Origin of the sequence: Pseudomonas sp. 1928-m, from assembly GCF_029269135.1 — a bacterium.
In the GTDB taxonomy this organism is placed as follows: domain Bacteria; phylum Pseudomonadota; class Gammaproteobacteria; order Pseudomonadales; family Pseudomonadaceae; genus Aquipseudomonas.
In genome coordinates this window covers 1-56,745 of record NZ_JARIXO010000004.1, presented here as the reverse complement: position 1 = coordinate 56,745, position 56,745 = coordinate 1, and the positions used below count along the sequence as shown (strand labels likewise).

The following is a 56,745-nucleotide window of genomic DNA, read 5'->3' as shown; positions in this document are numbered from 1 at the left end:
CAGGTCGGCTGGGCAATCGGCGATCGAGCGCCGGTGATGCTGACCGAGGCCAGTGCGTTGCAAATGACCATCATGACCTACCTGGCAATGCTTGCCGGGATCGCAGTGATGGGCGCGTTTATCCACTGGATGGCACGCACCTACGATGCCAGCCCAAACCTCACGCAATGCGTGGTATTTGCGGCCTACACCGCTACACCGCTGTTTATCGGCGGGCTGGCGGCGCTCTATCCACATCTCTGGCTGGCCATGGTGGTGGGCACGGCGGCCATCTGTTACACGGTTTATCTACTCTACGTCGGCATACCGACCTTTATGGGCATCCCCGAAGATGAAGGCTTTATGTTCTCCAGCTCGGTGCTCGCGGTAGGCTTGGTAGTACTGGTGGCGATGATCGCCAGCTCGGTGATTCTCTGGGGCTTTGGCGTCGGCCCGGTGTACACCAGCTAAGGCAACGCCTGATGACACACAACGAAACCACCTGCGGGTGGTTTCGTCGTTTCAGGGCTGCGGGCACTGCCGGCCTTGGGCATAATCGCTGCCCCCATCGTGATCGCCGCACTTATGTCCGAACACCTTCTGAGCCGCGTAGAGCAGTGCTACCAGCAGGCTGAAGCCTTTTTCAAACGCCCTTTTGCCCGCGCCGAGGTGAGTTTCAAGCTGCGCGGACAAAAAGCCGGCGTGGCGCACCTGACGGAAAACAAGCTGCGCTTCAACCCGCAGCTGTACCGGGAAAACCGCGAAGACTTCCTCAAGCAGACCGTACCCCACGAAGTGGCGCACCTAATCGCCCATCAGCTATTCGGCCTGAAGATTCAGCCCCATGGTGAGGAGTGGCAACTGATCATGCGTGGCGTGTATGAGCTGCCGCCCAACCGTTGTCACAGCTATGCGGTACAGCGGCGCACGCTCAGCCGCTATATCTACCGTTGCAGCTGCCCGCAGGGGGAGTTTCCGTTTTCCGCCCAGCGTCATGCACTGGTCAGCAAAGGCCGGCGCTACTACTGCCGACGCTGCAAGGTGACCTTGAGCTATACCGGCGAACAGCGCGTCGAATAGCCGGCAGGGGATTACAGGACGTAACGCAGCACCGCAACAAAGTGCATCAAGCTGCCGCCCATGACGAACAGGTGCCAGATGCCGTGCCAATGGCGGAAGCGGCTGTCATAGGCAAAGAAGATGATGCCCACGGTGTACAACACCCCGCCGCCGGCCAGCCAGATAAACCCGGCCATGCCCAGTGCGGCAATCAGCGGCTTGACCGCGATCAGCACAATCCAGCCCATCACGGCGTAGATCACAATCGACAGCACGCGCGCCTCGGAGCGTGGCTTGATCTCCTGCAGCATGCCGATGATTGCCAGCGTCCAGACGATGCCGAACAGCGTCCAGCCCCAGGTTCCTTCCAGGGTGATCARGCAGAACGGCGTATAACTGCCCGCGATCAGCAGGTAGATCGACAGGTGATCGAGCTTGCGCATCAGCACTTTCGCCCGCCCCTGCACGCTGTGGTAAAGCGTGGAGATGCTGTACAGCAGCACCAGGGTCAGGCCGTAGATTGCCACACTGATAATCTTGCGCAGCTCACCATCCAGGCTCGCCAGCACCAGTAACCATACCGCCCCCGCGCAAGCCAGAAGCGCCCCGACCAGATGGGTCCAGGCGTTGAAGCGTTCCCCGTGATACATATTTTCCGTTCCCAAGCCGCCCACTGGCGCGAATGCATCAGGCTTATGCCGGAAAAAAGCCTATTTGACGAGCACCACGTTGCCGCCCCGCATAAAGTACGGTGCGAATCACACGCTCAGAATCTGCTCAGGCGCGCGGCAGGCTGACGCGAATCACGCAACTCTCGCCGTCATCTTCCTGCCGCACATCGCCGCCCTGGGCGCGGGCCAACGCGCGGGCGGCGGCCAGCGATTTATTGCTGGCTGGGCGCGCAGGCAGTAGCAGTTTCACCTGCGCCGGGCTCTCATCAATCATCACCAGGCTCAGCTGGCTGCCCACCGGGCAAGCGCTATGGGCGTGTTTGAGCACGCGGTAAAGCAAGGCATGGCAAAGCCCAGGATCGGCCATCACCGCAGTACTGCTACCCAGCGCGGTTTCCAGCTGGATATCGACGCCACGGTCGCCATAACGCTGACGCAACTCGCCGATCAACTCACGCAGCAGCGGGTTCAGCCGAATGCTTTCAGGGCGCAATTCACGTTGTCCGGCTTCAAGGGACAGCTGCTCGCCCGCCAGCTCCAGCAGCTCCTTCATCTGCTGGCTACTTTGCGTGGCCAGTTGCACCTGCTGTTTCTGCGCCGGATTGAGCGCGGCATCCTGCGTCAGGTTCTGCAACGCTTCTGCGCACTGGTTAAGCGGTTGCTGCAGCTCATGGCTGATCAGGTGCAGCATGTCGGCACGTAAAGCAGCCAGTTCCAGCAACTGATCCAGGTCAGTCTGCAGCTGCCGGCGATGTTCGACGTAGCGCATCAGGTTGCGCACACGAATGCGCAGCAGGGTTGGGTCAATCGGTTTGAACACATAGTCCACCGCGCCCAGCGACAGCCCTTGCTCACGGGAGCGTTCATCGCTCAGGGCGGTCACGAAAATAATCGGGATATGCTCCGAAGCATGGTGCTGACGCAGCCGGCGCGCCACCTCGAAGCCGTCCATGTCGGGCATCATCACATCCAGCAGGATCAGGTCCGGCGGGTTGTCTGAATGGCAGATGGCGATGGCTTTCTCGCCGTTGTGCGCCAGCTTTACCTTGAACTGATCGCGAAACAGCCCGGCCAGCAACTGCAGGTTCTCCGGCGTGTCATCGACCACCAGAATGCTCGCGCGTTCTTCGCCTTGCGGCAGGCTGGCTTGCACCAGCAGATCGTCGCGCTGCAGGGAGCGCTGCACGCGCTCCAGCAAGCGCTGGGTAGTAAAGGGTTTGACCAGCAGATCGCGGATACCCAGTTGAATGGCGCGCTGCACATCCTGACGCTGCATGGCGCTGGACATCAGCACAAAGGGAATCTCCGCCAGCGCTTCATCGCTGCGCATGCCTTCAAACAGCGCCAGCCCGGTTGAACCGGCCAGGTTCTGTTCACTGAGCACCAGCGACACAGGTGTTTGCCGCAGCTGCTGCAGTGCGCTCGCCACATCGTTGGCCTGCAGCACCTGGGCCACGCCATGGCGCTGCAACTCCTCAACCAGGGCGCGGGTCAGCACCGGATCGCTATCGACAACTAACAGCGTGGTGGCATTGTTCGACATACAGCACGACACCTCTTACTCGTTGGAAGCCGGCTCATCACTGTATTGCCGGGCGATCTGGGCGAAGGCTTCGCTGATCTGTTCAAAGCCATCGACGATATCCGGGTCAAAATGACTGCCGCGCCCCTCGCGGATGATCTCCAGGGCTTTTTCATGGCTAAAGGGCGGCTTGTACACCCGCCGCGAGATCAGCGCGTCATACACATCGGCCAGGGCCATTAAGCGCGCAGAGAGCGGGATCGCCTCCCCCACCAGGCCTTGTGGGTATCCGCTGCCGTCCCATTTTTCCTGATGGCTAAGCGCAATTTCCTTGGCGTGGCGTAAAAAGGCGATGGACTCGCCCAGCTCCTGCTCGGCATGCACGATGGCATCGCGGCCCAGGGTGGTGTGAGTTTTCATGATTTCAAACTCGTCAAAGTCGAGTTTGCCCGGTTTGAGCAGGATGCTATCGGGAATACCAACCTTGCCGATGTCATGCAGCGGCGCCGATTTGAATATCGACTGGATCGTGTCTGCGGTTAGTTCAGCGCTAAACCGTGGGTGCGTCTGCAGATGCTCGGCCAGCGCCTTGACATAGAACTGGGTGCGGCGAATGTGGTTGCCGGTTTCGTTGTCGCGGGTTTCCGCCAGGGAAGTAATCGCCCGGATGGTCACATCCTGAATTGCCATCACTTCACGGGTGCGCTTTTCCACCTCGTGCTCAAGGAAAACATTCTGGTTCTGCAGCAAGTCACGGGCGAATTTCAGTTGCAGTTGGGTGTGCACGCGGGCCAGAACAATCGCTGGATTGATCGGCTTGCTGATGTAATCAACGGCGCCCAGGTCCAGGCCGACTTTCTCATCCTCGGCAGCGGTCATGGCGGTGAGGAAAATCACCGGAATCGTCGCAGTAGCAACATCCTGCTGCAGGCGGCGCAGCACCTCGTAGCCATCCAGCCCCGGCATCATGATGTCGAGCAGAATCAGATCGGGCTTGGCCTCACCGCTGACAATCTGCAGCGCACGTTCGCCGCTGGGTGCCAGCTTGACCTTGTAGTCCTCGCGTAACAAACCGCTCATCAGCGAAAGGTTATCGGGGGTGTCATCCACCACCAGAATCGTCGGTTTTTCTCTGCCGGCCAGTAGCCTGTCCATTACGTCGCGTCCTTACTCAGTGCCGGATTGCTGTGTATCGCCGCCCGTAAAACCGCCAGGGCGTCGTCCAGAATATAACTGTTGATGGCCCGTTCCAGCGCCGCAAACCCCGAGCCCAGCACCGCCTTGAACAAGGCCGCCTCCTGCTGGAACAACTCGATGGCATCGGCATCGTCATCACCGAGCAAGTACTCCAGGCGAGCCACCAGTTGGCGCACACGCGGCCAGTCGATAGCACCGGCGGCGGCCTCCGTCACGGCTTGCGCGGGCAGCACCGCCTGCAGACGCGCGATCAACTCGGCGCAGCTTTCGCCCAGTGCGCTGAGCTGCGCATCGAACTGGCTATCCGGCGGCCCTAGCCTGAGGCTGTCTTCCAGCACGCCGGCCTGTTCGGCCAGGCCATTGGCGCCGATGGTCGCGGCCGTGCCCTTGAGCGTATGCAGGGCACGCAGGGCATCCTCGTGCAGGCCTTCGGCAAGCAGGCGCCGCGTCTGCTCGGCGGCATCCGCCTGCCCCTGAACAAATTTGCGCAGCATCGATTCATAGGCCGTGCGCTTGTTGAGTACCCGGCGCAAGCCGCCCTGCACATCCACGCCGGCAATTTCGGGAAAGCCCGCTTCAGCCTGGGCTGACGCCCGCGCAACTGGCACCGCGTTGCCCGTGTCAGCCGCCGCTGGCAGCCATTTCAGCAACAGCGCGAACAGCTCGTCCGGGTCGATGGGTTTGGCCAGGTGCGCATTCATACCGGCGGCCAGGCACCGCTCGCGGTCGCTGCTCATGGCGTTGGCAGTCATGGCCAACACCGGCAGCTCAGCCCAGCGCGGGTTGGCGCGGATCTGCTGGGTGGCGGTCAGGCCATCCATCACCGGCATCTGCATATCCATCAGCACCAGTTGGTAATCGTCAGCGGCCAGCATATCCAGGGCGATCTGACCATTTTCGGCCACAGCAACGCAGACCCCGGCAGCCTCCAACAGGTCACGGCCGACCTGCTGGTTCAGCTCGTTATCATCCACCAACAGCACCTGCGCGCCCTGCAGCGCGCTGAGGTCCTGCACGCTGACGTTACTGGCCGGGCGCAGGCTGCTCTCACTGGCGCTGCTGCCGCCAAGAGCGCGAATCGCCGCGTCGAACAGCAACGACGGGCTCACCGGTTTGACCAGCAGCAAGGCAATCCCGGCCTGCTCAGCCTCATGGAAGACTTCTTCGCGGCCATAAGCCGTAATGATCACCGGCTGCGGCGCAGGATCGAGCAAGGCCAGCTGGCGGCAGGTTTCCAGGCCATTGATGCCGGGCATTTTCCAATCAACAAAGGCTGCCTCAAAGGGTGTGCCGGCAGCGCAGGCCTTGGCAGCAAGCTCCAGCGCCTGCTCGCCGCAGTCGGCTTCCGCCACCTGAAAACTCATGGAGCGCAGCAGGCTGGCATGGATATGCAGGGCCTGCGGGTTATCGTCCACCACCAGCACCCGGCGGTTGCGCAAATCCGGGGTTGGCAGCAGCGACAGCACAGGTTTTGGCGCAGCAACCACGCCCAGATGAGCGGTAAACCAGAAGGTGCTGCCCTGCCCCAACAGGCTGTCGACGCCGACTTCGCCATGCATCAGCTCGGCCAGCTTGCGCGAAATCGCCAGGCCCAGCCCGGTGCCGCCGTACTTGCGCGTGGTCGAGCTGTCGGCCTGCTGGAATGACTGAAACAGCCGCGCCTGTTGTTCGGGCGAGAGGCCGATACCGGAGTCCTCGACCTCAAAGCGCACCTGAACACCCTTGGCATCCTGCGCCAGCATCCGCGCGCGAATCACCACGCCGCCCTGTTCGGTGAACTTGACTGCATTATTGGCGTAGTTGATCAGCACCTGGCCCAGGCGCAGCGGGTCGCCGATAAAACTCTCGGGCAGTTGCGGGTCAATGTCGAAGATCAGTTCCAGATCCTTAGCAGCGCATTTCTCACCGATCAGGCTGGCCATGTTTTCCAGCACTGTGTGCAACTCGAACGGCACCGACTCGACATCCAGCTTGCCGGCCTCGATCTTGCTCAAATCGAGGATGTCGTTGATCAGCCCCAGCAGATGCTGGCCCGAACGCTGAATCTTCTCCACATAGTCGCGCTGCTTGGCGGTCAAGTCGCTGCTCAGCACCAAGTGGCTCATGCCGATTACCGCATTCATCGGCGTGCGAATCTCGTGGCTCATATTGGCCAGGAAGTCCGACTTCAGCTGCGATGCGCTTTCGGCCTTGGTCCGGGCGATCTGCAGTTCTTTTTCGTGTTCACGCAGCGTCTGGTTGGCCTCGGCCAGCTCCTGAGTGCGTTGCTGCACGCGCCCTTCAAGCACCTCTTCATTTTCCTGCAGGGCTTCCACCAACTTGCCCTGCGCCGCCAGCAGCTCGCGCTGGGCGCGCACGCGCTGGCGGGTCTGGCGCAGCATGGCGAGACCAAACATCAGGGTGAGAAAGCCTTGAAACAGGGTCAGCGCCGTGGTGACCACAACCTGGGAACGCAGCTCGGCGTTGCGCCCATCGACGGTACGCGCCGCCAGTTGCGCCGAGGTGTAGACGAGATCCTGAATATCGAACTGGAGCAGTTGTAGCTGCTCACGCAGCAAGCTGGCATTCAGCGGCGTGCCACGTCGAACAAAGTCTTCAAGTGCCGCATCGGCCGTGCGGATAAAGCTTTCCAAGGCTTGCAGGGTTTGCTGGTAGATCGCCTCATCGCCCATCAGGCGCTGCGCCGACTCGGTCTGGATGGTGCTGACGCGACTGACGAAGATGTCGTAACGCAGCTGCAGCTCATCAATGCCGATACTGCCAAGCTGGTCGGACGCCTGATTGCGGCGCGACCTCACCGGATCAAGGATGTAGGTGTGCAGCGCATGATCAAAGCGCTGGTACTCGGTGCTCAGCTGGGCAAAGGCCCACAGCGCGTTGTCGTCACCACTGCGCATAACCTCACTGAGGCTGCGGTACTGGTGAGCGAGAATCGCCCCGATTGCCACGTATAGCAGCACCAGGCTGATGATCAACAGCCATAACAGGCGGAACTTGCGCATGGCTATTTGATCTGCAGGGCGCGCAGTTGCCAGGCCGAGCGATTATAAAAAGTCGCAGCCTGCAGCTCGGCTTTGCTATCGAACGGGTACACCAGAAACAGCGGGCCCTTTTCGCGCACGGGCATGGGCTGGCCATTCATCAGAATGGCCACAATCAGGTCGTATTTAATCGCGTCGCTGAAGGGAATCTCGGTGCGGTAGTCATTCAGGGCAATCGCGGTAATGCCCTCGCCTTTGGCCCCGGCGGTGTCCAGCACATCACGCAGCAAGGGACCTGTGAACGTCGCCGGTTCGGCATACCAGGGGGTTTGCGTGGTGAAACTGCGCTGCGGCAAGGCTTGCAGCATCGCCATATCGAACACGGCTTGCTGCTGCATATTCGGCTGTGTCACCAACCCGGAAATACTCAGCACAGCAGGGCCGATGGGCTTGTCGAGCGCCAGACTCAGGCCCGAAAACAGTAGCAATGTGCTCAGCGCAAGCGCCTGCAGGTGACAGTGGCGGGTAGACACAGGCATTCCCCTCAACATCCATTATTCGGAGATGACACGGCAGGCAGCAGCACTGTCCATGACAACCATTCGTGCAGAGCAGCGAATGATTCTCGAAGCGTAGAACAGTTGCTCGCCACCAGCCGTGTTTGTGCCGATTAATGCATGAGTTTGAGAGGCAACGCCAGCACTTTGGCGATGCCTGCCGGCCTGAATCAGGCTACCACTTTGGCCGCCTTGAGCTGGGCGATCTGCTCGGCGTTGTAGCCCAGCTCTATCAGCACCTCGCTGGTGTGCGCGCCCAGGGTTGCACCGATATGCCGGGGCGCGGGCAAGCCGCTGGAAAACTTGATCGGGCAGGCGATCTGCGCCTGTGGGCCACTGCCCACACGCGGCACCTCGGTGACCAGGCCGCGAGCCTTGATCTGCGGGTGTTCGACCGCCTCGCTAAGGTTGAGCATGGGCTCCACGCAGGCATCCAGGCCGGCGAACACCTGGCTCCATTCAGCGAAATCGCGTTTCTCGAACTCGATTTCGATCTCACGCTTGAGCGCCTGCTGATCCTCCGGCTTCTGCGACAGGCCGCGCGCGGCCAATTCCGGGCGGCCGATGGCGGCGCAGAACTGCTGCATAAACTGCGGCTCCAGGCTGCCGACCGAGAACCAGCGACCGTCGCGGGTGCGGTAGTAGTCGTAGAAGCTGCCGCCGTTGAGCGCCTGGTTTTCCATCGCCGGCTCCACGCCAGCCGCCAGATAACCCGCACCGGCCATGCCGTGCAGGCTAAAAGCGCAGTCGGTCATGCTGATATCCACCTGCTGGCCAAGCCCCGTGACCTGACGCTGGATCACTGCCGCGAGCAGGCCGATCACCCCATGCAGCGAGCCGCCGGCGATATCCGCCGCCTGGATGCCCAACGGCAGCGGCCCGCTTTCACGGCGCCCCGTGTAACTGGCAATGCCGGCCAGGGCCAGGTAGTTGATGTCATGGCCGGCGCGGTCTTTGTACGGCCCGCTCTGGCCGTAGCCGGTGATAGACACATAGATCAGCCTGGGGTTGATCGCCTTCAGCGCTTCATAACCCACTCCTAGCTTGTCCATCACCCCAGGGCGGAACTGCTCCAGCACAATGTCGTACTCGGCCACCAGCTGTTTGACCATTTCCACCGCCTCGGCCTGTTTTAGGTCCAAGGCGATACAGCGCTTGTTGCGATTGAGATAGGCATGGCTGGCCGATACGCCGCCATCGTGCGGCGGCAGTACGCGCACCAGATCCATGCGCGAAGGCGACTCGACCCGCAGCACCTCGGCGCCCATGTCAGCTAGCAGCAGCGAGGCAAACGGCCCGGGCAACAGGGTGGAGAAATCCAGCACTTTCAGTGACGACAGCGGGCCTTGCATAACAGCTCCTCTGGGAACTCAATCCCGTAGCCCGGACGCAATCCGGGGAATATCAGCAGATTCCCGGATTACATCCGGGCGACACAGCGCTCACTGCCAGTGCAGCGGTTGCTTGGCATCCAGCTCGCTGAGCTGGTCGGCAAAGCGTGCCTCCAGTACGTTGCGGCGGATTTTCATGGTCGGGGTCATGCAGCCGTTGTCCACGGTCCAGGCCTCGCGCACCAGTACAAAGTGGCTAAGCCGCTCGTGGGCCTCAAGCTGGGTATTGAGCTGCTGCAAAGTCTGCGCAAGGTCAGCCGCCACCTGTTCGCGCGCCTGCTCACGAGCCGCTGGCGACAGTTCGATCAGCGCCAATGGCTGATCCATATTGCTGCCCATCAGACACACCTGCTCGACCCAGAGGTTCTTGGCGATCTCGCCTTCAATCGGTGCCGGGGCGATGTACTTGCCCTTGCTGGTCTTGAAGATGTCCTTCACCCGCCCGGTGATTTTCAGGTAACCGGCCGCATCCACCTCGCCCTTGTCGCCGGTGTGCAGCCAGCCATCGGTGATGGTTTCGGCGGTTTTCTCCGGGTCCTGGTAATAGCCCAGCATCAGGCTCGGGCAACGCAGGAGAATTTCGCCATTCTCGGCGATACGCAGTTCATTACCCGGCATCGGTCGGCCCACGGTGCCAAAACGCACCTGCCCCGGCCGATTGAAACAGCCATAGGCCAGGTGCTCGGTCATGCCGTAGCCCTCGCAGATGGTGATGCCGATGCTCTGATACCAATCGAGCAAAGCACGCGGAATCGCCGCCGCACCGCTGACCAGAATGCGCGCGCGGTCCAGCCCCAAGCCCTTGCGAATCTTGCGCGCGACCAGGCCGCCAATCAGTGGAATGCGCAGCAGCCGCGCCAGCTTGGGCTGCGGCAGTTTCTCCAGCACGCCCTGCTGAAAGCGCGTCCACAGGCGCGGCACGGAGAAGAACACGGTGGGCCGTACATGGCGCAGGTCACTGGCAAAGGTTTCCAGCGACTCGACAAAGGCGATTCGCCCACCGCTGTACAGTGCCGTCATCTCCACCAGAAAGCGCTCGGCGGCGTGCGACAGCGGCAGGTAGGAGAAATACTGATCCTGCTCGGTAATCTGCAGTTCTTTAACCGAGCGCCCGCCGGCAATGGCAAAGGCCTTGGCCGAGAGCATCACGCCCTTGGGCTGGCCGGTGGTGCCGGAGGTATAGAGGATGCTCAGCAGCTCATCCGGCGACTGAGTGTGGCCATCGCATAACGGCTGATGCGCTGCCAGCAAGGCATGCCAACCGTGACTGGCTTCGATGGTCGGATATGGCATGGCGATCCGCATAACTTCAGCGGGGATGCCCGGCGCCAGCTTGGCCGGCTCATCCAGCTTGCCGAGGAAGATTGCCTTGCACTGCGAATGGCGCAGCACGTAGTCGATGCTCTCGGCCGACTGCAACGGATACAGGGGCACGCTGATCAGCCCGGCGAGCATAATCGCCATATCAGCGATGATCCACTCGGCGCAGTTCTTCGCCAGCAGCGCGACCCGATCACCCGGTGCGCAGCCCAGCGCATGTAAGGCCGTGGCCATGCGCCGCGCCTGGTCATCGACCTGCGCCCAGGTGAAGTCATGCCACTGGCCGTTAACCGGCTGGCTGAGCCAGACCGCATCGGGGCGCTTCTCAACCCAGAGCGCCAGGCGCTCCAGGGGCAGTTGATCGGTCATCGCAATCCCTCGTTCTTATTGTTCTGCAGACATGAACGTTAGCGCTTGAACAACAATCCGGTACTCGCTCGGATTAACTCCTGGGAAACTAAATATTGTGCGTTGTCCCAATTACATGTCGTACGCAGCTTATGTAGGGTGGGTTAGCGACGCTGAACGCTGTTCGAAAATCCAAATGCGATAGCGGCGCGGCGCGTAACCCACCAGGCGATAGAACGCGTTGCGCCGATGGTGGGTTACGCCGCAGCCCGAGTGGCGTGATGCTTGGCAGTGCTGACATGCGGCTAACCCACCCTACGAATTACTGCGTTCTAGACATCGTGGCAGGCCCGCACGATTCAACACATAACGGGTACGTTGCCTTTGTAAAACCCCGTTGTTCAAAGCTTCATCCCACGGCTGATGATCTCTTTCATGATCTCCGAGGTGCCGGCAAAGATGCGCTGGATGCGCGCGTTCGCGTACATCTTGCAGATTGGGTATTCCCACATATAACCCCAGCCGCCGTGCAGTTGCACACCCTCATCGACCACTTTGCACAGCAGCTCGGTGGTGAACAACTTGGCCTCGGCGGCCACTTCCGGGGTGAGTTTCTTCTCGTTGTGGTCGGTTACGCAGCGGTCGACAAACACCTGCGCCACGTCGATCTGCGTGCGCATCTCGGCCAGCTTGAAACGGGTGTTCTGAAAATGCGAGATCGGCCGGTCGAAGGCCTTGCGTTCTTTCACGTAATCGATGGTGGTCTGCAGCGCCGCCTCGGCCGCCGCCACCGCGCCGCAAGCGTTGGTCAGGCGTTCCTGGGCGAGCATGTTCATCAGGTAGAAGAAGCCGCCCTTGGCGTCGCCCAGCAGGTTGGCCTTGGGCACTTTGACGTTATTGAAGAACAGCTCGGCGGTGTCCTGGCTCTTCATGCCAAGCTTTTCCAGGTTCTTACCGCGCTCAAAACCTTCCATACCGCGTTCGACCAGGAACAGGCCCATGGCGTGCTTGTTGGCCGGGTCGGTCTTGGCCGCAACGATCACCACATCGGCTAGCAGGCCGTTGGAGATAAACACCTTGGAACCGTTGAGCACGTAATGATCGCCCTGATCCACCGCGCTGGTGCGCATGCCGGCCAGGTCWGAACCGGCGCTCGGCTCGGTCATCGCCACCGCCAGAATCAGCTCGCCGCTGATGATGCCCGGCATAAAGCGCGCTTTCTGCTCGGCATTGCCGTACTCGGCGATGTAGGGGCCGCACAGCGCCGAGTGCAGCGGCAGCATAAAACCCGGCTCGTTAATTTTGGCCAGCTCCTCGCACATGATCTGCTCATAACGGAAGTCCTTGAGCCCGGCACCGCCGTATTCCTCATCCGCCCACGGCAGCAGAAAGCCCATGTCGCCGGCCTTCTTCCACACCTCGCGGCTAACCACACCGGCTGCTTCCCATTCATCCTGATGTGGCACCACTTCCTTTTTCAGAAAGGCGGCGAACGCGTCGCGAAACATATTGTGTTCGGTGTCGAAAATAAGGCGCTGCATGCGGGTGTGCTCCCTGAGCTGAAGTCGTGCAGCAGGTTAGGCCCCACGCCCCCGCCGCCTCAATGACCCATGCGCTCAGCCTGGATTGACCCAATCGCTCGACCGGCTTGTCGGCGGCGCAGTCAGCTGCCTACCATCGGCGTACTTTCAAGGAGCCGTCATGCGCGAACGCACCATCGCCAGCCACTTTGTCCGCGCTGCCTTGCGCGGCGCCGAACGCCAGGGCCACGACTGCACGCCGCTGCTGCGCCAACTGAGCATCCAACCGGCGCTGCTCGACGAACCGCGCGCACGGGTCGCCCCCGAACAGTTCGCCCGTTTAGTGCAACTGTTGTGGGAAAGCCTCGACGACGAATACCTGGGTTTCGGCCGCCTGCGCAGCAAACGCGGCACCTTCGCCATGATGTGTTACGCGATCATCCACTGCCATTCGCTGGAAAAAGCCCTGGGCCGTGGCGCGCTGTTCTACAGCCTGTTCCCCGAGGCCCCGGCCATCAGCATCCAGCGCGAAGGCGACTGGGCACGCCTCAGCGTGGACGACTCCACCCTGTGGGACCCCGACCACTTTCTGGTGGAAAGCCTGCTGGTGATCTGGCATCGCCTCGGCAGCTGGCTGATCGGCCAACGCATCCGCCTGGAAGAAGCCACCTTCACCTACAGCCAACCCGCCCACGCCGGCGAATACGAGCTGCTATTCCCCTGCACCCGGCGCTTTACCGCCGGGCGCACCAGCCTGCTGTTCCATGCGCGCTACCTGGCCATGCCGCTGCTGCAGGATGAACGCACCCTCAAGCAATTCCTCCAGCACTCCCCCGCCGACCTGCTGGCCCGCCCGGATGGCGGCGACAGCCTGATCAGCCAAATCCGCCGCCTGCTCGGCCGCGACTGCAGCAACTGGCCGGACCTGGATGCCGTTGCCCAGCAACTGCATATGAGCCCGCAAACCCTGCGCCGGCATTTGCGTGAGGAAGGCTCGAGCTTTCAGGAATTGAAGGATCACCTGCGCCGGGACTTGGCGATTTACCACCTAGGGCGCGATGAGCTGGCGATTCAGGATATTGCCGAGCAGCTGGGGTTTTCCGAACCGTCGGCCTTTCATCGCGCGTTTAAGAAATGGACGGGGCTAACGCCGGGGGCTTATCGGGCGCAGGAGGGGTGAGGTTGGCGAATTTGTTTGCGAATCTAGTTATTATGGTTCGGGCCATATGACTGGCCAGTTACTTTTTTATGATTAACCATATACCACCTCACAACGAAACAGATCATTCAACCTTTCAAGCAAGACAGATAAAGAATTGAAATTTTTCCTGTACTTCTTAAACCCCTATAGTAAAGGCATATCACAAACACACATCAAGAAGTCCCAGACCACACCTACAATACGTCTAAAATTGATTATACATCCAAAATAAAAATAGACGCATAAAGGACACCCACATGGCCAGAACCGCAAGATGGACGCAAAACAAGACGTCACCGGGAATGCATGAAATCAAATTAAGCTCATGGAAATACTTCTCAGACTATATAAACCAAGAAATACTCAACTATAATAGCTTTGTTTTTCGCGGCCATGGAAATAGCTCATGGAAATTAGAACCAACACTTGATCGAATTATTAAAAACCCAAAATCCATTAAAAGAGAATCACATCTTGAGAGCTTTAAATTCGAAACCCGTGGTCGTAGAGGCAGAAACCCTTCGTTACTAGAAACCGAGAATGATTGGTGGGCTCTAGGCCAGCATCACGGTCTGCACACTCCACTCCTAGACTGGACAGAGTCGCCGTTTGTTGCGTTGTATTTTGCCGCATCAAATGCACTCAAAGAAAAACATAACAGCTTATCTGTATTTGCTCTCAATCAAGTCTCTATAAAAACTTTGAACAGCACAATAGAAAATAGCGAAAACATTGAATTAGTTAACGACCAAAAGCCAACTGTCAAAATCGTCAAACCTTTGAGCGATGAAAACAGTCGCCTTGTCAGCCAGCGCGGACTTTTTACGCGAGGGCCAAACAACATGGATTTAGAATCATGGGTGAGAAAATACTACCCAGAGGAAAGAAAGTATATGGACTTAATAAAAATAACAATACCAAACTCCGGCATACAAGATTGCTTGCGCTATTTAAATCGCATGAACATTAATTATTCAACCTTATTCCCAGATCTTATGGGCGCCTCTGACTTCTGCAACACAAAACTAATCATAAGCAAATACTGAACTTATAAGAACAGGGCCTATTTATTTCCCCCGCCGCCTTTCCTACCGGTTTCGCCCTTACGGCGAGTTACTTTCTCTTTGCTTGTGCAAAGAGAAAGTAACCAAAGAGAAAGCACACCCGACATCCGGGTTTCTGACGGGACCTGGTCGCGAGCTTGCGAGACTTCCATAAATTCAAGCTCGGCGGCGTCTGATTTTTCTTTGTTTTTGCTCTTGAATCGCGACCATACAGACGACGCCAAAATCCCCTTCAGGAGGCCGAGTGGAATCGCCGCGTAAGGGGTTGAGCGACATGGATGTCGCGAGAGCCGCGATGGGCCAGGGATGGCCCTTCGCGGCGGGCCACTGAAGTGGTGATGGAACGAGGGAACCCCGGCGCAGCCGGGGCCGGATGTAGGGGTGGCCTTCTTTTTGGTTACTTTTTCTTGGCCACACAAGAAAAAGTGACTCGCCCGTAAGGGGCGAAACCAAAACCCAGAATCACCACGTTAATGACCTTGCTGCAGAACCAGAGCAAGAACCGCCAACAACAGCAAAAGCTCGCGGCTAAAGCCCCTCCCACATAGCCAGCGTGTAGCGCTATAAACGCTCTCGCCACTCGAGCGCCAGGCCCAAACACATCACCCGTTTAATCGATTTCCACACGATTTCGGCCACTTGCCTTGGCCCGATACAGCGCCAGATCCGCGCGTTGGTAGAGACTGGCGGTCGTATCACTGGCGTTGCTGAAGCTCGCACCGAGGCTGGCGGTCATGACCTGCGCGGGGTTCTTCAGGTGCTCAATCGCCAGTTCTTCGCAGATTTTACGGCGGATGCTTTCGCAGGTGCTGGCCAGGTAGGCGCTGTCAGGGTTGCGCAGCACCAGGGCGAACTCCTCACCGCCCAGGCGCGCGGCAAAGTCCAGATCGCGGCGCGGATGGCTGGCCAGCACACCGGCAATGCGCTGCAAGGCAAGGTCTCCAGCCGGATGGCCATAGCAATCGTTGTAGGCCTTGAAATGGTCAAGATCGAGCATGATCAACGCGATGCGCGTTTGCTCACGCTGGGCTTCCTGCAGGGCGCGCTGTAACAACAGATCAAAGCTGCGGCGGTTGTACAGTTGGGTCAGGCCGTCGGTATCGGCCATGGTTCGCAGGTCGCGTTTGGTTAGGAACAGCACGCGCATTGAGTGTTCCTGGCAGTAACCGGCGGTTGCGGCGGCAATGGTCGCCACCACCAGGTAGGTCAGCGAGGCCAGGTACTGAATACGTGGTTCGACCGAGGTGGTCAGTTGTAATGCCAGACAGGTGCACAGCAATGTGGCAATGCCCAAACAGAGGCTGTTGCGGTAGCTGTAACCGATGGGCACGAAGATCACTATCTGGATCAGCATCATGCCCTCCAGACCATAGGGCAGTTGCATCTGCTCGAGTGCCTGGTGATACATCAACGTCACCAGCAACATGCCCAGACTAAGGCAACCGAGCCCGATAGGTATCCAGCGATAGCCCGTGGCAATGTCCGGCTGCGTCAGCACGCGATAGGCGCCGAACATGATGATCAACAGCGCACACAGGCGCACCAGCATGACCGGCAGGGTTATCGGGTTTGCGCCAACGCTGTAGAGCAGCAGCAGATCAAACGCGAAGAAGGCAAAAAAGCTAACCAGCAGTAAGCAGATGGCCACACGCCGGGTTTGCTGGTAGCTGCGATAAGAAAAATCGCGGTATTCGGCCTCAAGCTCAGGCGCAAAGCGGCGTAAGGCAAAACCAACGGGCAAAGGTTGCACTGCAGCGATGTAGTGATTGGCAACGGCTGATTCAGCTTGAGAGGGCATAGCTGACCTCGCAGCGAGCCTTGTGGGCTGGCCTATGGCGAAGGTTTAAGGGAGTTTCACTAAACCTGACAATAGCCGACCAGCACGAGGGATAGCGCAATTCATCTTTGCGCTTGTGCCACTGAGCATCCACACCCGGTTTGCCTCACTCGCTCAGCCGCACCCGAAAACTCGCGCCGCCCAACGCCGAATCCTCCAGCAGCAGTTCACCGCCGTAGCTTTCGATAATGTCCTTGACCACCGCCGTACCAATACCCTGCCCCGGATGCTGGGCATCCAGCCGCTCGCCACGGCGCAGGATGCGTTCGCGCTGATCGGCCGGCACCCCGGGACCGTCGTCTTCCACGCAAAGCTCAAGCACACCGCCCTGTTGACGCACGCTCACGCGTACCTGTCCGAGGCACAGACGGTAGGCGTTTTCCAGCAGGTTGCCGAGCAATTCCAGCAGCGCGCCGCGTTCCATCGGCAGGTGCTGTTCAGCGGCAAAGTCGCGCAACACTTGCACCTGTTTGTCGCGGTAGACCTTGTCCAGCGCGCCGCAGAGAGTGTCGAGCAAGGGAGCCAGACGCGCGCTATGGCGGATCAGCCCGCTTTTGCGCAGGCTGGCGCGCTGCAGCTGGTAGCCAATCTGCTGGCTCATGCGCTCGATCTGCTGTTGCAGCACCTGCGACTGTTCGCGGTTCTGCGGCTGCTTGTCGATCACTTCCGCCACGCTTTGCAGCACGGCCAAGGGGGTTTTCAAGCTGTGCGCCAGGTCGTCCAGCGAATGCCGGTAGCGCTCGCGCTGCTGGCGTTCACTTTCCAGCAGGCGGTTGAGCGAGCCGGTCAGGCGCAGCAGCTCGCGCGGGTGCTCCTCACTCAAGCCGGCGCGGGTGCCCGCCTCGACCTGGTCCAGCTCGGCGCTAAGCCCGCGCAGGCTGCGAAAGCCCCAGGTCAGACCGAACCACAGCAGCCCGAGCAGCACCAGCAGCGCGCCGCCGAGCCAGAGGTAGAGCTGGCCCATAAAGCCGTCGTACATGGCCTGGTAATCACTGGCCGGCTGCATGGTGACCACGCTGAAGGCCGCGCTCTGCCCACGCAGCAGGTCGATTTCCACGTCGTAGACAAAGAACTCGCGGCCCTGAGCATCGGTGATGCGCACAAACTCGTGGCCACGGCCGTCGTAGCGCGGGCGGTAGCTGACGCTTTCATCCAGCGACGAGCGCGACTGCCAGACCAGTGTGCCCTGGCGGTCGTAGATAAAGCCCAGCAGCTTTGCTTCCAGCGTGTCGAATTCTTCATCCGGCAATTTGTCAGGCATGGTCAGCCGACCGTCTACGGTGCGCGCCGCCGAGACCAAGGCAGTGGCATCCGAAGCCAGGCGTTTTTCGATGGATTGCTCCAGGGCAATCACAAAAGCGCCGCGCAAGGCCGGCAGCAGCGCCAGCATAAACAGCACGGCCAGCACCGCTGTGCCGAGCATCAGCCGTAGGCGCAGGGACTCGCCGCGGCGGCGGGCGGCCGGTGTGCTCAGCTCGGCATCGCTCATCGGCAGCGCTCGGTAAACAGGTAGCCCTGGCCGCGCACGGTTTCGATGGGTTTGAAATCCTGCTGGCCTTCAAGCTTGCGGCGCAGCCTGCCGACCAGCACTTCGATTACGTTGGGGTCGCGCTCTTCGTCGTCCGGGTAGAGCTGCTCGATCAGCCGCTCCTTGGCCACCACCTGCTGCTGGTGGCGCATCAGGTATTCGAGAATGCGGTACTCGTAGGCGGTCAGTTGCAGGGCTTTGCCATCGAGCAGCGCCTGTTTACGGTTGAGGTCGAGCACGAGCGGGCCAGCGGCAATACTCGCCTGGGTAAAGCCCGAGGCGCGGCGCAGCAAGGCGTTCAGGCGCGCTTCCAGCTCTTCGAATTGAAAGGGTTTGACCACATAATCGTCGGCACCGGCGGCCAGGCCTTCGACCTTGTCCTGCCAGTTGCCACGGGCGGTGAGGATCAGAATGGGGAAGCTCTTGTCCTGACTGCGCAACTGGCGAATCAGGTCCAGCCCGCTCATGCCTGGCAGGCCGAGGTCGATCACCGCCAGGTCATGGTTGTATTCGGCAGCGCGGTACAGCGCTTCTTCGGCATTGGCCACGGCATCGACCACATGGCCCTGCTCGCCCAACCGGCTATAGAGGTGGTGACGCAGCAGCGCTTCATCTTCCACGACCAACAGTTTCATCCTGCAAATTCCTCCAATAAAGCGGCCGGGCATTGTGCCCGGCCCTTTTGGCCTACCTGCTGTTTAGAACTTGTAGTTGGCACCCAGGTAAAGCTGGCCGCTGCTGTGCAGGTCAAGCGAGCCGGCTTTGCCTGCGCCGTGTGGCGCCATTTCGGTGCTGGCATTGGTGCGTAGGTAGCGGTAGCCCGCCTCAATCGAGGCATTCTGGTTAATGTCTTGCAGAATGCCAGCCTGCAGGCCGAGGGCATAGCCGATATCGCTGTCACGCTTGAAGCCTTTGCTCTCCTGCTCCAACTTGACCAGGCCGGCGGTAGCGCCGCCGAACAGCTTGGTGTTGTAGTCGCCAATCGGCAGGAACACATCGTAGCTACCCAGCAGGTTCTGCTGACGCATCTTGTTGCCGCTATCGGTGTCCGAGACATTCTCGTAGGTCATGTAGTAACGGTTTGTCTCGCTGACCTGACCGGCACGCACGCCCCAGGTGCCAGTATCGTTGATCACCTTGTCGAGCTTGGGGTTGTTCAGGTTGCTGTTGAGCGCGCTGGACTTCTGAATGTTGTTATCGGTCTGACCCCAGGTCAGGCCAACAAAGTTGTCGCCGGCATTGGCCGCAGCCGCAGCGAAGGTCAGGGAAGTAGCCAGGGCCAGTTTGCTAAGAGTGCGGTTCATGGTGTGTCCTCAGTGGTTAGTCGGTGTTGCTTAACTCGAGGTCCATGTTGCCTACCCCAAGCTGAACGCCCACTGAACCCTTGCTGAACAAATGCTGAACGACCCTCTTACAACTTGCGTGCACTAACTCCCGCAGCGACAAATAACGCGGCCAACACCGCCAGCATCGGCAGCCAGCCCGCATGCTCCCAGATATACCCGGCAGCGTAGCCAATCACGCTGGAACCCAGGTAGTAGGCGCACAGGTACAACGCCGAAGCCTGCGCCTTGGCGCCATGCGCGCGCTGCCCCACCTGGCCGCTGGCCACCGCATGGGCGGCAAAGAAGCCCAGGGTGAACAAGGCCAGCCCCGCCACCGCCGCGCTCAGCCAGGGCGTGGCACACAGCGCCACACCCAGCAGCATGATGCCAATGCCGCCCTGCATCACCTGGCGCGCGCACAGGCGCGGTACCAGTCGCCCCGCCCAACCGGCGCTGACGATGCCCAGCAGATACACCGTAAACAGCAGGCCGATCAGGCTGGACGACAGGTTGAACGGCGCCGCGGCCAGGCGAAAGCCGACGTAGTTGAACAGCGCGACAAAGCCGCCCATCAACAGAAATGCCAGCAGGAACAACCGCCGCAACTCGCCATTACCCAGGTGCAAGGCAAAGTTGCGCAGCAGGCCGCGTAGCGACAGCGACTGCGCGGTGAAATGCCGCGACGGTGGCAGCAACCAGACAAACAGCCCCAGCGCCAGCAAACCCATGCCGGCAATCCCAGCCAAGGCCAGCGGCCAGCCGCCGAGATCACTGAGCAAGCCAGCCAGCAGCCGCCCGAGCAGGCCGCCCAATGCGGTGCCGCCGATATACAGGCCCATCGCCGCCGGCAGCGCCTCGGGGTCGAACTCCTCGCCAACATAAGCCATGGCCAGCGCCGGCAATCCGCTCAAGGCCAGGCCAAGCAAGGCGCGCAGCCAGAGCAGATGATCCCAGCTATCCACCAGCGCGCAGGCAATCCCCAACAGCGACGCAAGACCCAGCGCGGCCACCATCACCGGCTTGCGCCCCCAGCTCTCGGCCAGCGCGCCAGACACCAGCAGGCAGATGGCCAGGCTCAGGGTAGTCAGCGATAACGCCAGGCTGCTGCCTGCCGCCGATACGGAAAAATGCGCCGCCAGCAGCGGCAACAGCGGCTGCACGCAGTAGAGCAAGGCAAAGGTGGCAAACCCGGCGCAGAACAGCGCCAGGGTCGCGCGCCGGTAGGCGGCAGTGCCGCGCATCAGGTGCGCAGAGGAATCGACAGCAGGCATCGGCAGGCTCGCAAAAAGGCTCTAAATCGGCCGTTCTGGCAGATTAGCACGCAGCCAGCGGCACTGGTTTTGCGCGCCTTGCATAGCCGTTGTGCGTGTTCGAGCAGCTATTCGCTGGGCAAAGCCGTTCATCACCCCGTGCCGCAGTTTTTTGTTGCACCTGAGCAGTGGAACTAGCCTGACTAGCAGGCGAAAAAAGACGCAACCGGGAGCGGCGCTGTAGCGACCACGGCTTAGCGTTGCTTGCCGCCCACCCAGTGATTTCGGCACGCAAGCCGACTGGGCCTTATCGGCTCAGATACGCCAGCCAGGTCGTAGACGCAGCGCATGGAGCCACTTGTGCAACAGCCAAGGAGTACTCGCGATGAACGACTTTGTAGTCAGCGCCCGCCGTGTCAAACAAGCCGCGTTCGAGGCCGAACCCGGCCCCTCACATATGTTGCTGGTGCCTGCGGATGCCGACGAGCCCATCCCCAAACACGGGCGCATGGGTGAAATCTGGGTCAAGGCCTGGGTGCAACAGTTGCTGGCCGAGGCCATCTGGGGCACGGATGAGCGCACCGGCGCCGAGCGCGGCGACATCCTGGTTTACGTGCATGGCTACAACAACAGCGCCCCTGAAGTACTTAAACGCCATCGCCAATTGCAGAGCGACCTCAAGGCCCTGGGCTGGAAAGGCGTTGTGGTGTCGTTCGACTGGCCCAGCGACAACAAGACCGTCGGTTATCTGGAAGACCGTCACGACGCCAAGCTCAGCGCGATGCAGCTGGTTACCGACCTGATCGCCCTGCTGGCCGCTAAGCAGACCCCGGATTGTGCGGTAAACACGCATATCCTCGCCCACTCCATGGGCACCTACGTGGTGCGCGAAGCCTTCGACGACGCCGACGATGCACGCCTGGAAAACAACAGTTGGATGATCAGCCAACTGTGCTTTATTGGCTCTGATGTCTCGGCCTCATCGTTGAGCCAGGGCCATGCCAGCAGCGATTCGCTGTACCGTCACTGCACGCGCCTGACCAACTACTTCAGCTTTGGCGACAGCGTGCTGAAACTGTCCAACGTCAAACGCGCAGGCGTAGCGCCACGCGCCGGCCGGGTGGGCTTGCCGGATAACGCGCCGGACTCGACAGCCGATGTCGACTGCACCGCTTACCACCAGCTGCTGCTAAGCGACAAAGCCCTACAAGCCCGCGACCAACCGCAAAGCTTTCTCGGCAGCAAGGATCACTCCTGGTACATCGGTAATCGCGTGTTTACCCGCGACCTGTTCGAAACCCTCAAGGGCGATCTGGACCGCAGCATCATTGCCGCGCGCAGCCCGATACCTGGCAGTAGACGTTTAAGCCTGGTGGGCAAATAGCGCAGCAACGGCCGGTAGGGTGGCCAGCATCGAAGGCGGGTCATAAAAAATTGCCTGAAGCAATTTTTAACGTCGCGCAGAGACGGCCCGAAGGGTGGCCGCCATGGATGGCAGGCCATAAAAAAACGGGAGCCCAAACGGGCTCCCGTACTCATTCTCTGAGAAATGCCGGAACAAGCCTCACGCCTGCGCCAGCTACAACCTCACCTGCGTCCCCGAAGAAACGCATGCCGCAGTGTGGCAAAAAAGCCTGGGCAACTCCGTTTAGCTTTGTTGCCGCTTTGCAAAGAAATGTAAACGCCCGCAGCGGCTGGCCGTACAAAGCGCCGCGCGGCAGAATAGGCCGATGAATACAGCCTACTTGCCATCCTGCTGCAGCCCGCTGAATGACCACTGGCCGCTGCCGCATACGCTGCCATCGGTGCAGCTGATCAGCACCCGCTTTACTCCCGAGCTGCTGGATGCAGCAGACTTCAGCCGCTGCGCGGTCGAGCCGGTGCGCGGCGTGGCCAAACGCCAAGCCGAATACCTGGCCGGGCGCCTGTGTGCGCGTGAAGCCTTGCTGCGTTTGACTGGCATAGCTGCCACGCCGGCCTGCGGTGAGGACCGTGCGCCGCAGTGGCCAGTCGGCATGGTCGGTTCAATCACCCACGGCAGCGGCTGGGCCGGCGCCGTGGTGGGTAATAACGCAGATTGGCGCGGCCTGGGTCTGGATATCGAGCAGATCATGCCGGCCAGTCGCGCCGAACGCCTGGCTGCTGAGATCCTCACCCCCGCCGAGCTGTTCCGTCTGGAAGACTTGCCGAGCGAACAGCGCGCGCAACGCATCAGCCTGACCTTCTCGCTTAAGGAAAGCCTGTTCAAGGCGCTCTACCCGCAGGTATTGCAGCACTTCTACTTTCAGGATGCCGAACTGCTCAGCGTCGACGCTGACAATAAAGTGCGTATGCGTCTGCTGATTGACCTGCATGCCGACTGGCCCGCCGGCAGTGAGCTGGAAGGTCAATTCGCCGAGTTCGACGGTTATCTGCTGAGCCTGGTCAGCATCGCGGCCGCGACAGCTCGCCGCTAAAGCGCCTCCGACAATATGAAGCTGCCGCCTGCTCTGACCGCCTAAGGCAAAACCGTGGGCGGGGCTTCAGCCGCGACAAACACCTCGCGCCCATGCGATTGGCCTGACAAGCAGCGTTGCGGCACAACAGCGCCTTTAGCAAATCCGCTAAACTCGGCCGATTGCCGTCTGGAGTGCCCTATGCGCGAAGATTTGAATCAAGGCCTGATCGAGTTCCTCAAGGCCTCGCCAACCCCTTTTCATGCCACCGCCAGCCTGGCTCAGCGCCTTGAGGCGGCCGGTTTTCAGCACCTGGACGAGCGCGCCAGCTGGCACACCGAGGCCGGCGGCCGCTATTACGTCACGCGCAACGACTCCTCGATCATCGCCTTCAAGCTAGGCAAGCGCGCGCCGCTGGAAGGCGGTATCCGCCTGGTTGGCGCGCACACCGACAGCCCGTGTCTGCGGGTCAAACCGCAGCCTGAGCTTCAGCAACAGGGCTTTTTCCAGCTCGGTGTTGAGGTGTACGGCGGCGCATTGCTGGCGCCCTGGTTCGACCGCGACCTGTCGCTGGCCGGCCGGGTGACCTACCGCCGCGACGGCAAGGTGGAAAGCCAGCTGATCGACTTCCAGAAACCGATTGCGATCATTCCCAACCTAGCCATTCACCTTAACCGTGAAGCCAACCAGGGCTGGGCGATCAACCAGCAGATCGAGCTACCGCCGATCCTCGCGCAGCTATCCGGCGATGAGCCGGCCGATTTCCGCGCGCTGATTACCGATCAACTGGCCCGCGAACACGACTTCAGCGCCGATGCGGTGCTCGATTACGAGCTCAGCTTCTACGACACCCAGAGCGCGGCGGTGATTGGCCTGAATGGCGACTTTATTGCCGGCGCACGGCTGGACAACCTGCTGTCCTGCTACGCCGGTCTGCAGGCGCTACTGGCAGCGCCGGATGAAGAAAGCTGCGTGTTGGTGTGCACCGACCACGAGGAAGTCGGTTCCTGCTCGGCCTGCGGCGCCGATGGCCCGATGCTCGAACAGGTATTGCGCCGCGTGCTGCCGGACGGCGACGCCTTCGTCCGCACCATCCAGCGCTCGTTGCTGGTCTCGGCCGACAACGCCCACGGCGTGCACCCCAACTATGCCGACAAGCATGACCAGAACCACGGCCCCAAGCTCAACGCCGGCCCGGTGATCAAGATCAACAGCAACCAGCGCTACGCCACCAACAGCGAAACCGCCGGGTTCTTCCGTCACCTATGCCTGGAAAATGAAGTGCCGGTGCAGAGCTTCGTCACCCGCAGCGACATGGGATGCGGCTCGACCATCGGCCCGATCACCGCCAGCCAGCTGGGCGTGCGCACCGTGGACATCGGCCTGCCGACCTTCGCCATGCACTCGATCCGCGAACTGGCCGGCAGCCATGACCTGGCGCATCTGGTGAAAGTGCTGACGGCGTTTTACGCCAGCGCCGAGCTGCCGTGATCCCGATAAACAGGTAGCCCGGGTGCAATCCGGGTGCTGCTTGAGTGGCGCTCGGAATTCCCGGATTTCATCCGGGCTACAGCTTTGCCAACCCATCATCGCGGTGTATCCACTAATGCCTTGATGGGTATCGCTTCGCTCGACGCCATCCTACGAGCAGCGGTTGAAGCCCCCTACTCCGGCACCTCGACGCTTACATGCAGGGCGTCGTGGCGCCAGAACTCCAGATCGCAATCAATCAACCGGCCATGCTGGTCGCGGTTGATCCGCACGATACGCAGCGCCGGGCTGCCCACCGCCACTTTCAATGCCGACGCGGCTTCGCTGTGCAACGCCGTGGGTACCATGTCGAAGCGCACTCGGCCGTAATGAATGTCGTATTCGCTGGCGTACAGTTCGGTCAGCGAACGGGTYAGGTCGAAATCCAGAATGCCGGCAAAGTAATTCGGGTTGAGGTAGTGCTCGACGTACAGCACCAGGCGGCCGTCGATGCGCCGTGCGCGGCGGATCTGGTAGACGCTAGAGAGTGCCGGCAAAGCCAGTAGCTGGCAGATCTCGGCGCTGGCCGGAATCAGCCGCGCACTCAGCACTTCGGTAGCAGGCACCCGGCCCTGCTCGCCCACCATCGCGTGGAAATGGCTGCGCACCAGCGGGTTGTAGGCCACGCGCGGCGGCGAAACAAACCAGCCGCGACGCTCCTCGCGATAGATCAGCCCCTGGGCCTCAAGCTGGCCCAACGCCTCACGCAGGGTAATGCGCGTGGTATCGAATACCTCGCTGAGCTTGCGCTCGGCCGGCAACTGACTTCCCGATGGCAACAGGCCGTGTTCGATCTGTTCTTCCAATGCCCGGCATATTGCTGTGACTGCCCGCGGCGCTTCATCGCGCATCAAGACCTCCAAAATTGGACTAGTCCAGCCCCATTTCGGGGCATCAACCTGTGAGTGCAGCGGTAAAAACCATGTTTCAAGTTTAAGCAGTCTTGATGACCACGCCATGACAACTTTCTTTCAGCGCCAGTAAAAGCTGATAAAACTTGGCTTGCAGGCCATACATGACTGAATTTGTTCATGGTCTACGCTAGTGGTGCGCCAGTTTGTGCAACCCGGCTTGAGCCGGTAAATGACCAGCGTACATAAAACTGTCATTTAACAAGCCTAAATTGGCCTGGGTCTTGCTGATCTAGACCAGAACTTTTCACTGCACGCACTTCAATCGCAAAGGAGTTTCCAATGAAACAACTGCTGCTGGCTTCACTGATGGGCTCAGCCATCGCCCTGGCCACCTCGGCCATGGCTGCTGAAACGGACTTGCAAGCACTGGAAAAGGCCGCGCGCGCTGAAGGCGCGGTGAACAGTGTGGGCATGCCGGACAGCTGGGCCAACTGGAAGGACACCTGGGTTGACCTGAACAAGCTGTATGGCCTGAAGCATATGGACACCGACATGAGCTCGGCCCAGGAAATTGCCAAGTTCGCCGCTGAGAAAGAAAACGCCACCGCTGATATCGGCGACGTGGGTGCGGCCTTCGGCCCCATCGCCGTGCAGCAGGGTGTTACCCAGCCCTACAAGCCGAGCACCTGGGAGCAGATTCCAGCCTGGGCCAAGGACACCGACGGCCACTGGATGCTCGCCTACACCGGCTCCATCGCTTTTATCGTCAACAAGCAACTGGTCAAGGACATCCCGCGCTCCTGGGCTGACCTGAAAAAGGGCACCTACAAAGTCTCTGCCGGCGATGTCAGCACCGCCGCACAAGCCGTAAACGGCGTACTGGCTGCCGCCATCGCCATGGGCGGTAATGAAAGCAACGTGCAACCGGCGCTGGATTTCTACGGTGAACTGGCCAAGCAAGGTCGCCTGTCGCTGGCCAACCCAACCATCCAGACCCTGGAAAAAGGCGAAGTGGAAGTGGGCGTGGTATGGGACTTCAACGGCCTGAGCTACCGCGACCAGATCGACCCAAGCCGCTTCGAAGTGCTGATCCCTTCCGATGGTTCGGTGATCTCCGGCTACAGCACCATCATCAACAAGTGGGCGAAAAACCCCAACGCGGCCAAACTGGCGCGTGAGTACATCTTGAGCGACGCCGGCCAGATCAACCTGGCTAAAGGCAACGCCCGGCCGATCCGCGCCGAGCACCTGACCCTGCCAGCCGAAGTACAAGCCAAGCTGCTGCCGCAGGAGCAATACGCCAAGGTTCAGCCGATCAAGGATGCTGCTGCCTGGGAAGCCACTTCCAAAGCGCTGCCGCGCCTGTGGCAGGAACACGTCATCATCAATATGAACTAATGCAATCTGGCCCCGGATACACTCCGGGGCCGATTCGGTTGCTAAGGCTTTCAATCATGTCGCACAACGTCATCCTCGTGGTTCTGGATGGCTTGAGCTATCAGGTGGCTCAGCATGCGCTGGGGCATCTGCAGGCTTACTGCCAGGCTGGACGCGCCGCGCTGTACAAGCTCGACTGTGAACTCCCGGCCCTGTCACGCCCGCTCTATGAAGCGATTCTGACCGGTGTTGCGCCCATCGACAGCGGCATCGTCAATAACGATGTAGCGCGCCTGTCGACCCAGCGCAGCATGTTCCACTACGCCCGCGACGCCGGATTGATTACCGCTGCGGCGGCCTATCACTGGGTCAGCGAGCTGTATAACCGCTCACCGTTCCACGCGGCGCGCGACCGTCATACGGCAGACGCCAACCTGCCAATTCAGTACGGCCACTTCTACTACGCCGACCATTACCCGGATTCGCACCTGTTCGCCGACGCGGAAAGCCTGCGCCTGCGCCATGCGCCCAACCTGCTGCTGGTGCACCCGATGAATATCGACGACGCCGGCCACAAGCACGGCCTCGACAGCGCGCAGTACCGCAACAGCGCGCGCATGGCCGATGTGCTGCTGGCCGAATATATCCAGCCCTGGCTCGACGCCGGTTACCAGATTCTGGTGACCGCCGACCACGGCATGAACAACGACCGCAGCCACAACGGCCTGCTGCCGGAAGAGCGCGAAGTGCCGTTGCTGGTACTCGGCAGCGCCTTCAGCCTCAACCCCAACGCCCAGCCGAAACAGCTGGAGTTGTGCGGCACAGTCTGTGAGCTGCTCGGCGTGGCCCACGACAAACCTGTCTGCCGGGAGCTTTTATCGTGATACCTGCCCTGCGCGGCAAATGGCTGGCGCTGCTGTGCCTGCTGCCCTTTGCCCTGTTCTTTATCGCTTTTCAGATCGCCCCGCTGCTCTGGGTGGCCAGCAATAGCCTGCACACTGCCGAGGGCTGGGGCCTGGGCAACTTCCAGCAGGCCTTCGCCTCGCCGTTCTACCGTCAGGCCATGCGTCATAGCCTGGAAGTGGCGTTCTGGTCGAGCCTGATCGGCATCAGCATTGCCATTCTCGGCAGCTACTCGCTGCGTCAGGTTGATAGCCGGCTGCGCGACTTCGTCATGGCGTTTTCCAACATGACCAGCAACTTCTCCGGGGTGCCGCTGGCCTTCGCCTTTATCATCCTGCTGGGGTTTAACGGCGCACTGACCATCCTGCTCAAGCAGGCGGGGATCATCGAGGATTTCAACCTCTACTCGAAAACCGGCCTGATCGTGCTCTACACCTACTTCCAGATTCCATTGGGTGTGCTGCTGCTCTACCCGGCCTTCGACGCCCTGCGTGAAGACTGGCGCGAATCGGCTGAATTGCTCGGCGCGAGCAACTGGCAGTTCTGGCGGCATATAGGCTTGCCAGTACTGACCCCCGCGCTGCTCGGCACCTTCGTGATTCTGCTGGCCAACGCCCTCGGCGCTTATGCCACGGTCTACGCGCTGACCACTGGCAACTTCAATATCCTGCCGATTCGGATTGCCGCCATGGTTTCCGGCGACATCTTCCTCGACCCGAATATGGCCAGTGCCCTGGCGATGATTCTGGTTGGTTTGATGACCCTGATCACCATCGTTCACCAATGGCTGCTGCGCCGGAGCTACCATGTCCCACGCTGAAAAACGCTCGCCGCTGTTCCACCAGTTGGTGGTCTACAGCCTGCTGCTGATCCTCTTGCTGCCGCTGCTCGGCACCCTGCTCTACTCGTTCTCCACCAGCTGGTCGGCCAGCGTTTTGCCCAGCGGCCTGACCTTCAAGTGGTACCTGGCGCTGTGGAGCGATGCGCGCTTCCTCGCCGCGTTTGGCCGCTCACTGCTGGTCTGCCTGGCGGCGCTTGCGCTGTCGCTGGTGCTGATTCTGCCGCTGCTGTTTGTGGTCAGTTATCACTTCCCCAAGCTCGACGCGGTGATGAACGTGCTGATCCTGCTGCCGTTCGCCATCCCGCCGGTGGTGTCCTCGGTCGGCCTGATGCAGCTGTTCGCCGGCGGCCCGCTGCCGATCCTCGGTACGCCGTGGATTCTGATTGGCTGCTTCTTCACCATCGCCCTGCCGTTTATGTACCGGGCCATCAGTAACAACCTGCAGGCGATCAACCTGCGCGACCTGATGGACGCCGCCCACCTGCTCGGCGCCAGCACCTGGCGTGCGGCCTTTATGGTGGTGCTGCCCAACCTGCGCAAGGGCTTGATGGTCTCGGTGTTTCTCTCCTTCAGCTTCCTGTTCGGTGAGTTCGTGTTCGCCAACCTGCTGGTCGGCAGCCGCTATGAAACCCTGCAGGTGTACCTCTACAACATGCGCAACGACAGCGGTCACTTCACCAGTGCGTTGGTGATTTCCTACTTCATGTTCGTGCTGCTGATGACCTGGGCGGCCAACCGCCTGAATAAGGACAAGTCATGAGTTATCTGAGTATTCAAGGCCTGCACAAGAGCTACGGCGATACCGCAATCTTCAGCGATATCAACTGCGAGATCGCCAAGGGCGAATTCATCACCCTGCTTGGCCCGTCCGGCTGCGGCAAATCCACCCTGCTGCGCTGCATCGCCGGCTTAACCGGAGTGAATGGCGGACAGATTCTGCTCGACGGTGAGGACCTGGTGCCTGTTGCCCCGCAAAAGCGCGGCATCGGCATGGTGTTCCAGAGTTACGCGCTGTTCCCCAATATGACCGTGCAGCAGAACGTCTCCTTTGGCCTGCGCATGCAGAAGGTCAAAGGCAGCGAAGCCGAGCAGCGGGTCAAGGAAGTGCTGGAACTGGTCGAGCTGAATGACTTTGCCGGCCGCTATCCGCAGCAACTATCCGGCGGCCAGTGCCAACGCGTGGCCCTGGCCCGCTCCCTGGTCACCCGCCCGCGCCTGCTGCTGCTCGATGAGCCGCTGTCGGCGCTGGATGCGCGGATTCGCAAGCACCTGCGCGAGCAGATCCGCAGCATCCAGCAGGAGCTGGGCTTGACCACCATTTTCGTCACCCATGATCAGGAAGAAGCGCTGGTCATGAGCGACCGTATCTTCCTGATGAACGCCGGCAAAATCGTCCAGAGCGGCGACGCGGAAACCCTCTACACCGCCCCCGCCGATGCCTTTGCTGCCGGGTTTATCGGCAACTACAACCTGCTCGACGCCGATGTCGCCAGCCGCCTGCTGCTGCGCCCGGTCAACAGCCGCGTGGCAATCCGCCCGGAGGCCATCCAGATTGGCGCCCAGGGCAGCATTGAGGGGCAGATCCGCASCCATCGCCTGCTCGGCAACGTGATCCGTTACCGCATCGAGGCGCGCGGCGTCGAACTGCTGGTGGACGTGCTCAACCGTTCCCCGGCAGACCTGCACGCCAGCGGGCAACGCATCAACCTGAACATTGAAGACAACGCAATCTGTGAGGTGGCCTGATGGCCCTGGCAATTTTCGACCTGGACGAAACCCTGATCGGCGGCGACTGCGCCAGCCTGTGGACCCAGGAAATGGTCAAGCTCGGCTGGGCCGACGCCGACAGTTTTATCGCCCATGAACAGGAGCTGATGCGCCAATACGCCGCCGGCAGCCTAGCCATGGAAGACTACATGGCCTTTACCCTGTCGCCGCTGGTGGGCCGCACGCCGGAAGAAGTCGCCCACGTGGTCGAGCCCTTTGTCGAAGACGTGATCGAGCCGATTTTCTACAGCGACGCCACCCGCTGCCTGGCCAACCACCGCGCCGCCGGTGACCGGCTGCTGGTGATTTCCGCCTCGGCGCATTTTCTGGTCAGCGCCGTTGCCGCGCGCTTGAAGATCGAAGAAGTACTGGCCATCGACTTGGAAGTTCAGCACGGCCACTACAGCGGCCGTACCCAGGGCGTGATGACCTACCGCGAAGGCAAGGTCACCCGCCTACGTGATTGGCTGCAAGAGCACGGCGAAGTCCTCGACGGCGCCTACTTCTACTCCGACTCACGCAACGACCTGCCACTGCTACAGGTGGTCGACAAGCCCTATGTGGTCAACCCCGACCCCACTCTGCTTGCGCACGCCCAGCAGGCCGGTTGGCCGATCCTTAACTGGCGCTGATTGAGGCTGGATGTGGCGCGTAGGCCTGTCTACAGGCTATAACGCGTCACCTCACCGCCATGCGCCTGATTTCATGCCCAGCAATTCACCCCTCGTCGCCTATCAGCAGGCCATCGACTGTGATGGCTTTCAATCCGATCCAGCACAGTGGCAGGCCGCCCAAGCCCTGCATGATTGTCATCAGGCCTTGCACCAGGCCACAACGGCGCATGCCATCAACGGGGTGTATCTGTGGGGGCCGGTTGGCCGTGGCAAGACCTGGCTGATGGACAGCTTTTACAAAGGACTGAAGGTTCCGGCGCGGCGTCAGCACTTCCACCACTTTATGCGCTGGGTACATAGGCGCCTGTTCCAGCTCACCGGCACACCTGATCCGCTGCAGGCGCTGGCCGTGGAGCTGAGCCAAGAGGTGCGCGTGCTGTGCTTCGATGAGCTGTTTGTCAGCGATATTGGCGATGCGATCATTCTCGGCCGCCTGTTTCAGGTGATGTTCGAACAGGGCGTGGTGCTGGTGGCCACTTCCAACCAGCCGCCCGAACTGCTGTATGCCGAAGGCTTTAACCGCGAGCGCTTTTTACCTGCAGTGGCCGCTCTGCAACAGCATATGCAGGTGGTGAGCATCAACGGCGAGGAAGACCATCGCCTGCACCCAGGCGCCGCGCATACCCGTTACTGGGTCGCCACGCCTGGACTGCCCAGCGTGCTGAGCCGGACCTTCAGTCAGTTGGCCGCAGGTAAGCCCAGCAGCGATCAACCGCTCACGCTCGGAAACCGCAGCGTGCAGACCCTACGCCACTGCGACGGCGTGCTCTGGTGCCACTTTGCCGATCTGTGCGAGCAGCCCTTGGCCGCGCCAGACTTTATCGCCTTGTGCGACCGCTTCCAGGCCATTCTGCTTAGCGAAGTGCCAAACCTGAGCAGCCCGCAACGCGCGGCGAAGATCGCCCGTGGCACCGAAGATGGCGTCGAGCGGGTGCAGGCCGGCGATCGCCAGTTGCCGGCCCTGTCGGTCAAGGATGACAGCGTGCGGCGCTTTATCGCCCTGGTGGATGAATGCTACGACCGCAAGGTGCCGCTGTATCTCGAAGCCCAGGTGCCGCTGGCCGAACTCTATACCGAGGGCTACCTGAGCTTCGCCTTTCGCCGCACCCTAAGCCGATTGCAAGAGATGCAGCTCCAGCGCTTTGGCGCGTAATGCTTTGGGGCTTTAAGAATCTTTTGAAGTCTTGCGAGCTAGAGCCATGCAAGGCGCTACGTTAGTAACAGCCTCCGGCTGGTCAAAGCGGCAAGGAAGCGGAGTGTACTTTTGTACATGAGCATTCCGAGCCTGCTTTTAACGCTGCAGGGCCGACGCGCAGCAGACTGTAAGTAGGCTTAGGCCTGCATGGCCCAACCATGCACATTCATCGCCGCCTGGCGTAGCGCTTCCGAACGCGTTGGGTGCGGATGGCAGATCAGCGCAATATCTTCGGCCGATGCGCTGAACTCCAGGGCCACACAGTACTCGCCGATCAGTTCGCCGGCGCTGGGGCCGATGATATGCACGCCGAGAATCTGATCGGTGCGCTCATCGGCCAGCACTTTGACGAAGCCTTCGGCCTCATGATTGATCTTCGCCCGGCTGTTGGCGGTAAAGGGAAACTTGCCGACCTTGTAAGCCCGCCCCTCGGCCTTCAGCTGCTCCTCGGTCTTGCCCACGGTGGCGACTTCCGGTTTGGTGTAGATCACCCCGGGAATCGCCTCGTAATTGACCTCGGCAGCATGCCCGGCGATTCGCTCGATACAGGCGATGGCTTCATCTTCGGCCTTGTGCGCAAGCATTGGCCCGGAGGTCACGTCGCCAATAATCCAGATACCCGGCACGCTACTGCGGTGCTGCTGATTCTCCAGCATGCCGCGCTTGTCGGTGGCGAGACCCACGGTTTCCAGCCCCAGGCCGGCGGTATAGGGGCGGCGGCCAATGGCGACCAGCACATAGTCAGCCTGTAGTTGCTCGACAACGCCGCCAGCAGCAGGCTGCAAGTCAAGGATCACACCTTTGGCCGTAGCCTTGGCGGCACTGACCTTGGTTGCTAGTTTGAAACTCATGCCCTGCTTGCTCAGGGTGCGCTGCAGGGTTTTCGCGGTTTCGTTATCCAGGCCTGGGCAGATGCGGTCGAGGTACTCCACCACCGTCACTTCGCTACCCAAACGCCGCCACACCGAACCCAGCTCCAGGCCGATCACCCCAGCGCCGATCACCACCAGGTGCTTGGGCACTTGCGGCAAGGCCAGCGCACCGGTGGAGTCGAGAATGCGCTGGTTAGCAATGGTCACTCCCGGCAGTGGCGTCGGCTCCGAGCCGGTGGCGATCACAATGTCCTTGGCCGTAAGCTCACGCACACTGCCATCGGCGAGGGTTACCGTGACCTTGCCCGGCCCGTTCAAGCGGCCCCAGCCCTTGATCCACTCGACCTTATTCTTGCGAAACAGAAACTCGATGCCCTTGGTCAGGGCCGTCACGCTCTCATCCTTCTGCTTCATCATCTGCGCCAGATTGAGCGTCGGCTTGACCTCGATACCGAGGTTGTTGAGTTCGCCGCTGGTCGCCGCCTCGTACAGCTCCGAGGCATGCAGCAAGGCCTTCGATGGCATACAACCGACATTCAGGCAGGTGCCGCCCAGAGTCTCGCGGCCCTCGATGCAGGCGACTTTCAAGCCCAGTTGTCCGGCGCGGATGGCTGCGTTGTAGCCGCCGGGGCCGCCACCGATGATCAGCACGTCATAGTTGCTCATGGAATTGCTCCTAGGGTTTAGCCAACCAGCGCCGCGTTCGCTGCTGGCCGTGGGCGCAGCAGGTGGAAGGCGCAGAACGCCGCGACGGCGAATAAACTGTTCAGCAACACCATAGGCCAAGCCGAGCCATCCGCCAGCAGGCTGAGCAAGACGCCGCTGCAGGTGGCGCCGGCCATTTGCGCAAAGCCCATAAAGCCTGCAGCCAGACCGGCGCGGTGGGCATTGGGGATCACCGCGCCAGCCACCGATGCCGGCAGCAACATGCCACCACCCAAGGTGACCAATACCTGGGGTAACGACAGGCCGAGCAGCGACAAACCAAACAACAGATAAATCGCCAATGTGGCCAGAGCGCCGCTTACCACCAGCGCCGCGCCTATACCGACTATCTTCTCGGGACCCAACTGCAAAATGCGCCGCTGGGTAAACAGCGCGCCGGCGATCAGCGCCGAAACAATCGCCGCGAAGGTAATACCGTATTGCGCCGGGCTCAGCCCGAGCAGGCCGATATACACAGCTGAAGAGCCGGCAACTACCGCAAACATCGCGCCATAGGTGCAAGCCAGCGTCAGGGCCAACGCGCGGAACGAGGCGGCGCGCAGCAGATCGGCATAGTTGCCGGCCAAGCGGCTGAGCTGCCCGGCCTGCGGGTCGAGTTGCCGATTGCTTTCGCGGTACAGGCCCAACACCGCACAAACGATGGCTACGCCGATCAGCAGTGCCAAGGCAATCGGCGCGCGCCAGCCGCCATACAGCGTCAGCACGCCGCCCAGCATCGGCGACAGGACGATGGCGCAGAGCATGCCAATCACCGTCAGCGCCAATGCAGGCCCAGCCTGCGCCTGCCACACATCGCGGACGATGGCCCGCGCCAAGACCAATGCCGCGCAGGCCCCAAGCCCCTGCAGCACGCGGGCGGCAATAAACTCGCCCATGCTACTGGCCAGCAGCATCCACAAGGTGGCGAGCAGATAGACCAGCAGCCCGGCGATCAGCACCGGACGCCGGCCAATGCGATCCGACAGCGGGCCGAGCAACAACTGACCCAGGCCAAAGGCGGCGACGAAAGCCGATAGAGCCAGCAGGCTGCTGCCGGGGCGGGCCGTCATGATCAGCTCGATAACGCCCAGGCTGGGGATGATCAGCTGAGTGGAAATCTCTCCAAGGGCGGTCAGGGCCACCAAAATCAGCAGCAGGCTGCGCGACGGCAAGGGATAGGGATGCATGGGCGTGGGTCCTGTGATCACGGGCTGGCGTGGTTCGCCAAACTTTAATATTTCAACCATAATACAAACAATTAAATTATGCTTGTAATTTTAACACCACCACAAACAGAGGCCCGCCCCATGAGCACTCCATCACGCGAAGAAAAACTGGCCGAATGGCTCGCCGCCGAACAGGCCATGCGCGCCAGCCTTGGTGCACCCGGCAGCATGAGCCTGGCGCAGGTCAGCGAACTGTTGCCGCAGGAGTTCTTTGACGGCATCGGCCGCGGTGAACTGCCCTCGCCGCCCATCGGCCATCTGCTGGATTTTGTTCCGCTGGAATGGTCATCCGGGCGCTTCGTCTTCCAGAGCACGCCCGATGCGCGCCACTACAACCCGCTGGGCAGCGTTCACGGCGGTTATGCGGCCACCCTGCTCGACTCCTGCATGGGCTGCGCCATCCACACCCAGCTGCAGCGCGGCCAGGGTTACACCACCACCGACCTGCGCATCAGCTACATTCGCGCCCTCAGCACCAAAGTCGGCCCGGTCCGCGCCGAAGGCCGCATCGTGCATATCGGCCGCACCACCGCGCTGGCCGAAGGACGTATCTACGATGTCGACGACCGTCTGTATGCCGTCGGCTCAACCACCTGCCTGATTCTCAACATGCCTGGGCGAAGCGAGTAAGATGGCAGGCAACATCTGAAACCAGCGGCCAGGTACTCCATGCGATATTCCGAAGACCACAAAGCCCAGACCCATCAGCGCATCATCGAAGAGGCCGCGCGCCTGTTCCGCCGCGACGGCGTTGGCGCCACCGGCCTGCAGCCGCTGATGAAAACCCTGGGCCTGACCCATGGCGGCTTCTACGCCCACTTCAAATCGAAAGATGAACTGGTGGAAACCGCCTTGCGCCACAGCGCTGACAAGCTGACGGCGGTCACCAACGAGATGGCCAACAGCGATAAACCGCTGACCCGGCTGATCAGCGGCTACCTGTCGTCCGCCCACCGCGCCGATCCGGGCGATGGCTGCCCACTGCCGACCATGTCCGCCGAGCTGGGCCAGCGCGGCGCGCCCAGCCCAGTGACCGACGAGCTGATCCGCGATCGCCTGCACACCATCGCAGCCGGTCTTAGCGTTGAGCATGCCGATGAACAGAGCGTGCTGATTCTTAGCGCCATGGTTGGCGCCCTGCTGCTGTCACGCAGCGTCAGCGACCCGGAACTGTCTGACCGGCTGCTGAAAACCACCCGCCGCCTGCTGATCGAACAGAACACCGGCGACGCGGCGCAAAGCACCTGATTGCAGAAAATCAGTGCACACAAGAAAAGCCCTGACTGTCTCCAGCCAGGGCTTTTCTTGTTACGACCAGCGATTTACTTGTAACGAGCCGCCGCACTGCTGTGCGACAGGTTCGGCGCCAGCTTGCCGCGTGCATCGGTAAAGGCCTGCCAGTCAGCCGCATCCGGCAGCGATGGAATGGTGATCAGCTCGCCCTGGTCGAAACCGGCCAGCGCCGCATCGACCATTTCGCCGACCTCCATGATCATGCTCGCCGGCAGTGCCGAATCATCCATGCCGCTGCGCTCCCAGATCTCGGTGCGGGTAATCCCGGGCAATACAGCCTGCACCTGCAGGCCCTGGGCCTTCACTTCACCGTTAAGGGTCTGGGTCAGGCTCAGTACATAGGCCTTAGTGGCGCTGTACACGGCATTGAACATTTCCGGAGCCAAGGCCACCACCGAGGCGATATTGATAATTGCCCCACGCCCGGCTGCGGTGAAGTTGGCAGCGGCTGCAGTGGACAGGTGAGTCAGCGAAACCACGTTGAGCAGAATCATCCGATCGACGGTGTCGAGATCGGCCTCAGCCAGCTGGCCGTTCATGGCCATACCGGCGTTATTGACCAGCGTGCTGATCGCTTTGTCAGTGCGCAGGCGCTGAGTAACCGCGTGCAGATCAGCCTTGTCAGTCAGGTCGGCCTTCAGCACTTCAACCTTTACCCCGTACTGCTCGGTCAAACGCGCAGACAGGGCCTGCAGGCGCGGCAGATCGCGGGCCACCAGCAGCAGGTCGTAACCGCGCTGCGCCAGGCGCTCGGCGTAGGTTGCACCAATGCCTGATGAAGCGCCGGTGATCAATGCAGTGCCTTTCTCGTTATGCGTGCTCATGCTGCGTCTCCTGGGTGTACGGGGTAGGTAGGGTGTCTGGAGGTATAGTGCGCCAATTCATATTACACACATAATATAAATATTATATGTCGCCCATAATAAAAACTATCGACAGCTATTGCGCTGATATTCCGGGCGTCAAAGCCCCAGGAAGTCAGGGTTAAGCGCCTGAACGCAGCGCAAAAAAAAGCGGACAACCGGTGAAGGTTGTCCGCTTTTATGGGGCGTAGCGCGTCTAGCTTTAGCTGCGGATCAGATGATCGAAGGCGCTCAGGGAGGCCTTGGCGCCTTCGCCCATGGCAATCACGATCTGCTTGTACGGCACAGTAGTCACGTCACCGGCGGCAAACACCCCCGGGATATTGGTGGCGCCCTTGGCGTCAACGATGATCTCACCGAAACGCGACAGCTCTACACTGCCCTTCAGCCAGTCGGTGTTAGGCAGCAGGCCGATCTGCACGAAGATGCCTTCCAGCTCGACGCTGTGCAGCTCTTCGCTGGTGCGATCCTTATAGACCAGCGCATTGACCTTCTGACCATCGCCTTTGACTTCGGTGGTCTGCGCGCTCTTGATCACGGTGACGTTGGGCAGGCTGTAGAGCTTCTTCTGCAGCACGGCGTCGGCACGCAGGGTGTCGGCGAACTCCAGCAGGGTCACGTGGGCCACGATGCCGGCAAGGTCAATCGCCGCCTCGACGCCGGAGTTACCGCCGCCGATTACCGCTACGCGCTTGCCCTTGAACAACGGGCCGTCGCAGTGTGGGCAGAAGCACACGCCCTTGGCCTTGTATTCCTGCTCACCGGGTACGCCCATCTCGCGCCAGCGCGCGCCGGTGGAGAGGATCAGGGTCTTAGCCTTGAGGCTCGCACCGTTGTCGAACTTCACCTCATGCAAGCCGCCTTCGCTGCTCGCCGGCACCAGGGCGCTGGCGCGCTGCAGATTCATAATGTCGACTTCGTATTCACGCACGTGCTCTTCGAGGGCACGTACCAGCTTCGGCCCTTCGGTTTCTTTCACCGAGATAAAGTTCTCGATGGCCATGGTGTCCAGCACCTGGCCACCAAAACGCTCGGCAGCAAGGCCGGTACGAATGCCCTTACGCGCCGCGTAAATGGCAGCCGCGGCGCCGGCTGGACCACCACCGATCACCAGCACGTCGAAGGCTTGCTTGGCGCTCATCTTCTCGGCATCGCGGTTGGCTGCGCCGGTGTCGATCTTGGCGAGGATTTCCTTCACCTCCATACGGCCGGAAGCAAACACTTCGCCGTTCAGGTAGATACTCGGCACGGCCATCACCTGGCGACGCTCGACTTCTTCCTGGAACAACGCACCGTCGATCGACACGTTGCGGATATTCGGGTTGAGCACCGCCATCAGGTTCAGCGCCTGAACCACATCCGGGCAGTTCTGGCAGGACAGCGAGTAGTAGGTCTCGAACTCAAACGTGCCTTCAATACTCTTGATCTGCTCGATGGTTTCGGCATCCAGCTTGGACGGATGGCCGCCCACCTGCAGCAGCGCCAGTACCAGCGAGGTGAACTCGTGGCCCATGGGAATGCCGGCGAAGGTCAGGCCGATGTTTGCACCAGGGCGGTTAAGCGAGAACGACGGACGACGGACGTCGCTGCCATCGGTCTTCAGGGTGATCTTGTCGGTCAGGCCGACGATGGTTTGCAGCAGCTCAAGCAGCTCCTGGGATTTGGCACTGTCATCGAGGGACGCGACGATCTCGAACGGCAGGGTGACCTTTTCCAGGTAGGCCTTCAACTGGGTTTGCAGGTTAGCGTCCAACATGGCGGATAGTCCTCAATGACAAAAATTCTGGGCAATAAAATGCCCGGGCGGATCGCGCCCGGGCATCGGGCACTAGTAAGGCTGGGTTACAGCCCTTAGCGCATGGATCAGCAGAAAACGCATTGGGAAACGTTGCGAGCGAAGGTCAGGCAAGGCGAAATCAGGCGAGGACGCGGAGTTTACGAGTTGTAAATGACAAGTCCGAGCCTGATTTCAACGCAGCATGGCCGAGCGCAGTAGTTTCCCGGGCGTTTTTAGATCTTGCCAACCAGGTCCAGGGAAGGAGCCAGAGTCTTCTCGCCTTCTTTCCACTTGGCTGGGCACACTTCGCCTGGGTGAGCAGCGGTGTACTGGGCAGCTTTCAGCTTGCGCAGGGTTTCCGATACGTCACGGGCGATTTCGTTGGAGTGGATTTCAACGGTCTTGATCACGCCTTCCGGGTTGATCAGGAAGGTGCCACGCAGAGCCAGGCCTTCTTCTTCGATGTGCACGCCGAAAGCGCGGGTCAGGGCGTGGGTCGGATCACCCACCAGCGGGAACTGAGCCTTGCCTACAGCTGGCGAAGTTTCGTGCCAGACTTTGTGGGAGAAATGGGTGTCGGTGGTGACGATGTAAACTTCGGTGCCGGCATCGCGGAACGCAGCGTAGTTGTTGGCAGCGTCTTCGATCTCAGTCGGGCAGTTGAAGGTGAAGGCGGCTGGCATGAAGATCAGTACCGACCACTGGCCTTTCAGGGACTGCTCGGTCACTTCGATGAACTTGCCGTTGTGGAAAGCGTTAGCCTTGAACGGTTGAACTTGGGTGTTGATGAGATTCATCTCGGGTTCCTTGTTGAGGGTTAGAAATTTACAGGGCGCATCTTAGCGCCTTATGCAAAAAAAGCTTATTGATTGCCGCCATGATTCCGATTGATTAAGCCAATCGACCCCGGGCTTTATTCCAAGGCTGGGTCTATTAGCAGAACCAGCTTGCCGTTGACCTGATTGCTCGCCAACGCCGCAAAGGCGGCTTCGGCATCTTTGAGCGCATAAGCCTGTTGAAGTTGCGGTTTAAGCCGCCCCTCGGCAAACAGCGGCCAGACAAATTGCTGCAGATCGCGCAACAGATCGGCCTTGAACTGCTCATCGCGATTGCGCAGGGTCGAGCCGATCAGCGCAATGCGCTTGCCCAATACCACCGCCAGATCCAGCTCAGCCTTGCGCCCGCCGAGCAAACCGATGTTTACCCAACGGCCATCCATAGCCAGTAAATCGAGGTTAAGTGCGGCGTAGCTGCCGCCCACCGGATCAAGAATCACATCGAACGGGGCAAAATCGCGCAGCGCCTGCAGCTGTTCCTCACCGCGCAGCACACCGCCCTGAGCACCGAGGCTTTCGCAGTAAGTCAAACGCTCAGCTGAACCGACACTGACCCAGCACGGACTGCCAAAGGCTTTACACAATTGAATGGCCGCCGAACCCACGCCGCTGGCGCCGGCATGCAACAACACCTTCTGCCCAGGCTTCAACGCAGCCAGCTGGAACAGATTGAGCCAGGCCGTGGCGTACACCTCGGGCAACGCCGCCGCTTCGGCCAGCGTCATGCCTTCGGGCACCGGCAAGGCATGCCGCGCATCAACCACCACCTCCTCGGCCATGCCGCCACCGCTCAGCAACGCGCAAACCCGGTCGCCAACTTTCCAATCACAACCGGCGCCCACTTCACTGACGATGCCGGCGCACTCCAGCCCAAGCACCTCACTGGYGCCTGGCGGTGGCGGATAAAGCCCGGCACGCTGCAACAAGTCAGCGCGATTCAACCCGGCGGCCGCGACACGGATGCGAATTTCCCCTACATCACAGGCCGGCGCTGGGTGTTGCGCCCATTCCACACGGCCTTCCACGCCTTGCAATGCCTTCACGCTGCCTCCATAGTGCATTTGAACCGAGCCCGGCGCTGACCGCCGGGCTTTTGCATTGCGCCGATGGAACCTGGCGCCCTTAAAGACGGCCTAATATGCGTTATCAACTGCCCACACGTCGAATTAGCATGAAGCGATCCCTACTCAGCGTCACCCTCGCCTTTTCGTTTGCCCTGAGCGCCTTGCCGCTCGCGGCGAAAACCACCAGTGACGACTCCTGGGAATACCTGCAGCCTGACCGCGAGCAGGTCATCGCCAGCCTCAACGTCGTGGAATTGTTGAAGCGCCATCACTACAACAAGCCACCGCTGAATGACGAGCGCTCGGAGAAGATCTATCAGGGCTACCTGAAGATGCTCGACCCCTCGCGCAGCTACTTTATTGCCTCCGATATCGCCGAGTTCGATCAATGGCGTACGCGCTTTGACGACCTGCTGAAAAACGGCGACCTGCAACCCGGCTTTGCCATCTACAAACGCCACCTGGAGCGTTTGCAGAGCCGCCTGCAGTTCACCCTGAACATGCTGGAAAAAGGCGTCGACAAGATTGACCTCGACAGCGATGAAAGCCTGCTGGTCGACCGCGAGAACGCGCCCTGGGTCAAGGATCTCGCCGAACTCGACGACCTCTGGCGCAAGCGCGTCAAAGACGAAGTGCTGCGCCTGAAAATCGCCGGCAAAGAGCCCAAGGCAATTCAAGAGCTGCTGACCAAGCGCTACAACAACCAGCTCGCGCGGCTCAAACAAACTCGCGGCGAAGACGTGTTCCAGGCCTATATCAACGCCTTTGCCATGTCCTACGACCCGCACACCACCTACCTGTCTCCGGACAATGCAGAAAACTTCGACATCAATATGAGCCTGTCGCTCGAAGGTATTGGTGCCGTGCTGCAAAGCGACAACGAACACGTCAAGGTCGTGCGCCTGGTGCCGGCTGGCCCGGCGGAAAAGAGCAAGCAGATCTCCCCCGCCGACAAGATCATCGGCGTGGCCCAGGGCAGCAAGGAAATGGTCGACGTGATCGGCTGGCGCCTGGATGAAGTGGTCAAACTGATTCGCGGCCCGAAAGGTTCCACTGTGCGCCTGGAAGTGATTCCAGCGAGCAACGCGCCGAACGATCAAACCAGCAAAGTGGTCGCCATCACCCGTGAGGCGGTCAAGCTGGAAGAGCAAGCCGCGAAGAAATCCATCCTCAACCTCAAGCACGACAACCGCGACTACAAGCTCGGGGTCATCGAGATTCCGGCCTTCTACCTGGATTTCAAGGCCTTCCGTGCTGGCGATCCGAACTACAAAAGCACCACCCGTGACGTAAAACGCCTGCTCACCGAGCTGGAGAAGGAAAAAGTCGATGGCGTGGTCATCGACCTGCGCAACAACGGCGGCGGCTCGCTACAGGAAGCCACCGAACTGACCGGCCTGTTTATCGACCAAGGCCCGACCGTGCTGGTGCGCAACAGCGATGGCCGTGTCGATGTACTGGCCGATGAAAACACCGGCATCTACTACAAAGGCCCGCTGGCCGTGCTGGTCAATCGCCTGTCGGCCTCGGCCTCGGAAATTTTCGCCGGCGCCATGCAGGACTACCACCGCGCGCTGATCCTTGGCGGCCAGACCTTCGGCAAAGGCACCGTGCAGACCATCCAGCCGCTCAACCATGGCGAGCTGAAGCTGACCCTGGCCAAGTTCTACCGCGTCTCCGGGCAGAGCACCCAGCACCAGGGCGTGATTCCCGACATCCAGTATCCAGACATCATGGACACCAAGGAAATCGGCGAGAGCGCCCTGCCCGAGGCCCTGCCATGGGACAGCATCAAGCCGGCGATCAAGCCGGAGCTAGACCCGATCAAACCGTTCCTCGCCGAACTGCAGAGCCGCTTTGAACAGCGCACCGCGCAAAACCCGGATTTCACCTTCGCCCGTGAACGCCTGCAGCTGGCGCAGAAGCTGATGGAAGAAACCACCGTCAGTCTCAATGAAAGCAAACGTCGCGCCCAGCACACGGACATCGAAGGCCAGCAGTTGGCCATCGAGAACAGCCGCCGCAAAGCCAAAGGCGAAACCCTGCTGAACAAACTCAAGGAAGAAGACGAAGACGCACTGCCGGTGGAAGACAAGAAAACCAAGCCGGAAGAGGATGCCTACCTCGCCGAAAGCGGGCGCATCCTGCTCGACTATCTGGGTTTGAACACTCGCCTGGCCAAGCAGTAAAACAGCGAGCGTCATCAAAGGGTCATCAAACTGTCGTGAAATGCGGGGACTGGTAGCCATGCCAGTCCCCGTTTTTTTTTATGCACAGAGAGCCGCCATGATCGTCACCGAGCAGTTCAGCGCGTTGGACAGCATCCTCGCCAATGGCGACCTGCACAGCCTGTTTCAACCTATCTTCTCGCTCTCCGAACGGCGCATCCTCGGTTATGAAGCCCTCAGTCGCGGCCCATCCAACAGTGCCCTGCACTCGCCGATCAACCTGTTCGCCGTCGCCCGCAGTGCTGGCCGCCTGAGTGAACTGGAACTGCTCTGCCGTAAAAATGCCTGCCAGCGCTTCAGCCAGCTCAAACTTGAAGGCAAGCTGTTCCTCAACGTCTCACCGGACTCGCTGATGGAGCCCAAGCACCAACCGGGACGTACCCTGCAGCTGCTGCAAACCCTGGGTATTCCACCGAGCCAGGTGGTTATCGAGCTGACCGAGCAATCGCCCACCGACGACTTCGCCCTGCTCGACACCGCGCTGCACCACTACCGCGCCATGGGCTTTTCCATAGCCCTGGATGACCTCGGCGCCGGTTATTCAAGCCTGCGCCTGTGGTCGGAGCTGCGCCCGGATTACGTAAAGATCGATCGCCACTTTATCGACGGCATTCATCAGGATGCGGTGAAACGCGAGTTCGTCGGCTCCATTCTGAAAATGGCCAAAGCCTCGCGCGCCCAGGTCATCGCCGAAGGTATCGAGCTGCCCGAGGAACTGGCCGTACTCGCCGAAATGGGCGTCGACCTGCTGCAAGGCTATCTGCTCTGCCGCCCGCAGGAGCAGCCGCCGCGCGATGCAATCAATCTGCTGCCCAGTGCCACAACCAGCAGCCCGCTCAGCGAAGAGTCCAGCGACCTGCGCGGTCTGCTCAACACACAACAAGCCGTGGCCCTGAGCACACCCACCAGCGAGGTGCTGGAAATGTTCCGCGCCCAGGCCAACCTCAACTCGCTGGCGGTGCTCAACCAGGCGCAGCAACCCGTTGGCATTGTGCACCGTCACTCACTGGCCGAAGCCTTGCTCAAACCCTTCGCCAACGAGTTGTTCGCCCGCAAACCGATCAGCCGCCTGATGAGCGATGACTACCTGGCGGCGGAATGCAGTCAGTCGCTGCAGCAGGTCAGCCGCCTGCTCACCAGCCGCGCCCGCCAGCGCATCGAAGAAGACTTCATCATCATTGAGGACGGCTGCTATATCGGGCTCGGCCGGGTGATCGACGTGCTCAAGCTGATCACCGAACTGAAAATCCAACAGGCCCGCTACGCCAACCCGTTGACCCTGCTGCCGGGCAACGTGCCGATCCAGCAGTGCCTGACCCGCGTGCTGCAGCAGGGCCGCGAAGCGGTGGTCTGTTATGTGGATATCGACAACTTCAAGCCGTTCAACGACATCTACGGCTACGCCAAAGGCGATGAAGTGCTGCTTAGCCTGGCGCAGTGCCTGAATGATCGGGTCGATCCGACGCGGGACTTTGTCGGCCATATCGGCGGTGACGACTTTCTCTTGGTGCTCGGCTCGCAGGACTGGCGCGCGCGGCTCAATCGCTTGCTGGAGGATTTCCAGAGCCAGTGCCGGCGGTTTTATCGGGAAGAAGACCTGCATGCCGGCTGCTTTGTCGCCCATGACCGCAGCGGCAAACGCCAGGAATATGCCCTGCTGTCCTTGTCTCTGGGCGTGGTGCACGTACACCCCGAGCAATGCGCACAACTGGATGCCAGCCAGCTGGCGGCGATGGCCTCAGAGGCCAAGCGTCACGCCAAGGCCGTGCCGGGCTATAGCCTGCATATCATCGACACCCAGGCGGACTCAGCGGCCTGATGGCGGAAGCTGGACGATTGGATCAGAGGCCGCTGAGGCGATTGGATAGCGCGGCGAAATGCTCGGCCTGCGCTGCATCGGCGGCAACACCCGCCGCGCCGCTGCGGTACAACTCAGCCAAGCGATAGGCTGCAGCCGGGTGGCCTGCTTGCGCAGCCAACGTCCACCACTCGATGGCCTTCGACGCATCCGCCGCCTGCAGGGCATCACCGGACAGACTCAAGACACCAAGCTGGTAAGCCGCCTTGGCATCGCCGGCCTTGGCTGCCAAACCGAGTAAACGCCGCCCTTCATTGCGCGCGCCCAGACCCTGACCGCGAAACAGCAGGATATGCCCGTAGAAGCTTTGCGCCTGGCTATCACCCAGCGCGGCCATGCGCGCAAACTGCCCTTCCAGCCAACGCCAGGCCGGCGGCTGTTTAACTAGCCAGGCCCAGTGGAACAGACGGCGCGCCAGCAAGTAGCCGATACGCGCACGCAGCGCGCCGAACATCAGGCGTCTTCCGGGTAACTGAACTCGAACACGCGGGCCACTTCGGCGGCATGCCAGGAGGCCGCGGCGATGCCATCGGACGCACCACTGAAGCGGCCCAGGCGGCTGACGCACTCGAAGAAGCCGGTACGCGGCAAGCGGCTGGCACCCTGGCTGATTACCAGCGCACTGCGCAACGGGCGCTCGGCACGCGCATCCAGTGCAGCCAGATGCTCAAGCGCGGCGGCTAACGTCTGCATGGCAGGGCTAGGCAAGGCCAGGCGTTCGATCAAGGCCCGATAGGTGAGCAGATGACGCTGACGCTGGGCATCTTCAAGCTCACCGAGCAACGCCTGCCAATGTTGCCGACTGATGCTTACGCTCAAGGCTGCGCCTCCCACCCATCGACCCCAAGGTGCCAGGCCAGCGCGCGCTGGATGGCGGCGTCCGGCTGGCGTTCGCCGCTCTCGATCATGCCCAGATAATGCGGGCTGATGCCGACATTGCGTGCCAGCTGTTCGGCACTCATGCCCTTGGCTTCACGCAGGGTCGCCAGCTGGCTCAGAGCCGGCTTGCTGGCATCCACTGCCACCACGGCCACCTCAGGCGCGCGCCCGGCGGCCTGCAGCAAGGCTTGATACTGCGCCCAGGGCAGCACCGCATACTCCGGCTGGCCATCGCGCTCGATCACTTGCACATTCATCTGTAAATCTCCATGCAGAGCACTTCCATCACTCTCAGCAACTCCAGAACAGGCGGCCATCTTAACAGCCCGGCACGATAAAGAGCGTGATCTATACTGCCCACAGGTTATCAAGCGGCAGCTGGGGGCAGGTTTTGCGCACACTGATAACAATGCTGTTGATTGGCTGCAGTAGCTGGGCCTGCGCAGATGAGTTGCGCTGGGGCTTTGCCACGGCTGACGGCATGCCCTATGTCGACGTGCATGAGCAGCAATTACGTGGCGGCGTTATCTACAAACTGGGCCAGCTAGCCAGCCAGCAACTGGGCTTCGACGCCGCATTTGTCGAAACGCCGAACAAGCGCATCGATGAGTTTATGCAGCGCGGTCGCATCCATGTGATCTGCAACAGCAACCCGCAATGGATAGACAACCCCGAGCGCTATCACTGGTCCGCCCCGCTCTACAGCGAAGAAGACGTGCTGCTACTGCACCGCCAGCATGCGCCGATCAACAGCCTGCACGAACTCCATGGCAAAACCATTGGCACTCAACTGGGTTACGTCTACAGCAGCGAGCTGATGGCGGCATTCGCCAGTAAACAGATCATCCGCCAGGATCTGCGCGACCACAGCGCCGGGCTTAACCTGCTGCGCAAACAACGCCTGGATGCCATCATCGACATGCGCCGGCCGCTGCGCTTCCAGCTGAGCAAACGTACGGATGCACCACTGCAGATAAACCCCTGGGTAATCGAACGCTACGACATGCACTGCACCTACAGCCCGCAATTGCCAGTCAACGCCGAGCTAATGGACAGAACACTGCAGCAATTACGCGACCAGGGCCTGATCGAGCAGATGCTCAACGACACCTGAATCGTCACCCACTACTCAACCTGCCCCTGCAACGGCGCTAGCGATTCATCCAACTCTGGCAACCGCTCAACAACCCGCAACACCTCCGGAGCCTGAGCCGCGCGCCATTGCTGAAACGCCGCCAACTCTTCCTGCCAGGTACGCAGCACCCAGGCCAGCACAGCCAGATCATCAACCAGACCGATGCCAAACAACCAGTCCGGTATGGCGTCCAGTGGCGTAACGAAGTAAAGCAAGACCGCCACCACGGCCAGTAATGCACGGGAGTCGATTGCCCGATACTCACCGCGCCACCAGGCCAGGCAAAGCGCCTGCAGCAGTTTCAGCTGGCCGGTCAATTCGGCAAAGCCATTACCGAGCTTTTCACGCTTTCGAGCGACGGATAACAGCAACATCGGTAACCGTCCGGCCTTAAGGAAACGCTTGGCCAAAAACTGGTAACGCGCGAAATTTTTCGGTGCTTTCATCGCCTTCTCCCAGCAACCCCGCGCGCCCGCTGGGCTGGCTATGGTTATCCACTAAAGCTGTGGATAACCTTGTGAACAGTTTCTCGATAACCCTGGCAAACGCCCAGCCCATGCGGCCTCGCCACAGATCGAACATTTTTTGCCCACACAGTAAAAAATCATATAAATCAATAAGTTAAAAATGGCAAAGGGTTTCTGCAAGAGAGTTACCCTAACCCGTCACGGCCAATCTGGGAAATGTGCATAACCGTAACACCACAACCACCACACACGCCCTTTAAGACCCTCCAGTCAAGCGAAAAGTGCCGATTGTGACCCGCAGAAACGACAACGCCCCGTCGAGACGGGGCGCTGCGGCAAACGCTAAAAATTACTCTTGGGTGGCTGCGTCTTTGATCGCAATCAGCTCCAGATCAAACACCAGCACCGAGTTGGCTGGAATGGCCGGAGTCGGGCTCTGCTCGCCGTACGCCAGCTCGCTTGGGATGTAGAGTTTGTACTTCTCGCCAACATGCATCAGCTGCAGGCCTTCAACCCAACCTGGGATCACACCATTGACCGGCAGGTCAATCGGGCTGCCACGCTCAACCGAGCTGTCGAACACGCTGCCATCGGTCAGCTTGCCTTCGTAGTGAACAGTCACCACGTCGGTGGCTTTCGGCTGAGCGCCGTCAGCTTTCTTCACAACTTCGTACTGCAGGCCGGACGCGGTGGTGGTCACGCCATCGCGCTTGGCATTGTCTTCAAGGAACTTCTTGCCGGCTTTGGCCGACTCTTCGTTCAGCGCAACCATGCGCTCTTCGGCACGCTTCTGCAGGAAGGCAAAGGCTTCGATCAGCTCTTCGTCTTTCAGGCGCTGTTCTTTCTTGCCAATGGCGTCTTCGATGCCTTGGGCAACGGCGTTGGAATCCAGGTCATCCATGCCTTCCTGAGCCAGGCTTTTGCCCATGTTCAGGCCGATGCCGTAGGAGGCTTTCTGCGCTGGAGTTTCCAGGGAGACTTTGCTGGTTTGCGAATCGCAACCTGCGAGAACCAAACCTACCAGGGCAACCGCCGCTGCTAAACGATGCTGTTTCATGCTTGTTCCTTGTCCGGTGCGCCCTAGGGCTAATGGTGTGAAAGCGCGAGCTTAGCAGGCTGCCGCGATCACTGGCTACCGTGTTAGGAGACAGAAAATGCGTATAAGTTCAGATGTTTAGCGGATTATTCAGGAAGGATTTTGCGAGGCGTTGCGATATGTCACAGAGGGGATGAAGCGAGGAAAAAATGGCGCAGCGGACGGGACTCGAACCCGCGACCCCCGGCGTGACAGGCCGGTATTCTAACCGACTGAACTACCGCTGCGCGTAACTTCAAAAAGCGAGTTGGTGGGTGATGACGGGATCGAACCGCCGACCCTCTGCTTGTAAGGCAGATGCTCTCCCAGCTGAGCTAATCACCCTTCACTCTCGAAGTGGGGCGCATTCTAGACAGCGATCTGCACCTTGGCAAGCACTGTTTTGAAAATTTTTTATTGATGCAGCAAAGGCTTAGCGCAGACTTGGCCTCAAGCACCACTCGGGGGAATAATGCGCCCCCAATGCAACGCACAGGTTACCCAACGGGTCATAGCGCTGCGGCCAACCTGATACAGCACCCGCATACGGGTACTGACGACTTGTGATACCTGCCGCTGCCGGCAGGTCTGTTAATGGAGATACACCCTCTTATGTGGTTTCGTAACCTGCTGGTCTATCGCCTCACCCAGGACATCCCGTTTGATGCCGAGGCGCTCGAAACGGCGCTGTTAGCTAAACCGGCCCGCTCGTGCGCCAGCCAGGAACTCAGCACCTATGGCTTTATCGCGCCCTTCGGCAAAGGCGGCGATGCGCCGCTGGTGCACGTCAGCGGTGATTTCCTGCTGATCGCCGCGCGCAAGGAAGAACGCATCCTGCCCGGCAGCGTGGTGCGCGATGCACTGAAGGACAAGGTCGACGAGATCGAAGCCGAGCAGATGCGCAAGGTCTACAAGAAGGAGCGCGACCAGCTCAAGGACGACATCGTGCAGACCCTCCTGCCGCGCGCCTTTATCCGCAAATCCGCCACCTTCGCTGCCATCGCACCGAAACAGGGGCTGATCCTGGTCGACTCAGCCAGTGCCAAGCGTGCCGAAGACCTGCTATCGACCCTGCGTGAAGCCATCGGCTCGCTGCCGGTACGCCCACTGACCGTGAAGATCGCGCCAAGCGCCACCCTCACCGACTGGGTCAAGGTTCAGCAAGCAGCGCCAGATTTCCATGTGCTGGATGAATGCGAACTGCGTGACACCCATGAAGATGGCGGCGTGGTGCGCTGTAAGCGCCAGGACCTGACCAGCGACGAGATCCAGCTGCACATGAGTTCGGGCAAGCAGGTCACCCAGCTGTCCCTGGCCTGGCAGGACAAGCTGTCCTTCGTGCTCGATGACAAGCTGGTGGTCAAGCGCCTGCGCTTCGAAGACCTGCTGCAAGATCAGGCCGAACAGGACGGCGGCGACGACGACCTCGGCCAGCAGGACGCCAGCTTCACCCTGATGATGCTGACCCTGGTGGACTTCCTCCCGGCGCTGTTCGAAGCCCTGGGCGGCGAAGAGATTCCGCAGGGGATCTAAACCGCTGCACAGCCGTAGAGGAACCAGAGAAACAGACCACTGGTCCTCTGCGGCTTGCCCCACCCCTGCCAATGTGCAAAATACTGCACAGCGTGAGGACGACCTCACCACTCTGCGAGTGATCACTACGGGACGGCCCCTCTATCTGTTTTGGAGGTTTGTATGTCCTGGTTCATTCTGCTGCTGGCTGGCCTGTTCGAAGTAGGTTGGGCTGTTGGCCTGAAATACACCGACGGTTTTACCCGCCCTCTCCCCACTCTACTGACTGTTGCGGCGATCATCGTCAGCCTGGCACTGCTCGGCCTGGCCATGAAGGAATTGCCCCTGGGCACCGCCTATGCAATCTGGACCGGTGTCGGCGCCGTAGGTACGGTGATTGCCGGGATCATGCTGTTTGGCGAGGCCGTGACCCTGCTGCGCATCGCCAGCGTGGCGCTGATCGTCTGCGGCCTGATCGGGCTAAAACTCAGCCACTAAGCCGCGTAAACCACACAAAAAAGCCCGCAAAATTGGCGGGCTTTTTCATCTCTGCGGTTTAACGTCGCTCTCCGCGCAACTCAGCCACCTGAGCCTGCAGCAGCTCGCGCTTGACTGCCTCGGGCGCAACCGGCGTACCGGCTACCAGGGTGATGCACGACCACAGGCGCTTGAACAAGCCCTTGTGCGGATCACGGCTGAAGAAGCTGCCCCACAGGCCCTGCAGCGCCATGGGAATCACCGGCACTGGGTTGGCCTCGACGATGCGTTCAATGCCGTTCTTGAATTCATTCAGTTCGCCATCGGTGGTCAACTTGCCTTCCGGGAAGATGCACACCACTTCGCCATTGCGCAGGTATTCGGCGATTTTTTTGAACGCGGCGTCGTAGATCAGCAGGTCTTCGTTGCGCCCAGCAATCGGCACAGTGCCGGCGGTGCGGAAGATAAAGTTGAGCACCGGCAGGTTGTAGATCTTGTAGTACATGACAAAACGCACCGGCCGGCGCACCGCGCCGCCAATCAGCAGGGCATCGACAAACGACACGTGGTTACACACCAGCACCGCCGCGCCTTCATCCGGGATCGCCTCCAGCCCCTTGTGCTCAACCCGGTACATCGAGTGGCTGAGCAGCCAGATCATAAAACGCATGCTGAATTCGGGGACGATCTTGAAGATGTAGCTGTTGACCGCGATGTTCATCAGCGAAATGGTCAGGAACAGCTGCGGGATCGACAGTTCGGCGACGCTGAGAAACAGGATCGAGACAATCGCCGAGATCACCATAAACAACGCATTAAGAATGTTGTTGGCGGCGATCACCCGCGCCCGCTCATGTTCCACCGTGCGCGACTGGATCAGCGCATACAGCGGCACGATATAGAAGCCGCCAAACAGACCGATGCCGAGAATCGAGCCAAGAATCCACCAAGCCTGGCCAATGCTCAGTACCGCCAGCCAGTCATGCGCCTCTGCGGCTTCGGGGAAACCACCAGAAAACCACCAGAGCAGAATGCCGAACAGGGTCAGGCCGATCGAGCCGAACGGCACCAGGCCGATTTCCACCTTGTGCCCACTCATGCGTTCACAGAGCATCGAGCCCAGCGCGATACCGACCGAAAAAACGGTGAGAATCAGCGTCACCACGCTTTCATCGCCGTACAGCCACTCTTTGGCATAGGCCGGAATCTGCGTCAGGTACACCGCGCCGAGAAACCAGAACCAGGAGTTGCCCACCAGTGAGCGCGACACGGCCGGACGCTGGCCCAGGCCAAGCTTCATGATCAGCCAGGACTGACGCAGGATGTTCCAATCCAGTTTGAGCTGCGGCATCGCCGCCGATGCAGCAGGAATACCGCGACTGGCCAAATAACCGAACACCGCCACCAGTACCACACAGGCCGCAACGATATGTGCGTAACCACTGCTGGCCATGATGATGCCCGCACCAATGGTGCCCGCGAGAATGGCCAAAAACGTGCCCATTTCCACCAGCGCGTTGCCGCCCACCAGCTCCTGCTCTTCAAGGTGCTGCGGCAAAATCGAATACTTCACCGGACCAAACAGCGCCGACTGCGTACCCATGGCAAACAGCACCGCGAGCATCATGGGCAGGTTGCCGAGCAGCACACCGACAGCACCGAGTAGCATGATCACGATCTCGGCGAACTTGATCTTGCGGATCAACGAATCCTTGGCGAACTTCTCACCAAACTGGCCACCAAGGGCCGAGAACAGAAAGAACGGCAGGATAAACAGCAGCGCGCAGAGGTTGATCAGCAAGGCCTTGTCGGCCCCGGAGCTGATCTTGAACAGAATGGCGAGAATCAGTGATTGCTTGAAGATGTTGTCGTTGAAAGCACCCAACAGCTGAGTGATGAAAAACGGCAAAAAGCGCTTTTTACCCAGCAATGCGAATTGAGAGTGTTCGGTCATCGTCCGTGTACCTGTCTGCAGTGGCCAAGCGGGTTGTCAGGCATTTGACTGCAAGAACACCCGACAAAGCCACAGCAAAGCGCGTTTTTGCTGCATTTTTCTACAAATCCAGGCGACCAATAAACCGCGCTTACAACGGCAACTGGCCGAGTAAGCCGCGCAGTACAAAGAACACCAACAAGCCGCCACCGATGGTGGCCAGCAAATGCCGGGTCAGCGCGGCGATGGCAATGGTCGCCAGCCCCGCCAGCAGATAGGCATTGTCCAGGCTAAACGCCCAGTGCTGGCCATCGGGAATCAGCATGCCCGGCAGCACGATGGCGCTCAGCACAGCGGTCGGCACGTAATGCAGGCCCTGGCGCACCAGCGGCGGGAAACGCAGATCGGGAAAGGCAAACAGGCTGTAGCGAATCGCAAAGGTGATCAGCGCCATACCGAGAATCAGCAGCCAGATAGCCATTACSCGCCCTCCCCGACAACCACTGGCGCTTTGCGCCGCTCCAGCCATACACCGACCGCGATACCGCTGAGTGCAGCGGCCATCAGTCCTAATTTGTATGGCCAGGCATGGCACAGCAGCGCCACCGCGCCTGCTACCAGAGCAGCAGCAATCTGCGGTTGGTTACGCAAGGCCGGCACCACAATGCCGATAAAGGTCGCTAGCATGGCGAAGTCCAGCCCCCAGCCCGCCAGGTTCGGCACACTCTGGCCAAATAACGCACCGACCAATGAACTCGAAACCCAGGACAGGTACAGCGCCAACGCCACACCGGCGTGATACCACTGGCCATGCTCGGTCATGCCGCGCGCCAGGTAACGCCGCTGCACCACGGCGAAGGTCTCATCGGTCAAGCCGAACGCCAATGGCACCCGCCAGCGCTGCGACAGCCTGCCGACATAGGGTTGCAGCGCCGCGCTGTAGAGCACATGGCGCAGATTGACCACCAATGTGGTGAGCAGAATCACCACCGCGCCGCTGCCCAAGGTCAGCAGGCTGATGGCAATAAACTGCGCCGAGCCGGCATATACCAGTAACGACATGCCCAGCGCCTGCCCCAGGCTCAGCCCAGCCAGGCTGGCCAGCGCGCCATAGATCAGACCGAACGGCAGAATGCCGACGATCATCGGGATACTGTCGCGAACCCCATAGGTAAACTGCTGTAAACGGCTCATGCGCCCTCCTTTGCTGCATAGCCTGGCGCATCGTGGCCGCGCCGTCTTGAACAATCTTGCGCAGCACTGCGCCGTAGACTGACCTGCCGCAATACAGTGCGGGGCTCTCTGGCTAGACTGCCAGCATTGCCCGCCCAGGATCTGCCCATGCCGGAAGCCCTCGACACCCTGCTGAATTTCGCCAGCGCCTTGGCCGCCGGCCTGCTGATTGGCGCCGAACGCGGTTGGCAAGGGCGTAATACTGAGGACAGCCAGCTGGTTGCGGGGATTCGCACCTTCGCCCTGAGCAGCCTGCTCGGCGCCTTTGCCATGCTGCTCGGCGAACACTTCGGCGTGGTCGCCTGGGCGGTGATATTCGCCGGTTTTGCCTTGCTGGTGGTGGCCTCCTATTTTGGCGAACTGCAGCGCCTGGGCGACCTGGGCCTGACCAGTGAGGTGGCGCTGCTGATCACCTTTCTGCTCGGCAGCCTGGCCATGGCCGGTTATGCCGGGCTGGCGGCGGCGGGCGCCGTGGCGGTGGCACTGCTGCTGAGCCTCAAACAATCCCTGCACGGCGCCCTGCAACGACTTAGCGAGGCGGAACTGTCCGGCGCGCTAAAGCTGCTGTTTATTTCCCTGGTGCTGCTGCCGGCGCTGCCCAATCAGGGCTACGGCCCCTGGCAGGCCTTCAACCCCTACGCCATCTGGTGGATGGTGGTGCTGATTGCCAGCATCGGCTTTGCCGCCTATGTGGCGATTCGCCTGGTAGGGATGCGCCACGGCCTGCTGATCACCGCGCTGCTGGGCGGCGTGGTGTCGTCCACGGCGATGACCGTGACCCTGGCACGCCTGGCCCCGGGACGAAATCTGCAAGCAATTCTGGCCTGCGGCCTGCTCGCCACCTCGGCGCTGATGTTTCCACGGGTGTTGCTGGAAGTCGGCCTGGTCAACGCCAGCCTACTGCCGCAACTGGCTTGGCCCCTGGGCATCGCCACCCTGGTGTACGCTGGCGGCGCGCTGCTGTACTTCCGCCGCGCCGGCACGGAGAGTGAAGAGCAGGCCGAGCCGCCGCTGAAAAACCCCTTCGAACTGGGCCCGGCGCTGCGTTTTGCCGCGTTGCTGGCGTTGATTCTGCTGCTGGTCGAGGCCGCGCAACACTGGCTTGGCGATGTCGGTGTGTACCTGGTGGCGCTGCTCTCGGGGCTGGCCGATGTGGATGCGATCACCCTGTCGCTGGCGCGCAGCGCCAAGGGCGAACTGGGTGCACAGGTCGCGGTGCAGGGGATTTTTCTCGCAGCGCTGAGCAACAGCCTGGTCAAAGGCTTTCTGATCGCACTGATCGGCGGGCGCAAACTGGCGCTGATGACCCTGCCGGTGATGGCTGCAGGTCTGCTAGCGGGCGCGGCGGTATTACTGCTGCTGTGAATCTGCGCTGCGCAAAAAACCTTCCAGCAGCTTGTGTACCCGCTCGCTCAACTCGCGATTAGCCGCCTCGGGCAAGCTGCGCGCCAGTTCGGCCACGACTACCTGCTCGACCAATGGACGCAGTTGCAGCAACTGCACGCTAAGTCGCTCGAGCTCATCGGCATGCGGCAAGTCGCTATGCAGCAGCGGATTGACCAGTTGTTGGGTAATCATCGTGACGATGCCAGTGGCCACCTGCTGCACATGCCCGCGAATGGTCGCCAACTCATCGAGTAACGCTGGCAAAGGAATACCGGCGCGGTACAGCTCAAGCCCGGCGGCAAACAGCTTGGGGCTGGGGACGCGCAGATGATCGCCGGCAAACTCCAGCAGGCCCAGGGCCAGGGCACGCTCGATCACCTGATCATCCAGCACCTCGCCGAACAGCGCCTGCAGCTGCGCAAAGGACAGTTGCTCGGCCTGTTCCGGCTGGCCCGGCCCTTGAATCGCCTGCTCCAGCCCCAGCACATGGGCCAGATCACGCCCCTGCGCCCAGGCTTCAAAAAGCTCACGAATGCTGGCGATGCTGTAGCCACGCTCCAGCAACTGGCCGATCAGTTTCAGCCGCGCCAGGTGCTCGCCGTTGTAGATACCCAGCCGGCCGCGCCGCTCGGGTGGTGGCAGCAAGCCCTGGTCCTGATAAGCGCGCACATTGCGTACCGTGGTCTGCGCCGCCCGGGCCAGGTCATCGACCCGGTACTCGACGGACACCGCCCCCACCACAGGTGCGGCGCTGCCCAGTAAACGCTGAAGAAATGCAGAGGCTGTATTCATGGCGGCGATCATAGCTGCCCCTGCAACGGGACAACAGCGTGGCAACAAACGCCCCAACCAAGGGCTGGACTTGCGCTACCGAGCAGCTCAGGCAGCCTTACGCACTGCGCGCAAAGCCTTGTTGCAGAAGGCTTTCAGCCATTTCAGTAACACCGTAACAGAGCCGCTAATGAGTTCCGCCGATGGCTAGGCAGATGCATCCCGTGCGCCAACAATAACCATGACATCAGATGATGTAACAGTCAGCCATGACAATCCGGAGATGCCGCATGCCCATCGACCTCGCCCCTATCACCCAGCGCCACTCGCCGTTGCTCACTCTGCATCGGGTGCTCGCATGAACGCGCCCGCCGTGTTGCCGAACGACGGACGGCAAGCCGAGCTGCTGTGGATTCAGGGCGATGGCGTGCAGCTAGCGGCCTATCGCTGGGGCAAGCCGAATCGCCCGACGCTGCTGCTGGTGCACGGCTACCCGGACAATCACGAGGTCTGGTTGCCACTGGTGCGCGAGCTGGCCGGCGATTACCAGATCATTGCCTACGATGTGCGCGGCTTTGGCGCCTCGGATATTCCACGCAAGCGCCTGGACTATCACCTGGAAAAACTGGCAAATGATCTGGAAGCAGTGATCAAAACCCTAAGCCCAGAACAGCCGGTGCACCTGGTAGCCCATGACTGGGGTTCAATTCAGGCCTGGGAAGCGGTCACCGAACCACGCATTCAACCCCTGCTGGCCTCCTACACCAGCATCTCCGGGCCCTGCCTGGATCATGTCGGCCACTGGATGCGCGACAAGCTCAAGCAGAAG

At 60.6% G+C, this 56,745-nt stretch carries 52 protein-coding genes and 2 tRNA genes (1 of these 54 only partly in view); 23 read left to right on the top strand and 31 right to left on the bottom strand.

The window, feature by feature from the left end:
* Both P3C18_RS14110 and P3C18_RS14105 read left to right on the top strand, forming a co-directional pair.
* A protein-coding gene (locus tag P3C18_RS14110) for a Yip1 family protein (RefSeq protein ID WP_275962488.1) crosses the window boundary here: on the top strand, positions 1-450 show its 3' portion. Its footprint begins 150 nt before the window's first position; the window shows 450 of its 600 coding nt (coding positions 151-600); the start codon falls outside the window, past its left edge; the stop codon is at positions 448-450.
* A gap of 114 nt (positions 451-564) precedes the next feature.
* Complete coding sequence (locus P3C18_RS14105; RefSeq protein WP_275962487.1) at positions 565-1,059, top strand: SprT family zinc-dependent metalloprotease; 495 nt, start codon at positions 565-567, stop codon at positions 1,057-1,059.
* Between the two features lie 11 nt (positions 1,060-1,070).
* On the opposite strand, the gene P3C18_RS14100 is transcribed toward P3C18_RS14105, so the two are convergent.
* From P3C18_RS14100 to P3C18_RS14065, 8 genes are all read right to left on the bottom strand, one after another.
* Positions 1,071-1,688 carry a hemolysin III family protein gene (locus P3C18_RS14100; RefSeq protein ID WP_275962486.1) on the bottom strand — a complete coding sequence of 206 codons (618 nt, stop codon included), beginning with the start codon at positions 1,686-1,688 and terminating at the stop codon, positions 1,071-1,073.
* 127 nt (positions 1,689-1,815) lie between these two features.
* Positions 1,816-3,252, bottom strand: coding sequence for a response regulator (locus P3C18_RS14095; protein ID WP_275962485.1), 1,437 nt, complete (start codon positions 3,250-3,252; stop codon positions 1,816-1,818).
* A 15-nt stretch (positions 3,253-3,267) separates the two neighbouring features.
* On the bottom strand, positions 3,268-4,386 hold the full coding sequence (locus tag P3C18_RS14090; RefSeq protein ID WP_275962484.1) for a two-component system response regulator: 1,119 nt from the start codon (positions 4,384-4,386) through the stop codon (positions 3,268-3,270).
* The gene (locus tag P3C18_RS14085; protein ID WP_275962483.1) at positions 4,386-7,430 is read right to left on the bottom strand and encodes a response regulator; all 3,045 of its coding nucleotides are present in this window, start codon (positions 7,428-7,430) and stop codon (positions 4,386-4,388) included. Before P3C18_RS14085 ends, P3C18_RS14090 begins: the two co-directional genes overlap by 1 nt.
* A 2-nt stretch (positions 7,431-7,432) precedes the next feature.
* On the bottom strand, positions 7,433-7,948 hold the full coding sequence (locus P3C18_RS14080) for a molybdopterin-dependent oxidoreductase (RefSeq protein WP_275962482.1): 516 nt from the start codon (positions 7,946-7,948) through the stop codon (positions 7,433-7,435).
* A 188-nt stretch (positions 7,949-8,136) separates the two neighbouring features.
* On the bottom strand, positions 8,137-9,318 hold the full coding sequence (locus P3C18_RS14075) for a CaiB/BaiF CoA-transferase family protein (protein ID WP_275962481.1): 1,182 nt from the start codon (positions 9,316-9,318) through the stop codon (positions 8,137-8,139).
* A gap of 90 nt (positions 9,319-9,408) precedes the next feature.
* On the bottom strand, positions 9,409-11,046 hold the full coding sequence (locus P3C18_RS14070; protein ID WP_275962480.1) for an AMP-binding protein: 1,638 nt from the start codon (positions 11,044-11,046) through the stop codon (positions 9,409-9,411).
* 380 nt (positions 11,047-11,426) lie between these two features.
* Complete coding sequence (locus tag P3C18_RS14065; protein ID WP_275962478.1) at positions 11,427-12,566, bottom strand: acyl-CoA dehydrogenase family protein; 1,140 nt, start codon at positions 12,564-12,566, stop codon at positions 11,427-11,429.
* Positions 12,567-12,726: 160 nt separating this feature from the next.
* On the opposite strand from P3C18_RS14065, the gene P3C18_RS14060 reads away from it, so the two are divergent.
* Positions 12,727-13,725 (top strand): AraC family transcriptional regulator, encoded by a 999-nt coding sequence (locus P3C18_RS14060; RefSeq protein ID WP_275962477.1) that lies wholly within the window; start codon positions 12,727-12,729, stop codon positions 13,723-13,725.
* Positions 13,726-14,003: 278 nt separating this feature from the next.
* Complete coding sequence (locus tag P3C18_RS14055) at positions 14,004-14,792, top strand: FRG domain-containing protein (protein WP_275962476.1); 789 nt, start codon at positions 14,004-14,006, stop codon at positions 14,790-14,792.
* Positions 14,793-15,420: 628 nt separating this feature from the next.
* Here P3C18_RS14055 and P3C18_RS14050 read toward each other — a convergent pair.
* From P3C18_RS14050 to P3C18_RS14030, 5 genes are all read right to left on the bottom strand, one after another.
* Positions 15,421-16,608: a GGDEF domain-containing protein gene (locus P3C18_RS14050; protein ID WP_275962475.1), complete on the bottom strand. Its 1,188-nt coding sequence runs from the start codon at positions 16,606-16,608 to the stop codon at positions 15,421-15,423.
* Between the two features lie 145 nt (positions 16,609-16,753).
* Positions 16,754-18,136: an ATP-binding protein gene (locus tag P3C18_RS14045; protein ID WP_275962474.1), complete on the bottom strand. Its 1,383-nt coding sequence runs from the start codon at positions 18,134-18,136 to the stop codon at positions 16,754-16,756.
* Positions 18,133-18,810, bottom strand: coding sequence for a response regulator (locus P3C18_RS14040; protein ID WP_275962473.1), 678 nt, complete (start codon positions 18,808-18,810; stop codon positions 18,133-18,135). Before P3C18_RS14040 ends, P3C18_RS14045 begins: the two co-directional genes overlap by 4 nt.
* A 63-nt stretch (positions 18,811-18,873) precedes the next feature.
* Positions 18,874-19,479, bottom strand: a complete 606-nt coding sequence (locus P3C18_RS14035; protein WP_275962472.1) for an outer membrane beta-barrel protein — start codon at positions 19,477-19,479, stop codon at positions 18,874-18,876.
* A gap of 107 nt (positions 19,480-19,586) precedes the next feature.
* Positions 19,587-20,771 (bottom strand): MFS transporter, encoded by a 1,185-nt coding sequence (locus tag P3C18_RS14030; protein WP_275962471.1) that lies wholly within the window; start codon positions 20,769-20,771, stop codon positions 19,587-19,589.
* Between the two features lie 364 nt (positions 20,772-21,135).
* Between P3C18_RS14030 and P3C18_RS14025 the strand changes: the two genes are divergently transcribed.
* From P3C18_RS14025 to P3C18_RS14015, 3 genes are all read left to right on the top strand, one after another.
* The gene (locus P3C18_RS14025) at positions 21,136-22,134 is read left to right on the top strand and encodes an alpha/beta hydrolase (protein WP_275962470.1); all 999 of its coding nucleotides are present in this window, start codon (positions 21,136-21,138) and stop codon (positions 22,132-22,134) included.
* A gap of 346 nt (positions 22,135-22,480) precedes the next feature.
* The gene (locus P3C18_RS14020; protein ID WP_275962469.1) at positions 22,481-23,206 is read left to right on the top strand and encodes a 4'-phosphopantetheinyl transferase superfamily protein; all 726 of its coding nucleotides are present in this window, start codon (positions 22,481-22,483) and stop codon (positions 23,204-23,206) included.
* Between the two features lie 180 nt (positions 23,207-23,386).
* Positions 23,387-24,676 (top strand): M18 family aminopeptidase, encoded by a 1,290-nt coding sequence (locus P3C18_RS14015; RefSeq protein WP_275962468.1) that lies wholly within the window; start codon positions 23,387-23,389, stop codon positions 24,674-24,676.
* A 173-nt stretch (positions 24,677-24,849) separates the two neighbouring features.
* Here P3C18_RS14015 and P3C18_RS14010 read toward each other — a convergent pair whose 3' ends face one another.
* Positions 24,850-25,566 carry a UTRA domain-containing protein gene (locus tag P3C18_RS14010; RefSeq protein ID WP_160015038.1) on the bottom strand — a complete coding sequence of 239 codons (717 nt, stop codon included), beginning with the start codon at positions 25,564-25,566 and terminating at the stop codon, positions 24,850-24,852.
* A 342-nt stretch (positions 25,567-25,908) separates the two neighbouring features.
* Here P3C18_RS14010 and P3C18_RS14005 point away from each other — a divergent pair, with 342 nt between their 5' ends.
* The 7 genes from P3C18_RS14005 to zapE all read left to right on the top strand — a co-directional run bounded on the left by P3C18_RS14005 (position 25,909) and on the right by zapE (position 32,284).
* Complete coding sequence (locus P3C18_RS14005; protein WP_275962467.1) at positions 25,909-26,967, top strand: ABC transporter substrate-binding protein; 1,059 nt, start codon at positions 25,909-25,911, stop codon at positions 26,965-26,967.
* A 56-nt stretch (positions 26,968-27,023) separates the two neighbouring features.
* Entirely contained in the window at positions 27,024-27,830 is an 807-nt protein-coding gene (locus tag P3C18_RS14000) for an alkaline phosphatase family protein (RefSeq protein WP_275962465.1), read from the top strand.
* Positions 27,830-28,669: an ABC transporter permease subunit gene (locus P3C18_RS13995; RefSeq protein WP_275962719.1), complete on the top strand. Its 840-nt coding sequence runs from the start codon at positions 27,830-27,832 to the stop codon at positions 28,667-28,669. Before P3C18_RS14000 ends, P3C18_RS13995 begins: the two co-directional genes overlap by 1 nt.
* Positions 28,656-29,450, top strand: coding sequence for an ABC transporter permease subunit (locus tag P3C18_RS13990; RefSeq protein ID WP_090387003.1), 795 nt, complete (start codon positions 28,656-28,658; stop codon positions 29,448-29,450). The genes P3C18_RS13995 and P3C18_RS13990 overlap by 14 nt, the downstream gene beginning before the upstream one ends.
* Positions 29,447-30,436 carry an ABC transporter ATP-binding protein gene (locus P3C18_RS13985; protein WP_275962464.1) on the top strand — a complete coding sequence of 330 codons (990 nt, stop codon included), beginning with the start codon at positions 29,447-29,449 and terminating at the stop codon, positions 30,434-30,436. The genes P3C18_RS13990 and P3C18_RS13985 overlap by 4 nt, the downstream gene beginning before the upstream one ends.
* The gene (locus tag P3C18_RS13980) at positions 30,436-31,089 is read left to right on the top strand and encodes an HAD family hydrolase (RefSeq protein WP_160087436.1); all 654 of its coding nucleotides are present in this window, start codon (positions 30,436-30,438) and stop codon (positions 31,087-31,089) included. The genes P3C18_RS13985 and P3C18_RS13980 overlap by 1 nt, the downstream gene beginning before the upstream one ends.
* Positions 31,090-31,162: 73 nt before the next feature.
* Positions 31,163-32,284, top strand: coding sequence for a cell division protein ZapE (gene zapE, locus P3C18_RS13975; RefSeq protein WP_275962463.1), 1,122 nt, complete (start codon positions 31,163-31,165; stop codon positions 32,282-32,284).
* Between the two features lie 179 nt (positions 32,285-32,463).
* Here the strand turns inward: zapE and lpdA are convergent, their stop codons facing one another.
* Entirely contained in the window at positions 32,464-33,864 is a 1,401-nt protein-coding gene (lpdA, locus tag P3C18_RS13970; RefSeq protein WP_275962462.1) for a dihydrolipoyl dehydrogenase, read from the bottom strand.
* A gap of 17 nt (positions 33,865-33,881) precedes the next feature.
* Entirely contained in the window at positions 33,882-35,090 is a 1,209-nt protein-coding gene (locus tag P3C18_RS13965) for an MFS transporter (protein WP_275962461.1), read from the bottom strand.
* Positions 35,091-35,210: 120 nt separating this feature from the next.
* On the opposite strand from P3C18_RS13965, the gene P3C18_RS13960 reads away from it, so the two are divergent.
* Complete coding sequence (locus P3C18_RS13960; RefSeq protein ID WP_275962460.1) at positions 35,211-35,759, top strand: PaaI family thioesterase; 549 nt, start codon at positions 35,211-35,213, stop codon at positions 35,757-35,759.
* A 39-nt stretch (positions 35,760-35,798) separates the two neighbouring features.
* Positions 35,799-36,377 carry a TetR/AcrR family transcriptional regulator gene (locus P3C18_RS13955; RefSeq protein WP_275962459.1) on the top strand — a complete coding sequence of 193 codons (579 nt, stop codon included), beginning with the start codon at positions 35,799-35,801 and terminating at the stop codon, positions 36,375-36,377.
* Between the two features lie 74 nt (positions 36,378-36,451).
* Here P3C18_RS13955 and P3C18_RS13950 read toward each other — a convergent pair whose 3' ends face one another.
* From P3C18_RS13950 to P3C18_RS13935, 4 genes are all read right to left on the bottom strand, one after another.
* Positions 36,452-37,246, bottom strand: a complete 795-nt coding sequence (locus tag P3C18_RS13950) for an SDR family oxidoreductase (RefSeq protein ID WP_275962458.1) — start codon at positions 37,244-37,246, stop codon at positions 36,452-36,454.
* A gap of 241 nt (positions 37,247-37,487) precedes the next feature.
* Positions 37,488-39,041 carry an alkyl hydroperoxide reductase subunit F gene (ahpF, locus tag P3C18_RS13945; RefSeq protein WP_275962457.1) on the bottom strand — a complete coding sequence of 518 codons (1,554 nt, stop codon included), beginning with the start codon at positions 39,039-39,041 and terminating at the stop codon, positions 37,488-37,490.
* A 254-nt stretch (positions 39,042-39,295) separates the two neighbouring features.
* Positions 39,296-39,859 (bottom strand): alkyl hydroperoxide reductase subunit C, encoded by a 564-nt coding sequence (gene ahpC / locus P3C18_RS13940; RefSeq protein ID WP_090252986.1) that lies wholly within the window; start codon positions 39,857-39,859, stop codon positions 39,296-39,298.
* A gap of 116 nt (positions 39,860-39,975) precedes the next feature.
* Complete coding sequence (locus tag P3C18_RS13935; protein ID WP_275962455.1) at positions 39,976-40,941, bottom strand: NAD(P)H-quinone oxidoreductase; 966 nt, start codon at positions 40,939-40,941, stop codon at positions 39,976-39,978.
* A gap of 128 nt (positions 40,942-41,069) precedes the next feature.
* Between P3C18_RS13935 and P3C18_RS13930 the strand changes: the two genes are divergently transcribed.
* Entirely contained in the window at positions 41,070-43,151 is a 2,082-nt protein-coding gene (locus P3C18_RS13930) for a carboxy terminal-processing peptidase (RefSeq protein ID WP_275962454.1), read from the top strand.
* 97 nt (positions 43,152-43,248) lie between these two features.
* Positions 43,249-45,009 (top strand): bifunctional diguanylate cyclase/phosphodiesterase, encoded by a 1,761-nt coding sequence (locus P3C18_RS13925; RefSeq protein ID WP_275962453.1) that lies wholly within the window; start codon positions 43,249-43,251, stop codon positions 45,007-45,009.
* A gap of 22 nt (positions 45,010-45,031) precedes the next feature.
* On the opposite strand, the gene P3C18_RS13920 is transcribed toward P3C18_RS13925, so the two are convergent.
* The 3 genes from P3C18_RS13920 to P3C18_RS13910 are packed head-to-tail and all read right to left on the bottom strand — an operon-like array spanning position 45,032 to position 46,184.
* On the bottom strand, positions 45,032-45,502 hold the full coding sequence (locus P3C18_RS13920; RefSeq protein WP_275962452.1) for a sel1 repeat family protein: 471 nt from the start codon (positions 45,500-45,502) through the stop codon (positions 45,032-45,034).
* Complete coding sequence (locus P3C18_RS13915; RefSeq protein WP_160015055.1) at positions 45,502-45,867, bottom strand: hypothetical protein; 366 nt, start codon at positions 45,865-45,867, stop codon at positions 45,502-45,504. Before P3C18_RS13915 ends, P3C18_RS13920 begins: the two co-directional genes overlap by 1 nt.
* Complete coding sequence (locus P3C18_RS13910) at positions 45,864-46,184, bottom strand: helix-turn-helix transcriptional regulator (RefSeq protein ID WP_275962451.1); 321 nt, start codon at positions 46,182-46,184, stop codon at positions 45,864-45,866. Before P3C18_RS13910 ends, P3C18_RS13915 begins: the two co-directional genes overlap by 4 nt.
* A 134-nt stretch (positions 46,185-46,318) precedes the next feature.
* Between P3C18_RS13910 and P3C18_RS13905 the strand changes: the two genes are divergently transcribed.
* Complete coding sequence (locus P3C18_RS13905) at positions 46,319-47,041, top strand: transporter substrate-binding domain-containing protein (RefSeq protein WP_275962450.1); 723 nt, start codon at positions 46,319-46,321, stop codon at positions 47,039-47,041.
* Between the two features lie 11 nt (positions 47,042-47,052).
* Here the strand turns inward: P3C18_RS13905 and P3C18_RS13900 are convergent, their stop codons facing one another.
* From P3C18_RS13900 to P3C18_RS13885, 4 genes are all read right to left on the bottom strand, one after another.
* Positions 47,053-47,508 carry a YkvA family protein gene (locus P3C18_RS13900; protein ID WP_275962449.1) on the bottom strand — a complete coding sequence of 152 codons (456 nt, stop codon included), beginning with the start codon at positions 47,506-47,508 and terminating at the stop codon, positions 47,053-47,055.
* 370 nt (positions 47,509-47,878) lie between these two features.
* The gene (locus P3C18_RS13895; protein WP_275962448.1) at positions 47,879-48,586 is read right to left on the bottom strand and encodes an FKBP-type peptidyl-prolyl cis-trans isomerase; all 708 of its coding nucleotides are present in this window, start codon (positions 48,584-48,586) and stop codon (positions 47,879-47,881) included.
* A gap of 189 nt (positions 48,587-48,775) precedes the next feature.
* A tRNA-Asp gene (locus tag P3C18_RS13890) sits at positions 48,776-48,852 on the bottom strand.
* A 21-nt stretch (positions 48,853-48,873) separates the two neighbouring features.
* Positions 48,874-48,949: transfer RNA gene (locus tag P3C18_RS13885), tRNA-Val, on the bottom strand.
* A 267-nt stretch (positions 48,950-49,216) separates the two neighbouring features.
* Here P3C18_RS13885 and rdgC point away from each other — a divergent pair.
* Together rdgC and sugE are read left to right on the top strand one after the other, a co-directional pair.
* The gene (rdgC, locus tag P3C18_RS13880; RefSeq protein ID WP_275962447.1) at positions 49,217-50,137 is read left to right on the top strand and encodes a recombination-associated protein RdgC; all 921 of its coding nucleotides are present in this window, start codon (positions 49,217-49,219) and stop codon (positions 50,135-50,137) included.
* Positions 50,138-50,299: 162 nt separating this feature from the next.
* Positions 50,300-50,614, top strand: a complete 315-nt coding sequence (gene sugE, locus P3C18_RS13875; protein WP_090387039.1) for a quaternary ammonium compound efflux SMR transporter SugE — start codon at positions 50,300-50,302, stop codon at positions 50,612-50,614.
* 58 nt (positions 50,615-50,672) lie between these two features.
* On the opposite strand, the gene P3C18_RS13870 is transcribed toward sugE, so the two are convergent.
* The 3 genes from P3C18_RS13870 to P3C18_RS13860 form a co-directional block, all read right to left on the bottom strand.
* Complete coding sequence (locus P3C18_RS13870; RefSeq protein ID WP_275962446.1) at positions 50,673-52,547, bottom strand: MFS transporter; 1,875 nt, start codon at positions 52,545-52,547, stop codon at positions 50,673-50,675.
* Between the two features lie 130 nt (positions 52,548-52,677).
* Positions 52,678-53,007: an AzlD domain-containing protein gene (locus tag P3C18_RS13865; protein WP_275962445.1), complete on the bottom strand. Its 330-nt coding sequence runs from the start codon at positions 53,005-53,007 to the stop codon at positions 52,678-52,680.
* Positions 53,007-53,720, bottom strand: a complete 714-nt coding sequence (locus tag P3C18_RS13860) for an AzlC family ABC transporter permease (RefSeq protein ID WP_275962444.1) — start codon at positions 53,718-53,720, stop codon at positions 53,007-53,009. Before P3C18_RS13860 ends, P3C18_RS13865 begins: the two co-directional genes overlap by 1 nt.
* Before the next feature lie 147 nt (positions 53,721-53,867).
* Between P3C18_RS13860 and P3C18_RS13855 the strand changes: the two genes are divergently transcribed.
* The gene (locus P3C18_RS13855) at positions 53,868-55,124 is read left to right on the top strand and encodes an MgtC/SapB family protein (RefSeq protein WP_275962442.1); all 1,257 of its coding nucleotides are present in this window, start codon (positions 53,868-53,870) and stop codon (positions 55,122-55,124) included.
* Here P3C18_RS13855 and P3C18_RS13850 read toward each other — a convergent pair.
* Positions 55,110-55,937: a MerR family transcriptional regulator gene (locus P3C18_RS13850; RefSeq protein WP_275962441.1), complete on the bottom strand. Its 828-nt coding sequence runs from the start codon at positions 55,935-55,937 to the stop codon at positions 55,110-55,112. The genes P3C18_RS13855 and P3C18_RS13850 overlap by 15 nt on opposite strands.
* A gap of 337 nt (positions 55,938-56,274) precedes the next feature.
* Here P3C18_RS13850 and P3C18_RS13845 point away from each other — a divergent pair.
* The coding region (locus P3C18_RS13845) for an alpha/beta fold hydrolase (protein ID WP_275962440.1) at positions 56,275-56,745 on the top strand (471 nt) is incomplete at its 3' end.

What these genes read in the sequence shown, in the direction of transcription:
- P3C18_RS14015 (WP_275962468.1), top strand. Translation starts at nt 23,387, where the DNA reads ATGCGCGAAGATTTGAATCAAGGCCTGATCGAGTTCCTCAAGGCCTCG.
- zapE (WP_275962463.1), top strand. Translation starts at nt 31,163, where the DNA reads ATGCCCAGCAATTCACCCCTCGTCGCCTATCAGCAGGCCATCGACTGT.
- P3C18_RS13955 (WP_275962459.1), top strand. Translation starts at nt 35,799, where the DNA reads ATGCGATATTCCGAAGACCACAAAGCCCAGACCCATCAGCGCATCATC.
- P3C18_RS13930 (WP_275962454.1), top strand. Translation starts at nt 41,070, where the DNA reads ATGAAGCGATCCCTACTCAGCGTCACCCTCGCCTTTTCGTTTGCCCTG.
- P3C18_RS13925 (WP_275962453.1), top strand. Translation starts at nt 43,249, where the DNA reads ATGATCGTCACCGAGCAGTTCAGCGCGTTGGACAGCATCCTCGCCAAT.
- P3C18_RS13910 (WP_275962451.1), bottom strand. Translation starts at nt 46,184, where the DNA reads ATGAATGTGCAAGTGATCGAGCGCGATGGCCAGCCGGAGTATGCGGTG.
- P3C18_RS13900 (WP_275962449.1), bottom strand. Translation starts at nt 47,508, where the DNA reads ATGAAAGCACCGAAAAATTTCGCGCGTTACCAGTTTTTGGCCAAGCGT.
- P3C18_RS13855 (WP_275962442.1), top strand. Translation starts at nt 53,868, where the DNA reads ATGCCGGAAGCCCTCGACACCCTGCTGAATTTCGCCAGCGCCTTGGCC.
- sugE (WP_090387039.1), top strand. Translation starts at nt 50,300, where the DNA reads ATGTCCTGGTTCATTCTGCTGCTGGCTGGCCTGTTCGAAGTAGGTTGG.
- P3C18_RS13850 (WP_275962441.1), bottom strand. Translation starts at nt 55,937, where the DNA reads ATGAATACAGCCTCTGCATTTCTTCAGCGTTTACTGGGCAGCGCCGCA.
- P3C18_RS14060 (WP_275962477.1), top strand. Translation starts at nt 12,727, where the DNA reads ATGCGCGAACGCACCATCGCCAGCCACTTTGTCCGCGCTGCCTTGCGC.
- P3C18_RS14030 (WP_275962471.1), bottom strand. Translation starts at nt 20,771, where the DNA reads ATGCCTGCTGTCGATTCCTCTGCGCACCTGATGCGCGGCACTGCCGCC.
- P3C18_RS14050 (WP_275962475.1), bottom strand. Translation starts at nt 16,608, where the DNA reads ATGCCCTCTCAAGCTGAATCAGCCGTTGCCAATCACTACATCGCTGCA.
- ahpF (WP_275962457.1), bottom strand. Translation starts at nt 39,041, where the DNA reads ATGTTGGACGCTAACCTGCAAACCCAGTTGAAGGCCTACCTGGAAAAG.
- P3C18_RS14025 (WP_275962470.1), top strand. Translation starts at nt 21,136, where the DNA reads ATGAACGACTTTGTAGTCAGCGCCCGCCGTGTCAAACAAGCCGCGTTC.
- P3C18_RS14045 (WP_275962474.1), bottom strand. Translation starts at nt 18,136, where the DNA reads ATGAGCGATGCCGAGCTGAGCACACCGGCCGCCCGCCGCCGCGGCGAG.
- P3C18_RS13980 (WP_160087436.1), top strand. Translation starts at nt 30,436, where the DNA reads ATGGCCCTGGCAATTTTCGACCTGGACGAAACCCTGATCGGCGGCGAC.
- P3C18_RS14055 (WP_275962476.1), top strand. Translation starts at nt 14,004, where the DNA reads ATGGCCAGAACCGCAAGATGGACGCAAAACAAGACGTCACCGGGAATG.
- P3C18_RS14005 (WP_275962467.1), top strand. Translation starts at nt 25,909, where the DNA reads ATGAAACAACTGCTGCTGGCTTCACTGATGGGCTCAGCCATCGCCCTG.
- P3C18_RS13870 (WP_275962446.1), bottom strand. Translation starts at nt 52,547, where the DNA reads ATGACCGAACACTCTCAATTCGCATTGCTGGGTAAAAAGCGCTTTTTG.
- P3C18_RS13920 (WP_275962452.1), bottom strand. Translation starts at nt 45,502, where the DNA reads ATGTTCGGCGCGCTGCGTGCGCGTATCGGCTACTTGCTGGCGCGCCGT.
- P3C18_RS14090 (WP_275962484.1), bottom strand. Translation starts at nt 4,386, where the DNA reads ATGGACAGGCTACTGGCCGGCAGAGAAAAACCGACGATTCTGGTGGTG.
- P3C18_RS14080 (WP_275962482.1), bottom strand. Translation starts at nt 7,948, where the DNA reads ATGCCTGTGTCTACCCGCCACTGTCACCTGCAGGCGCTTGCGCTGAGC.
- P3C18_RS14040 (WP_275962473.1), bottom strand. Translation starts at nt 18,810, where the DNA reads ATGAAACTGTTGGTCGTGGAAGATGAAGCGCTGCTGCGTCACCACCTC.
- P3C18_RS13965 (WP_275962461.1), bottom strand. Translation starts at nt 35,090, where the DNA reads ATGCATCCCTATCCCTTGCCGTCGCGCAGCCTGCTGCTGATTTTGGTG.
- P3C18_RS14085 (WP_275962483.1), bottom strand. Translation starts at nt 7,430, where the DNA reads ATGCGCAAGTTCCGCCTGTTATGGCTGTTGATCATCAGCCTGGTGCTG.
- rdgC (WP_275962447.1), top strand. Translation starts at nt 49,217, where the DNA reads ATGTGGTTTCGTAACCTGCTGGTCTATCGCCTCACCCAGGACATCCCG.
- P3C18_RS13895 (WP_275962448.1), bottom strand. Translation starts at nt 48,586, where the DNA reads ATGAAACAGCATCGTTTAGCAGCGGCGGTTGCCCTGGTAGGTTTGGTT.
- P3C18_RS14000 (WP_275962465.1), top strand. Translation starts at nt 27,024, where the DNA reads ATGTCGCACAACGTCATCCTCGTGGTTCTGGATGGCTTGAGCTATCAG.
- P3C18_RS14105 (WP_275962487.1), top strand. Translation starts at nt 565, where the DNA reads ATGTCCGAACACCTTCTGAGCCGCGTAGAGCAGTGCTACCAGCAGGCT.
- P3C18_RS13950 (WP_275962458.1), bottom strand. Translation starts at nt 37,246, where the DNA reads ATGAGCACGCATAACGAGAAAGGCACTGCATTGATCACCGGCGCTTCA.
- P3C18_RS14075 (WP_275962481.1), bottom strand. Translation starts at nt 9,318, where the DNA reads ATGCAAGGCCCGCTGTCGTCACTGAAAGTGCTGGATTTCTCCACCCTG.
- P3C18_RS14070 (WP_275962480.1), bottom strand. Translation starts at nt 11,046, where the DNA reads ATGACCGATCAACTGCCCCTGGAGCGCCTGGCGCTCTGGGTTGAGAAG.
- P3C18_RS13865 (WP_275962445.1), bottom strand. Translation starts at nt 53,007, where the DNA reads ATGGCTATCTGGCTGCTGATTCTCGGTATGGCGCTGATCACCTTTGCG.
- P3C18_RS13960 (WP_275962460.1), top strand. Translation starts at nt 35,211, where the DNA reads ATGAGCACTCCATCACGCGAAGAAAAACTGGCCGAATGGCTCGCCGCC.
- lpdA (WP_275962462.1), bottom strand. Translation starts at nt 33,864, where the DNA reads ATGAGCAACTATGACGTGCTGATCATCGGTGGCGGCCCCGGCGGCTAC.
- P3C18_RS14020 (WP_275962469.1), top strand. Translation starts at nt 22,481, where the DNA reads ATGAATACAGCCTACTTGCCATCCTGCTGCAGCCCGCTGAATGACCAC.
- P3C18_RS13990 (WP_090387003.1), top strand. Translation starts at nt 28,656, where the DNA reads ATGTCCCACGCTGAAAAACGCTCGCCGCTGTTCCACCAGTTGGTGGTC.
- P3C18_RS14095 (WP_275962485.1), bottom strand. Translation starts at nt 3,252, where the DNA reads ATGTCGAACAATGCCACCACGCTGTTAGTTGTCGATAGCGATCCGGTG.
- ahpC (WP_090252986.1), bottom strand. Translation starts at nt 39,859, where the DNA reads ATGAATCTCATCAACACCCAAGTTCAACCGTTCAAGGCTAACGCTTTC.
- P3C18_RS14035 (WP_275962472.1), bottom strand. Translation starts at nt 19,479, where the DNA reads ATGAACCGCACTCTTAGCAAACTGGCCCTGGCTACTTCCCTGACCTTC.